The following is a 53,836-nucleotide window of genomic DNA, read 5'->3' on the forward strand; positions in this document are numbered from 1 at the left end:
GTCTTTACGCTGACTCCGGTTATGACCGCATTCGCCGGTTGGATCTTGTTGCGCCAGATCACCACACCAAGGATGGCGCTTGCACTGACCCTTGGGGCAGTCGGGGCGCTGTGGGTGATCTTTCGCGCCGATTGGCAAGCCGTGCGGGCGTTCGATATCGGGCAGGGGGAAATCATCTATTTCTGGGGCTGTGTCGCGCATGCTTTGTATACCCCCCTTGTACGCAAGCTGAACCGTGGAGAGCCTGCAGTGGTGTTTACCTTTGGTACGCTTCTGGCGGGATGCCTAATGCTGACGATCTACGGGTGGTCCGAGATCCGTGCTACCGACTGGGCGAACCTGCCAGCGATAGTCTGGGTGGGTTTGATTTATGTTTCGGTCTTTGCAACCGCGGCCAGTTTCGTGCTGGTTCAGTATTCAACGCTGCGCCTGCCATCGGCAAAGGTGATGGCTTATACTTATCTGGTTCCCAGTTGGGTCATTCTGTGGGAAATCTCTCTGGGGCAGCAGGCGGTTGGCCCTGTCGTCTATTTTGGTGCCGGTCTGACGATCCTGGCCCTGGTTTTGCTGCTGAAATCCGAGGAGGACAAACCCGCGCGTCCTTTGCCGCAAGCCGATTGAACTTGTGAAACGACCAAATTGTGTCAGGCTTGGCCCTAGACCAGAATATTAAACGTCCAAGGGGACGACATGAAACCAGTTCTTTCCATAATGATATTGGTGGTTTGCGGCGCCTGTGCCGGGTCATCTGAAACGGATTTACAAGCCAGTTGCGAGGCGCTGGTCGCAGCCGAAACCGGAACGCGGCCCGGAGATGTTCGGGCATTGTCCACCGATACCGAACCGGGCGGGTCGGTCACGACGGTTTCCGTTACCGGGGCCCAGGCCCCGTGGTTGTGTCGGGCGGACCCTTCGGGGGTCGTGACCGGTGTTGAATACAGTCAGGAAGGCTAGCCCGTTTCAATGTTTGACCAAGCGGGCGAGGGTGTTGAGGCAGATCAAGGCCTGGCACCCTCTGGTTTCTCTATGCTTCAGGCCAAGGAGGAACGTCCCATGTACAGTCATATCATGATCCCGGTTGATCTTCATCTGCCACCCGAGGTGCGCAAGGCCGCCAAAGTTGCAGCAGCTATAGCCGAATGGCAGGGGGCCAAGATTACTTTGGTCAGTGTCACCGGCACCCAACCGGGTGACCCTGTTCAGTCAGATGCTGCGATTGACAAGAACCTACGTGATTTTGCCAAACAGTTGGCTGAAAGCAGCGGGACCGAAGTGGCGTATCGTAATATCCATTCGGTTGATGTCGCTGCCGAAGTTGACGGTGACTTGACACGGACTGCCGAAGAAATCGAAGCTGACCTTATCGTCGTCGGCACCCATGCGCCGCGTATTACCGACTATATATTCTCGAGCCATGCGGGGTATCTGGCGAAACATGCCAGTGTCTCTGTTTTTGTAGTCAGGTAGGCGGATCATTCCTCGGCTGCGGGCAGTTCAACCTCAAGAAATCGTTCGAACGCGTCCAGATTGACCGGCTCGAACTGCCCGAACCCTTGCATCCAGACGGATGCGGATCGCAGCGCGTCAGGCTCCAGCTTGCACCACTTCACCCGTCCACGCTTTTCCTGGCTGATCAAACCGGCTCTGGTCAGGATCACCAGGTGTTTTGAAATCGCGGCAAGCGACATCTCGAACGGTTCGGCGACATCCGTCACCGCCATGTCATCCTCCAGCAGCATCGCAAGGATGGCGCGGCGTGTGGGGTCGGCAAGGGCCGCAAAAACGGTATCGAGATCGTTGGACATACTCCTTTCCTAAAGCGCAAGAACCGGTTTGACAATTTTCGGTATGAGGTCACTGTGCCCCGGCATGTGTATCGGGGGTTGGGATGTCACTAAAATACTGGCTGGTGATTTGTATTCTTGGCATCGGTTGGGGCATGTCCTTCATGTTTAATGCCATTTTGCTGCGGGAACTTGGGCCGCTTTCGGTGTCGATGGGACGGGTTGCATTTGGGGCGCTCGGGTGCTGGGTCTATGTGATCGGGGCGCGATTGCCAGTCAATCTGACACTGGCACGTGCGTTTGGGTTGTTGGGATTTGGTGCGCTCAGCTATGCCGCGCCCTTTGCGTTCTATGCGCTTGGGCAACAGCATATCGCTTCGGGTGTGGCAGGGATTGTCAATGCAACGACACCGGCCTTTGCCGTCATTGTTTCGCATTTCTGGCCCGGAAGTGAACGTGCCACCCTGTTAAAGTCTCTGGGCGTGGTTTGCGGCTTCACCGGTATCGTTGTGCTGTCCCTGCCTGTACTGGGCGGTGGCGCGTCGTCCGAATTTTGGGCGATCCTTCTGACACTTTGCGCACCGATCTGCTATGCGTTCTCAGTCAACATCGCGCGGGCCTTCCGGGATATGCAACCTGTGGTTCTGACCGCCCTTGCATTGACGGGTGCTACGCTGGCCATCACGCCCTTGGCGCTTTGGCAAGAAGGACTACCCCATATAACCCGGGCCGAGACTTGGGCCTCGCTGGCGATGATTGGGTTTGTGCTGACATCCGCCGCCTTTATCGCGTTCTACTGGCTGCTGCCCAAAGTTGGCCCGACCAATATCTCGACAGTGACATTGATTGCGCCTGTTTCAGCGCTGGTGCTTGGAACATGGGTGCTGGGGGAAACCCTGCGGCCCGAGCATCTACTGGGAATGGCAGCGATCTTCGCCGGTCTGCTGCTGATCGACGGGCGCGTGATCAGACGTATCTGGCAGGGGGTGTCGGGCAAAGATCAACCAAAAGGTTGAATATGCGGATTCCGTGCCTTTGTACCCGCTTCCTGTGGTTCGGGCTGATCACGCCTATGGTGACTCAGAAAAATTACCTTTAAAAACAATAGAGTAAAGTGCGGCAATTCGGGCTGCCAACGCCGTTGACTCTGCGCTCTCCGCCCCTTAGCACCGTGCCCAAGACTGTACGAGGGAAACGCCCGTGACTGATGATGACCAAAAGCAGCGTATGGCGCAGCTTGAGGCTAAGATCACGGCGGCGAAAAAGGCCAAGTCAAAGCCTGAGGCCCGTGCGGACGCCGATTATTCGGGAGGCGAGCTTGCCTGGCGGATGGTCATCGAAATGGTATCCGGTCTGGGGATCGGATTTGGCATCGGATACGGGCTGGACAGCCTGTTCGGGACAATCCCGATCTTCCTGGTGCTGTTCACATTGCTGGGTCTGGTCGCCGGGGTAAAGGTTATGCTCCGCAGCGCACAACAGGCGCAAGAGAAACAGATGGCCGACAAGGCCGACGAAGACGAGAGGGACTGAACGTGGCAACCGAGACCACCGCAGCAGAAGGCAGCAGCCTGGTTTTCCATCCGATGGATCAGTTCATCGTCAAACCGCTTTTTGGCGACGGTGCGATTGCTTGGTACACGCCCACTAACGTCACTCTGTGGCTGTTTTTCGCAATTCTCGCCGTGATTGGCCTGCTGGTGCTCAGCACGTCCAAGCGCGCCATTGTCCCGACGCGCATGCAGTCGGTGGCCGAACTGGCCTATGGCTTTATCTACAAGATGCTTGAAGACATCTGCGGCAAGGATGGCGTCAAATACTTCCCTTATGTCATGACCCTGTTCATGTTCATCGTGACCGCGAACTTCCTGGGTCTGATCCCGACCTCGTTCACAACCACATCGCATTTCGCCGTGACCATCCCACTGGCGCTGGCCGTGTTCCTGACTGTGACCATTCTGGGTTTTGTCAAGAACGGCGCCGGGTTCCTGGGCCTGTTCTGGGTCTCCAGCGCGCCGCTGGCGCTGCGCCCGATCCTGGCGATCATCGAGCTGATCTCGTATTTCGTGCGCCCGGTCAGCCACTCTATTCGTCTTGCCGGTAACGTCATGGCAGGCCACGCGGTTATCAAGGTTTTCGCAGGCTTCGCCGCGATTGCCGTGATCTCGCCTGTGTCCGTTCTGGCGATCACCGCAATGTACGGTCTTGAGGTCCTAGTGGCCTTTATCCAGGCCTACGTATTCACCATTCTGACCTGTGTATATCTGAAGGATGCACTGCATCCGTCGCACTAAGGTCCGATACCCAAACATCGAAACTTCCAATTCGTAAGGAGAAACATCATGGAAGGCGATCTCGCACACATCGGCGCAGGCCTGGCAGCAATCGGTTCCGGCGCAGCCGCAATCGGGGTGGGCAACGTAGCAGGCAACTTCCTGGCTGGCGCTCTGCGCAACCCTTCGGCGGCTGCTTCGCAGACCGCAACCCTGTTCATCGGTATCGCATTTGCAGAAGCCCTGGGGATCTTTGCATTCCTAGTTTCGCTGCTGCTGATGTTCGCCGTCTAATCTGCGGAACCTGATCCTTACGCGCAGGTGGGCCCAAGCCATAGCGGCCCGCCTGTTGTAAAGACAACGTTCCGACGGAGGACATCATGGCGACAGAACCCGTATACGAAGAGGTGGCTGGCACCTGCGTTGACTCTCATGGGTCGGCGATTGGTATGCCTCAGCTTTGCTTCGATTGGTTCCCCAACCAGATTTTCTGGCTGGTCATCACGCTGGTCGTCATCTTTCTGGTCCTGTCCCGCGTGGCTCTGCCCCGCATCGCGGCAATCCTGGCGGAACGTCAGGGGACCATTACAAATGACCTGGCTGCGGCCGAAGATCTAAAGGCCAAAGCGGTCGAGGCTGAAGAGGCCTATAACAAGGCGCTGGCCGATGCCCGTTCTGAGGCACAGCGTATCGCTGCCGAAGCACGCGCCGAAATCCAGTCTGGTCTGGATGACGCGATTGCCAAGGCAGATGCTGAAATCGCTGCAAAAGCGGCTGAATCGGAAAAGGCTATTGCCGACATCCGTGCAGGTGCGCTGGAAAGCATTCAAATCGTTGCCAAGGATACGGCAGTAGAACTGGTTACCGCTCTGGGTGGCGAGGCTGATGCCAAAACCATCAACGGTGCGGTTGACGCGCAGACAAAAGGATAAGTGACATGCGGAACACTCTTGCCCTTATCCTGACATTTGTTGCCGCCAGCCCCGCGCTGGCCGCAAGTGGCCCGTTTTTCTCGCTTGGCAACACCGACTTTGTGGTTCTGCTGGGCTTCATCGTTTTCATCGCAGTCCTGTTCTACTTCAAGGTCCCGGGCATGATCGGTGGAGCGCTGGATAAGCGTGCCGAAGGCATCAAGTCCGAACTGGACGAAGCTCGCGCCCTGCATGAAGAAGCGCGCAGCCTGCTTGCCTCGTACGAGCGCAAGCAACGCGAGGTTCAGGGTCAGGCGGATGCCATCGTGGCCGCCGCAAAGGAAGATGCGGTTCTGGCAGCTGAGCAAGCCAAGGTCGATCTGGAGAAATCCATCGCGCGCCGTCTGGCGACCGCGCAGGATCAGATCGCTTCGGCTGAAGCGTCGGCTGTCAAGGAAGTCCGCGATCAGGCCATCACCGTTGCTATTTCTGCAGCCAATGCTGTGCTGGCCAAGCAGATGACCGCCGCGCAGGCCAACAAGCTGATCGACGCATCCATTGTGGATGTGAACGAAAAGCTTCACTAAGACAATTCCGGCCCGGCAGCACATCTGCCGGGTTCGGACATTGGGCTGCGAATATCGCACCCCGCTTCCCGATTTGACCGGGGACCGATTGTCTGCGTTACATATTCGGAAACACTCCAACCAATTTTGCGCCCGTGCGACGGCATTTGCCGAAACCGGACTGGATAAGAGCCCTTTATGACCGAATTGCCGACGATCAGTGTCGTTATTCCCAACCTGAACTGCGTCGATTTCATCGAACGGACAATCCTCTCTGTGCTTGAGCAGGAATATCCCAAGCTGGACCTGATCCTGTCGGACGGCGGTAGCACCGATGGTTCGATGGAGGTGGTCGAAAAGTACCGCGATGCGTTTTCACATATCATCTCGGGCCCGGATACCGGGCAGGCCAACGCTGTAAACAAAGGCTTTGCAGTGGCCACGGGCGACGTAATGGGTTGGATCAATTCGGACGATGTTCTTATTCCCGGCGGCCTTGCCACGGTAGGATCGCTGTTTGCGTTGAACAAAAACATGAATTGGATGACCGGGCGGGTCACGTGCATTGACGAAGAAGACAATGTCCTGACTGTACGGCGCCCAAAGCCCGTTTCACGGGTAAGACTGCTTGCCGGGGACTATCAGTGGGTTCAGCAGGAATCGACCTATTGGCGGCGTGACCTTTGGGATCAGGTCGGGGGCCAACTAAACGAGAACCTCAAGCTTGCCGTCGACGGAGAGCTATGGCTGCGGTTTTCGCGACATACCGATTTGGTGCCCGTGCATGCTCAGGTCGGGGCTTTCCGGTTCCGCAAGGGCCAGCGGTCCGAAGCGGCTGAGGCTTACCATTCGGAAATGCTTCAGGCGATTGAAGTCGAGCGTCAGGCGCAGAGCCGGTCGGATGACCTGATCGGGGCGATATTGGACACGCCGTTGGAATTGCGCTCTCGGACCGAAGCTGAAGGGTTGTTTCCGTCGCTGTACAGTCAGGACCCGAAGGCAATGAAACGGCCAAATTTGTGGGTTCACAGTCTTAAGCGGCGGCTGAACGGAATTTAACCCTCAAGGCCCTGCTGTTTCTTGCGCCTGCTGGTCCACCACACATAGGCCGCCAGGAGAGTGATTGCGATTTCGATCTTGAAGGTCCAATGGCTTAGAAAAGACAAAATCCAATGAGAATGCGTGGCCTGAACAACCACCAGCGGGTGGGTGAATTCGAAAATTGGCCAAGCCCATGCCACTTCGCCAACAATCGAATCCAAGGTCATATGCACCAGACCCCCGGCGCCGAAGGCTGCAGTAATGAGTCCTGCGCGCGGGAATCTTAGCCGCAGCAGCAGGCCGAGCGTCAGGATGCCGAGCCAAAGCAGAGGGCGGTGTGTGAGGTATTCGTGATGGTGGTGGCTGCGATTGTCTACGAAATAGAACCACAGCAAATCGATATCTGGGGCGATGGAACCAATCATCGCAGCGGCAAACGCAGCTTTATCCAATCCGGGCGTCGCAGTGCGAAAGACCAGATACGCACCAGGTAGGTGCCCAATGAACATCAGTGCTGTCCTGTCTCATGGTCCAGGCGCTGCTGCGCAATGGCTTCGTTCCGCAGGGCTTTCTGGTGGTCTTCCATGCAGATACGAACGAAGCCCAGATGCTCCTGGACTGCAACGCGCGCCGCCTCAGGGTCGCGAGCCTGCAGCGCTGAATTGATTTCCCGGTGCTGATCCAGAATGGCGTCTCGCGTCGTACGCTGCCGGAACATCATCTGCCGATTGTAGAAGACACCCTGTCGTAGCAGGTCAAACATCGACCGCATCATATGCAGCATGACCACGTTGTGACTGGCCTCAATGATGGCCATGTGGAACTGCGCATCCAGATGGGCCTCTTCCTCGGCCGCATTGCGGGCATGGGCGGCTTCCATCTTGTCAAAGATCGCCTGTACGACCTTCAGGTCGCTTTCCGACCCCAGTCTTGCCGCGCGTTCTGCTGCAAGCCCTTCCATGTCCCGGCGGAAGGACAGATAGTCGAAAACCGCCTCGTCATGGCTGCTGAACAACCGGATCAGAGCCGGTGAAAAAGCCGAGCCTAAGACTTCGGCAACATAGATTCCTGACCCCGCCTTGGCTGTCAGCAAACCCTGATGCTGAAGATCAGAAATCGCTTCGCGTAGTGAGGGGCGTGAAACGCCCAGACGGTCGGCCAGTTCCCGTTCTGCAGGCAAACGTTCTCCGGGGCGCAGGATCCCGCGCAGAATCAGCAACTCGATTTGTTTGACCACCGCAATGGACAGCTTTTCAGTTTGGATCTTTTGGAAGGGCATGGCGGCGCGTTTTCGAAATTGGTCAATTCATATGACCACATATCCGGGCCTGGTTCAAGCAGGGGGGTGGAGTCGAATTTAGGTCAGCAATATTGACATTATAAAATTTGCACCTAGGGTGGGTCGCAACAGGGCAGGAGGAGGCCAAGGATGACCCAGAATCTGTTTGCAACGCGGGCGTCCCGGATGAAAGCATCGGAAATCCGCGAGTTGTTGAAACTTCTTGATCAGCCGGGAATCATCTCGTTCGCCGGCGGCATCCCAGACCCAAACCTGTTTCCCACCGAGGCTTTTGCCCAAGCTTGTCAGGCCGCTTTGAATGCTGGGCCGCAGGCGCTGCAATATTCAGTCAGCGAGGGCTATGGTCCATTGCGCGAATGGCTTGTGCAGCATATGCGCGAGATCGGTGTCGATTGTAGTGTCGATAACATCCTGATCACCTCGGGATCGCAACAGGCCTTGGATTATCTGGGCAAGCTCTATTTGTCGCCAGGGGATACTGCGTTGATCGGCTGGCCGACCTATCTGGGGGCGATCAACGCCTTTGATGCCTACGAGCCCCGGTTCGACCGTCTTATGCTTAATGGCAATAGAGGTGCCGCCGAATATTCCGAAGCCGCAGGCGAGGGCGCGGTCAAATTCGCTTATCTGTCGCCTGATTTCGCAAATCCAACCGGTGAGACCGTTGACCTACGTGGTCGAGAATACCTGCTGGATCTTGCCGATGATCTGAATATCGCAGTGATTGAGGACGGCGCCTATCAGGCTCTGCGCTATGAAGGAGATGCCATCCCTCCGGTTTTGGCGTTAGAACAGGCGCGAAAAGGGTCGATCGAGGCCTGCCGTACGATCTATTGCGGTAGCTTCTCGAAAACGCTGTCTCCCGGTTTGCGCGTTGGCTGGGTGGTGGCCGCCAAGCCCATTATCTCGCAACTGGTATTGGTCAAGCAGGCGGCGGATTTGCATTCGCCCACGTTGAACCAGATGGCGGTTGAGCAGGTAGCTCACGCGCATTTTGACACGCACATCCCGCTTTTGCGCCAGACCTATGGTGCCAGACGCGATGCTATGCTGGAGGCGCTGCAACAGAACATGCCCGATGGCGTTCAGTGGACGCATCCCCAGGGTGGTATGTTCATCTGGGTGACTCTGCCTACTGGTGTGAACGGGGCAGACCTGCTGGCCCGTGCGCTCTACACAGTGAAACTGGCCTTTGTGCCGGGTCGGGCCTTTTTCGCAGATGGCTCGGGCGCCAATACGATCCGGTTGAGTTTCTCGAACTCGGATGAGGATACGATCCGCGAAGGTATTCGCCGCTTGGGAATAGTACTTAGGGCCTGAGCGAAGGAAAGGTTCTGTTAACCAGTTTTGGCAATGATGCGGATATGATCCGGATTTTGTCTTTTCTGATGCTGGCAGCATGTTCGGCCGGGACCCCTCACTTTCGCCATGTTCAGGCGACGCGTATCGCTGTGAATGGCAGCGTATTTGATGTTCGCGTGCGCGGAGATCTGGCCGAAGCCGTTCGGGTTAATTCGCAATACGCTCCGCGTCTTGGCCCGATCCGCGAACGAGCGGCCATGGCGATGGCTCAGGTCTCGGGATGCCCGATACTGGATGTCCTGGGCGACGCGGCTGTGACCGTTGGCGTTTTGGGTTGTGACCGCGCCATGGGCAAGCGGTTGCTGCTGACGGCGGTTTCAGTCCCGAATTACGAATGCATTGATACCGGGCTGTTTCAAGACCTTGGTGACGGCGACGGCTATCAGGTCTTTGAGTGTGCAGCCTACTGAATCGCGCCTTTTCTTGCGGATTTAGGCAAGATGTTGTGGATAAGTGGGCCATATATCCCATATCCTGCGCGACTCCGTTGACTCACCCCCAATCCGTTGCGCAGACTTCGAAGGTATAGGAATCACGGGACCCATTGCCTTTGCGCTTTAGCAAACTCAAACTCACCGGCTTCAAAAGCTTTGTTGATCCGACCGATCTGATTATCGCGGATGGGTTGACCGGTGTTGTGGGGCCTAATGGTTGTGGCAAATCCAATCTGCTGGAAGCTCTGCGTTGGGTGATGGGGGAAAACCGACCCAAATCCATGCGCGGTGGCGCGATGGAAGATGTGATTTTCGCCGGGGCCGCCACGCGGCCGGCCCGCAATTTTGCCGAAGTTGTGTTGACCATGGACAACTCCGAGCGGCTCGCGCCCTCGGGTTTCAATGACAGCGACCAGCTTGAGATTGTCCGCCGCATCACCCGAGATGTCGGGAGCGCCTATAAGACCAATGGCAAGGATGTGCGGGCGCGTGATGTGCAGATGTTGTTCGCCGACGCGTCAACGGGTGCACATTCTCCGGCGCTGGTCGGACAGAACCGCATTGCCGAACTGATTAACGCCAAACCCCGCTCTCGCCGCCGCATTCTGGAAGAGGCGGCCGGAATTTCGGGCCTCTATCAGCGCCGACACGAGGCCGAGTTGAAGCTGAAGGGTACCGAGGCCAACCTGACCCGTGTGGATGACGTGCTGGAACAACTGGGCGGACAGCTGGCGCAGCTGGCCCGTCAGGCGCGTCAGGCCGCCCGCTATCGCGAAATCGGAGAGCAGCTGCGCCAAGCCGAAGGCATGTTGCTCTATCGTCGCTGGAAAGAGGCCGACATGGCCCGCCAGCAGGCCGAGGAAAAGCTGCGCGAACGCCTGACCGAGGCGTCGCGCGCCGAAGCTGATGCACGCTCTGCCGTAGCAAGCCGGGCGGAAATCGAAGAAACCCTGCCGCCCCTGCGCGAGGAAGAGGCCATTGCCGCCGCCGTCCTGCAGCGCCAACAGGTGCAGCGGGATCAGTTGTCGGATCAGGAAACCCGCGCCCGTCAGACGATTGAGACATTGACCAATCGCATTCAGCAGCTTGGCAACGATATCGAGCGCGAGGCCGGGCTGAACCGCGATGCGGGGCAGATGATCGAACGGCTGGAATGGGAAGCTCGTGAATTGGCCAAAGCTGCCGATGGCCACGACGAAAAAGCCGCCGAGGCCGCCGAGGTCGCGCGCGAAGCGGCCACTGTCCTGCAAGACCGCGAAGACCACTTGTCACAAGAGACTGAGGATATGGCGCGTCTGGTTGCGCGCCACCAGTCCGGCCAGCGATTGGTCGACGACAGCCGCAAAACGCTGGCCAGGTCGGAAGGTGAAGAGGAAAAGGCCCGCGCAGCGGTGGATGAGGCGAAAACAGCCCTGACCCGCGCCGCCGAGGCATTTGAGGCCGCGCAAGAGGGTGAAGAAGAGGCTCGCGAGGCCTCTGAAGCCGCCGAAGAGGCACTGGCCGCCGCTGACGAGTTACGCAATGAAACCCAGGGCCGCGAGGCCGAGGCGCGTGCGAAAAGATCCGAAGCTGAAGGTGAGCTGGGTGCGATCCGCGCCGAGACCACAGCTCTGGCCAAGCTGGTTGAACGGGATACCGCAGAAGGCGGGCAGGTGCTCGACATGCTGCGTGTGGCTCCGGGTTATGAAAAGGCATTGGGCGCTGCGCTTGCGGATGATCTGAGGGCACCCTTGGTCGAGGGCGACGGGCCATCAGGCTGGGTTCCGGTTGCTGGCTATGATGCCGATCAATCGCTGCCCAATGGGGCCGAGCCGCTGGCCTTGCATGTATCCGGACCTGATCGCCTCAGCCGCCGGATCGCGCAGATTGGTTTGGTCGATGCGGATCAGGGCGCGCGGTTGCAGGCATCGTTGAAGCCGGGCCAAAGGTTGGTGTCGCGTTCGGGCGATCTGTGGCGGTGGGACGGATTCCGTGCCTGGGCCGAGGATGCGCCAAGTGCGGCCGCCCTGCGGCTTGAACAGCTCAACAAACTTGAGGCACTGAAACAGGAACTGGCCCGGACTGAGGCGCAAGCCGACGGGGCCCGCGCAGCGCACGAGACGCTGTCGCAACAACTGGCCGACGTGACCGAGGCTGACCGCCGCGCCCGCGAGGCACGCCGCGCCGCCGATCAGCGCATGGCTGAAACCGCGCGTCTGCTCAGCAGGGCCGAGGCCGATCGCAATCTGGCGCAGGGCAGGCTGGAAACGCTGGCGCTTGCCGTTGATCGCCACAAAGAGGATGCGATGTCCGCCCGTGCCCAACTGCGCGAGGCCGAGGGCGCCTTAACCGGTCTGGGCAATCTCGACAATGCCCGCGCGCAGGTCGAAGACATCAAACAGACGGTCGAGGCGGCGCGGATCACGATGCTGACTCACCGCTCGTCCCATGACGAGCTGCGCCGCGAGGGCGAGGCCCGTACCCGCCGTACACAAGAGGTCACCAAGGACCTCAGCGGTTGGCGGCACCGCCTGGACAGCGCCGAAAAGCGGATCTCGGAACTGGCCGAGCGCAAGGAAAGTTCCGAGGAAGAGCTATCCGAAGCGATGGCTGCTCCGGGCGAAATCGCCGAGGCGCGTGAAGAGTTGAACGAATTGATCGAAACTGCCGAAGCCCGCCGGGCCGAAGCCGCCGACAAGCTGGCTGCCGCCGAGTCCCGCCAGCGAGAGATTGTGCTGGCTGAGCGCGAAGCGGAACGTTTGGCTTCGGAAGCGCGCGAAAGCCGCGCCGCTGCTGAGGCGCGCTGTGATGCCGCCAAAGAGGCCGTATCGGCAGCGGCCGAGCGTATCGCTGAGGATCAACAGCTAACCCCGAACCAGTTGCTGAATCAGCTGGATGTGAATCCCGACCAGATGCCGGCTGCCGATGCTCTTGAGGCCGAGGTCAACCGCCACAAACGCCAGCGAGATGCGATGGGCGCGGTAAACCTGCGTGCCGAAGAGGACAGCAAAGAGGTTCAGGAAGAATTCGACACGCTGAACGGCGAAAAGGCCGATCTCGAAGAGGCGATCAAAGCGCTGCGCAGCGGCATCTCCAGCCTCAACCGCGAAGGACGCGAACGGCTACTGACCGCGTTTGAACAGGTGAATTCGAACTTCGCCATGTTGTTCAAGCATCTCTTTGGCGGTGGCGAGGCCAATCTGGTCATGGTCGAAAGCGACGACCCGCTGGATGCCGGCCTTGAAATCATGTGCCAGCCGCCGGGCAAGAAATTGTCGACGCTCAGCCTGCTTTCGGGTGGTGAACAGACCCTGACCGCGACGGCCCTGATCTTTGGCGTCTTTCTGGCGAACCCGGCTCCGATCTGTGTTCTGGACGAGGTCGATGCTCCGCTGGATGATGCCAACGTGACCCGGTTCTGCGACCTTCTGGACGAGATGTGCCGCCAGACCGACACACGGTTCCTGATCATTACCCACCACGCGGTGACCATGGCGCGGATGGATCGTCTGTTCGGCGTCACCATGCAAGAACAGGGTGTCAGCCAGCTGGTCTCGGTTGATCTGAAGAAAGCCGAACAGATGGTCGCCTGACCTCTCACTGCAACGTTATGAGCGGTTTCGTAAGAATTGGGTTAGGCTGCTGCCATGACCCGTTTCCTGATCATCGCCCTACTGACTGCTACCCCTTTAGGGGCCGCGGAATGGACGACCAAGCCCGATGACGTCCCTCTGACCCAACAAGAGTTGACGGCGCTGGCGGGTCGGACGCTGACCTTTTATGATGACGGGCAGTCGCGATACTCGGCTGGCGGGGCCTATTCCTATACCTATGCCAGCGGAGAATCCGCGTTCGGAACCTATTCCATCGCGGAGGATGGCAGTATCTGCGTGCAATACAGAAACGGGTTCGGTCGATGTGATCTTTATGTCCTGAGTGCTGGACGCCTGATCCTGATCACGGAAAAGGGAGAGCGTTTCCCGGTACGGCCCGAGTGACATTCAAGAAACCGGGCAACTGTTGAAATTGATCTGAATATTTGGATTTTTGGTGGTCATTTAATCGTAATATTTCAAAATTAGATGGAGATCAGGGGCGAATTCTCACCCCGCGTTGTTGTAATTTCCCGTATCAACAACGGATCAAAAGAGGCGGGTCGATGTGCAGATTTCTGGCTTGGGCGGGTGCGAAACGGTTTCTGGACGAACTTGTTATGGACCAGGAACAGTCGCTGGTGCATCAAAGCAGAAATGCCCTGATTGGCAAAACGCCGATCAACGCGGATGGTTTTGGGTTGGCCTGGTATTCCGGGCGCGAAACGCCTTGTTTTTACAAAGACACCAACCCGGCTTGGTCGGATGCCAACCTGAAACAGTTGACCCATCACACGAAATCGCACCTGTTCCTGGCGCATGTACGTGCCTCAACAGGGACTGCCACGTCGCGGAACAACTGCCATCCCTTTGGCTGTGGTAAGTGGAGCTTTATGCATAACGGGCAGGCCGGCGGCCATGACCGTATCCGCCAACAGCTTGACGGGATGATACCTAGCCACCTGTACGATCATCGCCTTGGCGCAACTGAAAGCGAGGCGATTTTTCTGATTGCCCATGGCGAAGGGTTGGACGCCGAACCCATCGCCGCGATGGAGCGTGCGGTGCACCGTGTCGAGGTGCTTGCCCGCGCTAAAGGAAGCCTACCCCATATGCGCTTTGCCGCCTGCTGGTCCGATGGAGATCGCCTGTTTGCTGCGCGCTATGCCTCGGACCGTTTCGCACCCAGCCTGCATTACAGGCCCTGCGATGATGGGATCATTATCGCGTCTGAGCCGCTGGATGCGAAGAATGGCGATTGGGCCGAGATCCCGGCAAATACCGCCATCGAAACACGCGGCGATAGGCTGCAGATGCATGTGTTTGAGCCGAACGGGCGATCTTTGGACGCCGAAGTCGCCTAGATCGCCGTATCGAAGAGCGACTAGAGCCGGTTCAACAACTCAGCCGTTGGCCAGGCATCCGCAGGCAGGCCTAGTCGTGCTTGCTCTGACTGGACAGCCGCGCGGGTCCCTGCGCCCAGAATCCCGTCGATCTTGCCCACATTATGGCCGCGCGCCTGCAGCTTGCTTTGCAGCTGCTTCATCTGTGCACCCGATAAGCCTTGGGCCGCGTTGCCCGCGTCATAGACCTGTGCCCCTTCAAGCCGGGTGCCGAAATAGGCTGCGGTCAGCACATAGACAAAGCTCTGGTTCCATTCGAAATACACATCAAAATTTGGATAGGCCAGAAAGGCAGGCCCGTTATGCCCTTGCGGTAGGATCAGCGAGGCGGGCAGGTTGGTGAGGGACCCGTAGCGTGCCTGAACGCCCATCGCCTGCCAGTCAGAAACCGAACGCGGTTTGCCCGGGCCCGATAGCGACCAATCCATCCGTGCGGGTACGGTGACCTCTTGCAGCCAAGGCTGCCCCGGTTGCCAGCCCAGATGCGACAGCATCTTGGCGCCCGACATAAGCGCATCGGGCGCAGAGGTCTTTAGCGAAACCTTGCCGTCACCATCGCCATCGACCCCGTTTTCCAGAATGTCTCGGGGCAGCATCTGCACCATTCCTATCTCGCCAGCCCAAGCACCTGACGTGCGGGCCGGGTCGAAATTTCCCCGGCTGTACAGCTCAATCGCAGCGAACACCTGAGGCCGGAACAATTCTGGACGACGGCAATCATGCGCCAGCGTCACCAGCGCGTTGCGGGTGTTGAAATCCCCCTGAAACGCCCCGTAATCCGTTTCGAACGCCCAAAATGCCAACAGCACCCCGCGCGAGACACCATATTGTTGCTCGATCCGGTCAAACACCGCGTCGTATTTGCGCGACATGGCCTGACCCCGGTCGATCCGGTTTTGTGAAATCAGGTGTCGCGAAAAATCAATGAACGGTTTCTGGAACACGCCCTGTGCCCGGTCGGCTTTCAATACCGCGTTGTCTTGTTGCACACCTTTGAAGAAGGCATTGACGGTGGATTTGTCAAAGCCTTGCTGAACGGCTTCGGCCTTCAACCCCTTCACGAAGGAATTGAAACCCCCGCCACATTGGGCAAGCGCAGGTGAAGCAAACAAGGCGGCGGCAACAAGGCCGGAAAGAAAACGCATGGACAGGTCCGTCAGATTATGAAGCTGACCCCAACCCACACTGACACGAGGCCAAGCGCAAGCCCCCATATCCTCCAAAGCATGTCACATGCGCGGAAAATTTCTGGCGCACCGATTTCGCGCGAGGCTTCGCCGTTGACCCAGGCCAGATCCCTGATCTGCCCGTCATAGCTGCGCGGCCCGGCAAGGGCCACGCTCAGCGCGCGTGCCATTGCCGCCTCGGGCCAGCCAGCGTTGGGAGAGATATGGCGGCGCGCATCGCCGACCATCTCGCCCCATCTGGCCCATTGGTTTGACAAGATGACGATCAACAGAAAGGTCAGTCGCGCGGGGATCAGGTTCAGGACATCGTCCAACCGCGCAGTTGCCCATCCGAAATCACGGTATTTATCCGTGCGATAGCCGACCATGCTGTCGGCAGTATTGATCGCCTTGTAGACCAGAAGCCCTGGCAGGCCACCCACCAGAAACCAGAAGGCCGGCGCGATGACTCCGTCGCTGAGGTTTTCAGCCGCGCTCTCGATCGCGGATCGGGCGACCTGTGCTTCGGTCATGTCCTTGGTGTCGCGTGACACGATCATAGCGACCTTCGCGCGCCCATCGACCAGCGAGGTCTGCAAACCCTCGCCAACAGCGCGGACATGTTCCACCAGCGATTTTTGTGCCAACAGCACAGCGCAGATGATGGTGCCGATGATCGGGCCAAGCAAAGACAGAAGCCCCCCAAGCCCAGCGGCACCTGCGACCAGCATCGCGGCAACAGCTATGCCCTTGAGGCGACGGTACGAGCAATGGTTCAGGCGGTCGTCAAGCCACCCGATGAGTTTACCAATCATAACGGCGGGGTGCCGGACGCGCGACCACAGCCAATCCGGCTCGCCCAGTGCAGCATCCAGACACATGGCGCAGACTAAGATAAAGGCGGTGCTCACAGGGCCGCCTCAAGCCGCGCCCAGCCATCTGCCGGTGGCAGGCCAAGGCGCAGATAGGTTTGCGAATAGGGGAATACACGAGTCCAGATATGTGCGCGGGCCAGCCGGTCTTGCCAGGCGCTGGCGTCGTCGACCTGATAGAGCCGGAACAGGCTGGTGCCGCCGATCAGCTGCGCGCCTTTCTGCGTTACCATCCGATCCATCCGGGCGGCATCGGCCGCCAAAAGCAGGCGGGTCTCGTCAGCCCAGGCCGTGTCGCGCAACGCTTGCTCTCCGATCCGCAAGGCGGGACCTGAGACCGCCCAAGGCCCGGTCAGATCGTTCAAACGTGCGATCAGATCGGGGCGTGCGATGGCAAATCCCAGCCGTACCCCCGCCAGCCCCCAGAACTTGCCAAAGCTTTTTAGCACGATAACACCGGGCCGGTCGGCAAGATGGATCAGCGAGGCATCGGGCGCGACGTCGCAAAAGCTCTCGTCGATAATCGTCAGGGGGGCATCCACATCGCCCACGCTCCAGATGCGCCCATCTGGGTTGTTAGGGTGCACGATCACGCGCGCCTCAACTGGGCCCGAGTTCTGTAGCGTCCAGCCCTGCGCGGCAAAGGCGGCGGCATGTTCGTTATAGGTCGGAGTGGTAATCTGAACCCGGCCGGTTGCAGCCAACGCAGGAATGCGGGCGATCAGAGCAGATGCGCCGGGTGCAGGCAGGATCTCTGCACCCTTGGGAACTGACCAGAAACTGCGGGCCGCATCGGCCAGCCGTTCAAATGCGCCATGGTCGGGCAATTCCATCCAATCCGATGGGGTGAGCCCGGCAACTTCGTATGGAACCGGATTGATTCCGGTGGACAGGTCGATCCAATCGGTTCGCTTACCGCCATAAACTGACATGGCCCCATCCAATCCACCGCCATGGTCCCGAGCGGCCCGCGGATTCAAATCTCTATTTTTGCGCGCCATCGGGCCCCTCGCCGGAATCACCAAATTTTGCCTGTTTCAAGCGGATTTCTGCCAGTTTTACAAGCAAATCCGCGTGATCAGGGGCGTGCTCCGGCTCGGTTAACACTTTGTTAATGAATTGGCGTGAACACAAACCTTAGGGGTCGGCACCACTCACCATAAATGTGCCGAGGTTGTTGAGAATGAATGTATTGATTGTTGAGAGTAACCCCGATTTAGGTCGGGTTTGGAAAAGGCATCTTGAACGCCAGGGTGCCGATGTCACGCTTGTGGCCGGTCAGGAGGATGCAATCCTCGCCCTGTATGGGGCCGAGTTTGAAATCATTGTTCTGGATTTGGTGCTGGAGACCGGCAGCGCTTTGGCCGTGGCAGACTTTGCCAGCTATCGCAGGCCCGAAGCTCGTGTGATTTTCGTGACCAACACCACTTTCTTTTCGGATGGCTCGATCTTTGCCCATAGCCCGAATGCCTGCGCTTATGTGCAAAGCGGCACGCCGCCAGAGGATCTGGCGGCGATGGTTGAGCATTACGCGGCGGGACGCTGATCGCGCCCGTGGGGCTCCAGATAGTTCAGGATCGGGTTCGTCGGGATGATCCGGTGCGGGTTAATGCTCTCATGGCTGTAGTGATAGTGGCGCACGATATGGTTTAAGTTCACGGTCCGCGCAACACCCGGCCACTGGTACAGCTCGAGGGTATAGGCCCACAGGTTGGGATAGTCGATCAGACGCCGCCGGTTGCATTTGAAATGCAGATGGTAGACCGGATCAAACCGGATCAGCGTGGTGAACAACCGCCAGTCGGCCTCGGTGATGCGGTCGCCCATCAGATAGCGGCTGGTGGACAGCCGGTCTTCGAGCCAGTCCAGCGTGTCAAAGAGCGGGCCAACGGCTGCGTCATATGCCGCCTGGCTGGTGGCAAAGCCGGATTTGTAGACCCCGTTATTGATGTCGGAATAGACGCGGGCATTGACCTGTTCGATTTCGTCACGCATCGCCTCGGGCCAGTAATCATCGGTGTTCCCGGTGATCCCGTCAAAGGCCGAGTTGAACATCCGGATGATTTCCGAACTTTCGTTTGAGACGATGGTTTCCTGTTCCTTGTCCCACAGGATCGGAACGGTTACGCGCCCCGAATAGGTCAGGTCAGCCCTGGTATAGATTTGGTGGGCATAGTCCATTCCGTACAGTACGTCGCCCGCCGCCCCGTGTTCGTCGGTTGCAAATGTCCATCCCTTGTTCAGCATGTCTGGGTGTACGACCGAAACCGGGATCAGATCGGACAGCTCTTTCAGTTCGCGGAATATCAGTGTCCTGTGGGCCCAGGGGCAGGCATGGCTGACATAAAGATGGTACCGGTCAGGTTCGGCTTTGAAGCCGCCCGTGCCCGAGGGTCCGGCGCTGCCATCAGCGGTCAACCAGTTGCGAAATTGCGCCGCGCTACGCTTGAAGGCGCCGCCTGTGGATTTGGTATCATACCACGTGTCATGCCATTTGCCGTCGACCAATAGGCCCATGCTTGGATCCTCCGTAATGCGGTTTCCCGGAACATACGCTTTGAAGGGGACCGATCCTATGCGAGCCGCCGCGCATTGTGCCTGCGTTTTCGCACAGGTTGGAATGGGATTTCCGTGCAACAGGTTTGGATTCGACCGCGTTGAGTGATCGGCTTCACTGGATTTTTACAGTCTACGTTCCAAAATAGAGTCCGCTGCGGGGGAGTTTTGATATGAGTACCTATGTTTCCAAAGAAATCAGCGCCGAATTGGATGCTGCGCGAATCGCGAGTCTGAAGAAAACCAGCCGACTTCGTGTCGAATTGGGTGACAATACCTACAAAATTCTCCGATTGTGGAAGGATGGCTTCACCGTAGAGGCTGCAACCACGCCTCGATTGCGCGGATTGGTCGATATCTACGATGGCGCGCGTCACTTATATCAATGCCTGATCATTGCCGATGAATGTGAGGCAGGCGAAATGCGCTATGAATTCAAGCGCAGCACGGCCGCCTCCGACAAGGCCCCATTGGATTTCTATCGATCTCCGGACGCGCCCATCGCGCTGCTTGGAAACAAGGACTAGGCTTTTGCCCATCGGGTCTGCCGATGGGCATCCCGCTATTGCAGATCGGAAAACGCGTGTTTCAGCCGTTTGCTGGCCTCTTCGACACGCCCGCGTTGCGTCGCAAGATTGAACCGCTCGAATGTCTCTCCACCCGCACCAAAGCCGGGGCCGGGCGAGGTGGCGATTTTTGCATCCTCGCGCAGACGTCGGGTAAATTCTGCGTGGTCCATTCCGGTGCCCGAGAAATCAATCCAAGCCAAATAGGTTGCCTGTAGGGGCATTGACCACAGGCCAGGGATTTCTGCGATTGCAGCGTCAAAGATTTTTCGATTGCTATCAAGATGGGCGATCTGTTCATCCACCCAAGCGGCCCCTTCAGTCGAATAGGCAGCGGTGATCATTGCGACTCCCAATGCGCTGGGATCATAATCCAGTGTCTGGATTCGGCGACGCATCGCGGCGCGCAGGTGCGGGTCGGGAATGATCATATTCCCCGTCCGTTGACCGGCGATGTTGAAAGTCTTGGACGCTGCCGTCAGTGTCACGGTCCAGGGCCGCGCATCCGGCGCGGCGACATCCATCGGAACAAAGGTCGTGCCGGGATAGACCAGATCGTGGTGAATCTCGTCCGAAACCAGAATAAGGCTGTTCCGTTCCGCAAATGCCGCGACTGCGCGCAATTCCTCTGGCGTCCAGACCCGGCCCGAGGGGTTCTGAGGCGAGCACCACAAAAGCATCTTCTCGGTTCCGTCCAGCCGCGATTGCGCGTCTTCCAGATCAAGGCCATAGCCGTCGCCGTCGCGCATCAAGGGGCATTCCACCACGCGCCGGCCCGACTTGTTCACCTTATGTGCAAACTCATGGTAGACGGGTGTAAAGATGACCACTCCGTCGCCCGGACTGGTCCAGACATCGAGGCAGAGCGCAATCGCATTTCCCAGACCCTGCGACGTCAGAATCCAATCAGAATCGATCTCCCACCCGTGGCGGTTCTTCATCCACCATTGGACGGAATTCAGGTAGTCCGGGTGCATCCAGGAATATCCGAAAACACCGTGATCCGCCGCGTTACGCACAGCGTCAATCACACAAGGCGCCGTAGAATAGTCGGAATCGGCTGTCCACATTGCCAGACTGTCATCCGGCGAAAGGCCATACAGCTTTTCAAGCTTGTCCCATTTCGAACTGTTAGTGCCGCGGCGGTCGATCAGGTCGTTGAATGTCATATCTGCTCCATCTGTCCGGATGAAAGCTAGCCGCAAATTCGGCAGGTGCAAGGGGGGCGTTGCGGCTTAGGGCGTGATGGCCTAAATCAACCTCATGAAACGCAATATACTGATCCATCCCGACCCCCGCCTGAAAAAGATCTGCTCTCCCGTAGTGGATCTGACGGACGAATTGCGCCAGCTGGCTGATGACATGCTTGAGACGATGTATGATGCGCCTGGTATCGGGCTGGCAGCGCCTCAGATTGGGATGCTGGACCGGCTGATCGTTATGGACTGTGTCAAGGAAGAGGGCGAGGCTCCACGCCCGCTGATTATGTTCAACCCCGAAGTGGTCGCATCGTCGGACGAGACGAATGTCTATGAAGAAGGTTGTCTTTCGATCCCTGAACAATTCGCCGAAGTCACACGCCCAAAGGTCGTGGACGTGGCTTGGATCGATCGTGATGGTAACGCGCAGCGGGAAACATTCGATGGCCTTTGGGCAACCTGTGTCCAGCATGAGATTGACCACCTGAACGGGAAGCTGTTCATCGACTATCTCAAGCCTATGAAACGCCAGATGATCACCCGAAAAATGCAAAAGCTGAAACGCGAGCAGGCGCGCGAATGACTATTCGTACCTGCCTGCCATGGCCTGATAAGCGTCTGCGGACCAAAGCCGAAGATATCACCGAAATTACTGACGAGGTTCGTGCCATCTGGGATGACATGATCGACACGATGGAGGCGATGCCCGGCGTCGGCCTTGCCGCACCGCAGATCGGCGTCATGCTGCGGCTGGCGGTGGTCGATGGCTCGACCGAGCGGGGGCGGGCCGTGCGGCTGGCAAACCCTGAGATCCTGCACAGATCGGTCGAGTTGCGCGAGCATGAAGAAGCCAGCCCAAACTTGCTTGGCGTGTCGGCCAAGGTGAAACGTCCCCGGGCTGTGACGGTAAAGTTTCTCAACGAAAAAGGCATCATCGACCGCCGTGACTTTGTCGGGATCGAAGCCACCAGCGTGCAGCACCAGATCGACCATCTTAACGGGCGGATGTATTTCGACAGGCTCAGCAAGGTCAAACGCGACATTCTGCTGCGCAAAGCTAAAAAGCTGGGGTAGGCATGCGGCTGATCTTTATGGGGACACCCGATTTCTCGGTTCCGGTGCTGGACGCGCTGATTGATGCGGGGCATGAGGTTGCCGCCGTCTACTGCCAGCCTCCGCGCCCAGCGGGCAGAGGCAAAAAGGATCGTCCAACCCCCGTTCATGCTCGGGCCGAGGCATTGGGACTGACCGTTCGGCATCCGGTCTCATTGAAATTGGCGGAAGAACAGGACGCCTTTGCCGCGTTGAATGCGGATGTGGCTGTCGTCGTGGCCTATGGCCTGTTGTTGCCACAACCGATTCTGGATGCGCCATCGCAGGGATGCCTGAATATTCACGCGAGCCTGCTGCCGCGCTGGCGCGGGGCCGCGCCGATCCATCGGGCGATCATGGCGGGTGATGCGCAGACTGGTATTTGCATCATGCAGATGGAGGCTGGCCTGGATACCGGGCCAGTCCTGTTGCGGCGGGCCACCGACATTGGTGCGCAGGAGACCACAGGGCAGTTGCATGACCGGCTGTCTGAAATGGGCGCTTCTCTGATCGTCGAGGCACTGTCCAAACTGCCGAACCTGACGCCCGAGCCTCAACCCGACGACGGCGTGACCTATGCCGCCAAGATCGACAAGGCTGAGGCGCGTGTTGACTGGGCCAGACCCGCGGTCGAAATTGACCGTCAGATCCGTGGCCTGTCCCCTTTTCCCGGCGCCTGGACCGAGATGAATGGGGAGCGGATCAAGCTGCTTGGTTCCAAATTGGCCGAGGGGCAGGGTGTTGCAGGAGAGGTTCTTGACGACCAACTGAAGGTTGCCTGTGACGATGACGCGATTAAGCTGCTGCGCTTGCAACGGGCGGGTAAAGGGGCGCAGGATAGGGAAACTTTTCTGCGGGGGTGGCCGATTGCCGTTGGTACCCGCCTGTCATCGGAGTAGGCCACCATGTTCATGATCCTGATGGGGACTGTCGTTATTGCTGGGATTGTCGGCTATCTGTCCGAGAAATCCGGCTTTACCCATAATGGCATTCTGCAGTCGATCATCATCTGCGTAGGTGGTGCATTCCTGTTCTATTTCGTGCGCATCATGTTTGGGATCAGCTTTGGCCCGCCCGGTCTGGATGCAGTGCTGTCCTCGATCGGGGCGCTGATCATCGTTCCGACCCATTGGAGGAAGTGACATGCCCGTCATCGCCCTGATCGTCATCGGCGCCGCTGCGGGTTTTCTGGCCACCCGCCTGATGCGGATCGAGGCGGATATTCCCACCACCATGCTGATCGGTATCATTGGTGCCTTGGTTGGTGGATTTCTTCTGCGGGCATTGGTCACGATGATGGGCTGGCTGTCCGGGTTCATCGGCGCTGTGCTGGGCGCGCTTCTGGTGATCTGGATCTGGCAGACGTATAAGCGCCGCTAAGCCTTGATCAAGGGCGACTGCGTGGCGGGCGGCTTTTGTAGACGGGCAGTTTCCAGCCGAACAGCAGCGATCCTGCCCGCAATGCCCAGCAGATCAGGGCGCAGGCGGCAAGCACCGTCAGCTCCTCGAACCCCATCCGGTTGGCAATAACGGCCGCTACCGAGCCTGCAAGGGCGCAGGACACATAAAGCTCACCCTGTTTCAGCACCAGCGGAACCTCGTTGCAGACCACGTCCCGCATCAGGCCGCCAAAGCATCCGGTGGTGACACCCATCAACACCACGATCGTGCCGGATTGGTCCAAGGATAATGCGACGCCCGTGCCGGCAGCGACCGCGATGGACAGGGCGAAACTGTCCAACCAAACCAGCCAGTTATATCGGCTTTCGACCAGATGGGCTGTAAAGAACACAAGCACCGCCGCACTGCAGGCCATCAGGACATAGCTGGGCTGGCCAACCCAGAACACCGGATTCCGATCCAACAGCAGGTCACGCACCGTGCCGCCGCCAACGGCGGTCAGGCAGGCGATAAAGGCAAACCCTACAAGATCGAGCTGCGCGCGACTGGCGACCAATGCGCCGGTCAGCGCAAAAACCAGAACCGAGGCATAATCGAGCAGGTCCAAACCGCTCATGTCTGTGCCTTCGTTGGTTTGAACGGGGCCATGCCTGCACGGGCCAGTTCGTCGGCTTTTTCGTTTTCCGGGTGACCCGCGTGGCCCTTGACCCATTCCCAGGTCACATCATGACGCACCTGCGCCTCATCCAGCCGTTGCCACAGGTCGACATTCTTGACCGGTTTTTTGTTCGAGGTTTTCCAGCCGTTCTTTTTCCAACCGAATATCCAGCCGGTGACGCCGTTTTTCACATAGGCGCTGTCAGTGATTACGGTGATTTTAGAGGCACGTTCAAGCGTTTCAAGCGCGCTGATCGCGGCCAGAAGTTCCATTCGGTTGTTGGTGGTTTCAGCTTCGCCGCCGCTCAGTTCACGCTGTTTCAGGACGGTGTCGCCGTCCATTGCACGCAGCAACACACCCCAGCCACCCGGGCCTGGATTACCGGAACAAGCACCGTCAGTATAGGCAAACAGTTCAGGCATGGGCCAGCACCAGAATGAAGCCATCGTAAGAACCCGCCAGACCTTTGCCGATCCCGGTCCTAATCCCGTCGATGGTAAAGCCGGCATCTGCCAGGGCCTCCTCGATCTCGTTCTGCGAGAAGTAGCTATAATAGCGATCCAGATGATCGCGATGTTCGCCCGTGCCCAGTTTGAGGCCCAGGAAAAAAACGCCCTGCGGTTTCAGCGCCCGGTGGATGGCCGCCAAATGGCGTGGGAAATCCTTGCGAGGCGCGTGCAGCAGCGAGAAGCTGGCGTAGATGCCGTCATATGCGGCCACTTCGGTCACGTCGTCGAAAGTACCCAGGTGCGCGTCCACGCCATTGGCGCGCGCATAGTCAACAAAAGCGGGCGTCGCATCCAGCGCATGCACGCTCAGGCCCTGGCGTAGAAAGAACGCGCTGTCTGACCCGGGGCCCGAGCCCAGATCCAACACATGCCCCTTACCGACGGCATCGACAAATTCCTGACGCGATGTCAGCTGCTCCGGTGGTAGAGGAACCTTGAGGTATTCGGCCACGTTGTTGGTATAGGCGTTGATGGTTTTGGGATCGCTCACAGATAGACTCCGACGGTAAGGCAGGCCAATACGACTGCGGTCAGCAAAATGCGCAACCGCATCCACCAGACCGGTGTTAGCCGCCAATACGAAAAGATGGCATCTAACACCAGTAGCCCGCCAAACCCCCACATCAGATTTGTGCCAGTGCTGACAGGCCCGCTGCCGGTTTTCAGAAAGGCCCACAGGGCGGGTAATGTGGACAGCGCATAACAGGTCGCGGCCTTGCTGCCAGAGGTTTTACTGGAAAACCCCCACAGCACGCCGGACATAAAGCTGAGGATGATCGCCCCATAATACAACTGGATATACGGACCGACAAAACGTGCGCCCAGTGCCTGTCGGCCCCAGTCGTTCAGATCGTCGTTCAGATAGGTCAGAGCGCCCCAGATGAAGGGGATCAGCCCGGCCAACCCCAGAAACAGCGGCGCCCTTGGTATGCCGCTCATGCGGGTTGGCGCAGGACGCGCGGGACTTTGAATTCGACATTCTCGGTCGCTGTTTCGACCATCTCGACCGTCACATCATAATGCTGGCGGAACGCATCGATAACTTCGTTGATCAGAACCTCGGGGGCAGAAGCGCCTGCTGTCAGAGCGACCGAAGAGATACCTTCGAGGGCGCGCCAATCGATATCGGTCGCGCGCTGCACCAGTTGGGCATAGCTGCATCCCGCGCGTGCCGCGACCTCGACCAAACGGCGCGAGTTAGATGAATTCGGCGCCCCCACAACCAGCAGGGCATCGGACTTCCGGGCCACAACCTTGACTGCTTCTTGCCGGTTGGTTGTGGCGTAACAGATATCTTCTTTGTGAGGGCCGACGATAGATGGAAACCGGGTCCGAAGCGCTGCAATGATATCCTTTGTATCGTCAACCGACAGGGTCGTCTGAGTGACAAAGGCCAGTTTGTCAGGGTCGCGGACCTGGACGTCTGCAACGTCTGCAACCGTTTCGACCAGCAAAACCTCTCCTTCCGGTAGCTGTCCCATCGTTCCGATAGTTTCGGGATGGCCCTTATGTCCGATCATGATCATCTGCAGCCCGGCTTCGGCGTGGCGCTGTGCTTCGACATGGACTTTGGAGACCAGCGGGCAGGTGGCGTCGACATAGACCATCTGGCGCTGCGCCGCCGTCGCGGGTACCGATTTGGGAACCCCGTGCGCCGAGAATATCACTGGCCGATCGTCGGGGCAGTCTTCCAGTTCATCGACAAAGATCGCACCTTTGGCACGCAGTCCATCGACCACGAATTTGTTATGGACAATCTCGTGCCGAACATAGACCGGGGCACCCCATTTCTGCAGCGCCATCTCGACAATCTTTATGGCCCTGTCGACACCAGCACAGAACCCGCGCGGGGCGGCGAGATAGAGGGTCAGGGGGGGCTTGGTCATGTCGCGTTCTCCTTACCGACACAGGTAAGTCTTTTCACGGCCATGGTCCAGTCAGGACAATGTCATTGATCCGACATGGTTCAATGCTAGCCAATAGGTGTTTTCAGCACCTGATCTTTGTTTAAAAAGCGCGGCCAGGGTTTCCCCTGACCGCGCTAATTTTCAACCGAGTTTGCTTTGGGGCCAGTTACTACCCGCCTGCGGCAACGGTGCGCGGTTCCATCGGCATTTCGCGCGGCGGACGACCGATCACGTCGCGGAGATCTTCCAGCTCGATGAAGTTGTCGGCCTGGCGGCGCAATTCGTCCGAGATCATGGGTGGCTGGCTGCGGATGGTCGACACTACAGAAACGCGTACCCCCTGACGTTGCAGGCTTGCGATCAGCGGGCGGAAATCTCCGTCGCCGGAAAACAGCACGATATGGTCTACACGTGGTGCAAGCTCCATGGCATCGACGGTCAGTTCGATATCCATGTTACCTTTGACTTTCCGACGCCCCATGCTGTCGGTGTATTCTTTTGCCGGTTTCGTAACCATGGTGAAGCCATTGTAATGCAGCCAATCAACCAGTGGACGGATGGGCGAATACTCGTCATTTTCAAGTAGCGCTGTGTAATAGAAAGCTCTGAGCATCTTACCGCGGCGCATGAATTCCTGGCGCAGCAGTTTATAGTCAATGTCAAACCCCAGTGCTTTTGCGGCTGCATAAAGATTCGAGCCGTCGATGAACAGCGCTAGCCGTTCGTCTTTATAAAACATAAATAGGTCCTTCCGGTACAAATCAGCGCGCTGCGTGTTACGTGAGTGAGTCTTGGGAAAATACAGCGCATTGATATCTCCATAATTAGGGGTTTTATGGTGTATCGCAAGTATGCAATTCGCCGAATATAGGGAGTAGGATGCGCAAAACCACCTCAAAAGCAGTGCTTGCCCTCGGTGCAAATCTCAAAGTGAGAGGTTTTGAGCCCCATCTGACGCTACGGCATGCCATTGACGCGATTTTGCGCCAGGGGCTGTTGATTCGGGCAGAAAGCCGCTTTTATGCGACCCCTTGTTTTCCTGCAGGCGCGGGGCCGGACTATGTGAATGCGGCCGTGTTGATCGAGACTGAAAGGTCACCCTTTGAGTTGCTGCAAATATTGCATGGAATTGAACATGATTACGGGCGCGAGAGGATTCAGCGCTGGGGAATGCGGACGTTGGATCTGGACCTGGTCTGTTACGATGATCTGGTTCTGCCCGACCGCGAGGTTTTTCAAAGCTGGTTATCGCTGCCGCCCGAAGATCAGAAACAGCAGGCGCCGGATCAGTTGATCCTGCCGCACCCAAGGGTACAGGATCGTGCGTTTGTGCTTGTTCCCATGGCGGATGTTGCCCCGAACTGGAGGCATCCAATACTGGATCAGACCGTCAGGGAAATGCTTGCGGGGCTTCCTTCAGGCGATATTGCGGCAGTTACCCCGTTATGATTGGTGCATTTGCAGCATTTCCTGCTTGTCAAGGCAGGGATTCGCCCTTAGATAAACCTCTTCCTGACATGGATTCAGTAACGGAGAGCGCCCCATGGCCCGCGTGACGGTTGAAGATTGCGTAGACAAGGTTCCGAACCGGTTTGAACTGGTGATGCTTGCCGCCCATCGTGCGCGCGAGATTTCCGCCGGTGGTCCGATCACCGTTGACCGTGACAACGACAAAAACCCGGTTGTATCTCTGCGTGAGATCGCTGACGAGACCCAGAGCGCTGATGAGCTGCGCGAGCGGCTGATTGAGGCCAACCAGACCCAAATCGAGGTCGACGAGCCCGAAGAAGACCAGATGGCGCTGCTGATGGGTGCGGAAACAGACAAGCCTGCGGATGACGACATGTCCGAAGAAAAGCTGCTGCGCGCTCTGATGGAGGCTCAAGGCCAGGGGTAATCCCCACAAATGAAGGTGCGGACCGGATGATTTCTGCTGAAGACCTGATTGCGCTGGTCCGTAACTACAATCCAAAAACGAATGCAGACCGCATTGCCAAGGCGTATGAGTTCGGCAAGCAGATGCATGATGGGCAATTCCGCCATTCTGGCGAGCCCTATTTCACCCACCCTGTTGCCGTTGCCGCCATCCTGACCGAACAGCGTCTGGATGATGCGACTATTATCACGGCGCTGCTGCACGATACGATCGAAGACACCAAGGCCAATTACGGCAAAGTGTCTGAGCTGTTTGGCGAAGAAGTCGCCAAGCTGGTTGATGGGGTCACCAAACTGACAAACCTTCAGCTGTCCAGCCGCGAAACCAAACAGGCCGAGAACTTCCGCAAGCTGTTCATGGCGATGTCCAAGGATTTGCGGGTCATTCTGGTCAAGCTGGCAGACCGTCTGCACAATATGCGCACAATCAAGGCGATGCGGCCCGAAAAGCAGATCGTCAAAGCGCGCGAGACGATGGATATCTACGCGCCGCTTGCAGGCCGTATGGGTATGCAATGGATGCGGGAAGAGCTGGAAGACCTCGCTTTCCGCGTTCTCAACTCTGAAGGGCGCCAGTCCATCATCCGCCGCTTCATCACGCTGCAGCGCGAAACGGGTGACGTGATCCACCGGATCACCGGCGACATGCGGCACGAACTTGAAAAGGCCGGGATTGAAGCCGAGGTTTTTGGCCGTGCCAAGAAACCCTATTCGATTTGGCGTAAAATGCAGGAAAAGGACCAGGGGTTCTCGCGTCTGTCCGACATCTACGGGTTCCGCATCATTACGCAAAGCGAAGAAGACTGCTATCGAACCCTTGGCGCGATCCACCAGCGTTGGCGCGCCGTGCCGGGGCGGTTCAAGGATTATATCAGTCAGCCGAAATCGAACGGTTATCGGTCGATCCACACCACCGTTTCAGGCCGTGACGGCAAGCGGGTCGAGGTTCAGATCCGCACCCGTCAGATGCATGATGTCGCCGAAACCGGCGTGGCCGCGCACTGGTCCTATCGGGATGGCGTGCGTTCGGAAAACCCCTTTGCCGTCGACCCGGCTAAGTGGATCGCCAACCTGACTGAACAATTCGACAGCGAAGAGGATCACGAGGATTTCCTCGAGGCAGTCAAGCTCGAGATGTATTCGGACCAGGTCTTTTGTTTCACGCCTAAGGGGGACGTGGTGAAACTGCCGCGTGGTGCGACGCCGATTGACTTTGCCTATGCCATCCACACGCGCATCGGGCACGCCTGTGTAGGGGCCAAGGTTGATGGTATTCGCGTGCCACTTTGGACCCGGATCAAAAACGGTCAGTCGGTGGATATCATAACAGCTGACGGTCAGACTCCCCAAGTCACGTGGTTGGAAATTGCCGTCACCGGCAAAGCCCGTACAGCCATTCGTCGCGCCCTGCGCGAGGTTGACCGAGAGCGGTTCATCAAGCTGGGCAAAGAACTCGCGCGATCGGGATTTGAACATGTCGGGCGCAAAGCGACCGACAAGGCGCTGGACACTGCTGCCAAGCATCTGCGCCTGAAAGACCGGCATGAGCTGCTGGCGCGCCTGGGCAGTGCAGAACTAACTGCCCATGATGTGGTCAGCGCCGTCTACCCGGAACTGACGCAGGATGATGGTGATGCCATTCCGATGCGCCGGGCCGTGATCGGTCTTGAGCCGGGGCAGAAGTTTGACCGCGCCCCTTGCTGCCAGCCATTGCCGGGTGAACGGATCGTCGGGATCACTTATCGCGGCAAAGGTGTTGTCGTGCATGCAATCGACTGCGATCGCCTGAGCGAATACGAGAGTGAGCCCAAACGCTGGGTCGATCTGCACTGGCACTCGGGAACTCACCCGGCTGTTTACGGGGCAACGATTGATGTTACGATTGGCAATGACGCAGGTGTGCTGGGTCGCATTTGTACATTGATCGGCGAGAAAAAGGCCAATATCTCGAACCTAGAATTTGTGGATCGCAAACCGGATTTTTACCGCCTGCTGGTCAACGTAGAACTGCGCGACCTTGAGCAGTTGCATTCGTTGATGTTGATGCTTGAGGCCGAAAGCGATGTCGCAGCGGTTGAACGTTTCAGAGACAGAGCTAAATCCGCAGTTGCGGCTGGCTGAGAAGGGGTGATCAGGAGTGGTATTCAAGCGCCGAGATCGACGCTCGCCTGTCCAGATCGCATCGGAATTCGTCTATCCTCGTGGTGGCTGGACCCGGGCCTTTCACTATGTGAAACACCGCGTCCGGCGATTGCCGGATTCACCTGAACGCATCGCCCGCGGGGTAGGGTTTGGAGTGTTTGCGGCCTTTACACCTTTTTACGGGCTGCATTTTGGCATTGCCGCCCTGGCTGCGCGATTGTTCAACGGCAATATGCTGGCTGCACTCAGCGGTACGTTTTTCGGAAACCCATTGACCTATGTGCCCATCGGGGTGGTTTGCCTTCAGACCGGGCATTTCCTGTTGGGCACCGAGTTTGAAGAGGGCGACACCCATGGGCTTATGGGGAAGTTCGCCAATGCTATCGGTGATCTCAAAGACAACCTGATTGCAGTATTCACCGACCGGGTGGCTGACTGGCACGGGCTGGGAATTTTCTACGACGAGGTTTTCTTTCCGTACCTGATTGGCGGCATTCTTCCCGGATTGCTGGCTGGGGTGGTTTGCTACTATCTCAGCCTGCCGCTGGTCCACACCTATCAGCAACGGCGTCGCGACAGGATCAAAAAGAAGTTTGAAGAAATCAAACGTCTGGCTGAATCCGAGGCTGCCGTTCCAGAGTCAAACCAACTAGGCTCGAGCCAGGATTTGGGAAAGGAATCAAAGGATGTCTGAGAACCGTTTGCGTCTCGGTGTGAATATCGACCATGTGGCCACAGTGCGGAATGCACGTGGTGGGGTCTATCCCGACCCTTTGCGCGCGGCCACGCTGGCCGAGCAGGCCGGTGCAGATGGCATTACTGCCCATCTGCGCGAAGACCGCAGGCATATTTCGGACGCAGATATTGACGGGTTGATGGAGGTTCTTTCGGTGCCTCTGAATTTTGAAATGGCAGCCACGCCCGAGATGCAACAAATCGCTTTGCGCCATAAGCCGCACGCGGTCTGCATCGTCCCCGAAAAGCGCGAGGAACGGACTACCGAAGGCGGGCTGGAAGTCGCGCGCGAGGAAAACAAACTGGCCCATTTCATTGCACCTTTGCGTGATGCGGGCTGTCGCGTGTCGATCTTTATCGCCGCCGACCGTCGCCAGATCGAGGCCGCGCATCGCATCGGCGCCGAAGTGATCGAACTGCACACAGGCGCCTATTGTGACGCCCATGCCGAAGGCAAACTGGATGAGGCAGCGCAAGAGCTGGAAGGCCTGCGCGACATGTCCGCCTTTGCCCATTCGCTTGGCCTCGAAGTGCATGCCGGACATGGTCTGACATACGAAACGGTCAAACCTGTCGCCGCTTTCCCCGAGGTGCGCGAGTTGAACATTGGTCACTTTCTGATTGGCGAATCGATCTTTTTGGGCATGACCCCCGCCATTCAGGAAATGCGCCGCCTGATGGATGAGGCGCGGGGATGATAACCTCGGGTTTCATAGCAATCTGGATCGCCTGGTTGATGGCCGGAGGCTCACCCGGTCCGGCAACCATGGGCATCGCCGGAACTGCAATGAACGAAGGCCGCCGCGCCGGTCTGGTCTTTGCACTGGGTATCTGTGCGGGGTCCGCTGCCTGGGGCATCGCCGCCGCGCTGGGCCTGTCGGCGATCATGCTAGCCAATGTCTGGGTGTTCGAAGTAATCCGCTATGTCGGTGTAGCCTATCTGGGCTGGCTAGCGCTCAAGGCCCTGAAACGGGCGCTGTCGTCGGATGAGATGGCGTTGGGCAACCCGGTCACCGGCTCGCTACGCACCATCTTTGCCAAAGGCGCGGCGATCCACCTGACCAACCCCAAGGCGATCCTCAGCTGGGGCTCGATTTACGCTATCGTTGCCCCGAATGACGCCAGCTTGTCGATGCTGCTTGGCTATTTCGGCCTACTTTACGCGGGCTCGCTGCTCATTTTCATCAGCTATGCATTCCTGTTCTCGTCTGAGCGCACAGTCCGCGCCTACCGCCGCGCCCGCCGCTGGTTCGATTTTGCCTTTGCCGGGTTCTTTGGGGTGGCAAGTTACAAGATTTTGACGGTTCGGTTGTCATGATCCTAGGCATCGGCACAGACCTCGCAAACATAGACCGCATTCAGGGCACGCTCGACAGGTTTGGTGACCGGTTCCGTAACCGCGTTTTTACCGACACTGAACAACGCAAGGCCGAACGCCGCGCCGACACAGCAGGCACATACGCCAAGCGCTGGGCCGCGAAAGAGGCGTGCTCCAAGGCGCTGGGCACCGGGCTTCGTATGGGGATTTCCTGGAAGGACATGGCTGTAACCAACCTTAAAACCGGCCAACCAGTGATGCATGTGACCGGTTGGGCGGCGGAACGGCTCAACGATATGACCCCCGAGGGTCATGCGGCGATCATCCACGTCACCCTAACCGATGACCACCCCTGGGCGCAGGCCTTCGTGGTGATCGAGGCGCGCCCAATTCGCGAACGCAGCGCTCTGTCTTGACTAACCCCGCCGCGCCGCGCATGTAGCACCCCAACAAACCAAGGACCGGAGAGCAGTATGGCCGAGGACGTCAAAACCGGAAATCCCGTGTGGGAGACGATCAAAACCATCGTCTATGCGCTGTTGATCGCGGGCGTTTTCCGTACCCTGTTCTTTCAGCCGTTCTGGATTCCGTCAGGGTCGATGAAACAGACCTTGTTGATCGGGGATTTCCTGTTCGTCAACAAAATGGCCTATGGATATTCCTATGCCTCTTGCCCCAGTCTGATTATTCCTAGCGTCGGCCTCAATATCGACGCCGAGGATGTTTGTGGCTGGATGCAAAGTGATGACAACACCCGTATTTGGGCCGGCGATCCCGAGCGCGGGGATGTGATCGTATTCCGTCATCCGGTAACGGGCCGCGATTATATCAAACGCCTGATTGGCCTGCCCGGCGATCGTATCCAGATCATCGAGGGCCAGATCATCCTGAACGGTACTCCGGTTCCGCAGCAACCCGATGGCGTCTTCACCGAGGTCGCGGCGCCGCAAGGTCCGCAAGGGTTGCGCCCGCGCTGTGAAAACGGCCCGGTTGGCCGTGGTGGCGTGTGTGAGAAATCCCGCATGATCGAAACCCTGCCCAACGGGGTGTCCTATGATGTGCTCAATATCGGTAATCAGGGGTCGGACAATACCGGCGTCTATACAGTGCCCGAAGGCGAATACTTCTTTATGGGCGATAACCGCGACAATTCCAGCGACAGCCGCCTGCCGCAATCGGCCGGGGGTGTCGGATATGTACCCTATGAAAACTTGATTGGTCGTGCAGATCGTATCATGTTCTCATCCGCTGGCCGGTCGATGCTGTTCTTCTGGACCTGGCGCGGAGACCGCTTCTTTAAGGCTGTGAATTGAAGCTTTCCGCCGAAATAAAGGCGTTTCAAAAACGTCTGGGGCATGAATTTGCCAACCCCGAGCTGCTGGTGCGTTCGCTGACCCATGGATCGGTTTCGTCCGCCACACGCCCGGACAACCAGCGGCTCGAATTTCTGGGTGATCGGGTGCTGGGTCTGGTGATGGCGACGGCCTTGCTGGAGGCGGACAAAAAAGCGAGCGAAGGTCAGCTTGCACCCCGGTTCAATGCGCTTGTGCGCAAAGAGGCCTGTGCAGATGTGGCGCTGCAGATTGATTTGGGTGCTGTACTGAAACTGGGCCGATCTGAAATGCTGTCCGGAGGGCGGCGCAAACAAGCTTTGCTTGGCGACGCGATGGAGGCAGTCATTGCTGCGGTTTATCGCGACGCCGGGTTCGAGGTCGCCAGCGCCGTTATCCTAAAGCTCTGGGGTGATCGCATCCACGATGTCGAGGCCGACGCCCGTGACGCCAAAACGGCGCTTCAGGAATGGGCGCAGGCACGGGGCCAGAAACCGCCCAGCTATGTCGAAGTCAGACGCTCTGGCCCGGACCATGCGCCGGTCTTCACCATCGCTGCGCGTCTTCAGGACGGGGCGGAAGAGCAGGCAACAGCAGGGTCAAAGCGTCAGGCCGAACAGGCGGCCGCCAAGTCGTTGCTGGACCGTTTGCAGAATTAGTCTACCGGGTAAAAACAGTCTCCTGAGGGCTGGCCGGAAATGCCTATCGGTCGAACACGGATCCTATCCGGTGATGGGTCGCCCACCATACCCCACCCAATGCCATCCTGAACGCATGTGCCAAAGCTGCAAATCGCTCTGGTCCGCTGCCTCTTTCTGCGATAGGGAGGCCCATCTGCAAACAGGATCAAACCCCAGATGACGACACGCGCCGGATTTATCGCACTGATCGGAGAGCCCAACGCAGGCAAATCCACCCTTCTGAATCGCATGGTCGGGGCCAAGGTCTCGATCGTGACACATAAGGTTCAGACGACCCGCGCCCGCATCCGGGGCGTGGCGATGGAAGGTGATGCACAGCTGGTCTTTGTGGACACGCCGGGCCTTTTCAAACCGCGTCGCCGTCTGGATCGGGCAATGGTGGCCGCCGCATGGGGCGGGGCCGCGGATGCAGATGTGGTTGTCCTGATGGTCGAAGCGCATCGTGGCATCACCGAGGGCGTAGAGCGCATCCTTGAAGGTCTGAACGAGATCGGGCAGGGCCGCACCGTCGCGCTGGCCATCAACAAGATCGACAGGGTGCAGTCAGAAAAGCTGCTGGCCCTGACCAGCGATCTCAACTCCCGCTATTCTTTCGCCGAGACCTTCATGATCTCGGCCGAGAAGGGCCATGGCGTTGACGATCTGCGAAAATGGTTGGCGGGCGAATTGCCCGAAAGCCCGTGGCTGTATCCCGAAGACCAGATCGCTGATCTGCCGTTGCGTATGATCGCGGCTGAAATGACACGCGAAAAGCTGACCCTGCGGCTGCATCAGGAACTGCCCTATCAGCTGACCGTCGAGACCGAGAATTGGGAAGAGCGCAAGGACGGGTCGGCAAAGATCGACCAGATAATCTATGTCATGCGCGACGGACATAAAGGTATCGTTCTGGGCAAAAAGGGCGAGACCATCAAGGCCGTCAGCCAAGCGGCCCGGGCCGAGCTGGAAGAATTCCTTGATCGCAAGATCCACCTGTTCCTGCAGGTCAAAGTCCGGCCAAACTGGCTGGAGGAATCCGAGCGCTATTCGGAAATGGGTCTGGAATTCAAAGACGGAAACGCATGACGCGACTGACGGCAGACTTCTGGGTTCACGCCTATCTGGCACGGTTACGATTTCAGGAAATACCGGCCTTTGTTGTGGCCCATGGTGACGACACAGCCGGCGCGGTTTTGATCAAGCTCAACACGTTGGACGGTCAGGCCACAGCCTTCCAGCGCAGCTTTGATCTGATGAGCGGTGAGCGCAAGTGGGTTGAACTCTCCTCTGGTCCCGAGGCCGATGTGGACGAGGCTATCCAACGCCAGCGCAGCTTTGACCCTGACCTCTGGGTGATTGAGGTCGAAGACCGGCAGGGGCGCCATTTGCTGGGTGAGGACGGTCTGGATTAGCGGTAGTAGCACAGACGCGGTGCAGGCCTCTGCCAAAGTTATGTCATAGGTCTTGGTAAGACGGTCCATTTTCGCTATTTGTATGCGTATTTAACGGATGGTGCTGAAACGGGTTGTTGCGGCATATGACGAGGATAGAGGTCTTACGTTGGCTGAAACATTTAGTCAGAAGTTCATAAAGTCAAACCTTGGTCTCGTGATGAAGCACTTCGAGGGCTTCATGGTATTTGTCGGCATTTTAGGCCCATTTGCCACGCTTCCACAGCTTGTGAAGCTCTTCTTTACCCACTCTCAACATGCGTCGGGCCAATCGCTGTTAACATGGTCGCTCTATGCGGCGTTGTCTTTGCTTTGGTTCATCTACGGTCTGATCGTCAAGAAGTTGCCCATCTATATTGGCAACGGCATTTCTATGGTGCTGAACCTTCTTATGGTCCTGGGTATCCTGATCCACGCGGGGGTCACGTTCTGACAATAGGTCGACGATTTCCCGGTCTCTCTTGCAGTGGTCCCGGCTTTGCGTTCTTTTGCTCGGGCAGGACTGACCCACAAGATTGGACACGCTTTGGACTGGCGCGACCACGGCATACTTCTGACCTCACGCCGCCATGGCGAAACGGCGGCGATTATCGAAGTCTTTACCGAAGGCCACGGTCGTCATGCCGGCGTCGTACGTGGTGGAACCAGCCGCAAGATTGCGCCGATCCTGCAGCCCGGGGCGCAATTAGATGTGCTTTGGCGCGCACGGCTCGAGGAGCATATCGGCACTTTTCAGGTCGAGCCCCTGCGGTCGCGGGCGGCGGCGGCGTTTTCGGGTAGGCTTGCGCTGGCTGGATTGAATACGGTGGTGGCCCTGCTCTCGTTCTGTTTGCCTGAGCGCGAAGCGCATCCGCGCATCTATAAACAAACCGAACAGTTGATGGACCTGCTGGGTCAGGACGAAATTTGGGTGCTTGCCTATCTGCGGTGGGAATTGTCGCTGCTGGAAGAGCTGGGGTTTGGCCTTGACCTGACACGCTGTGCCGTGACGGGGGTAACAGAAGGTTTGGATTATGTTTCTCCGAAAACAGGTCGTGCGGTCAGCGCTGATGGGGCAGGGGACTGGGTGGATAGGTTGCTTCCCTTGCCACCTTGCCTGCGTGGCGTGGGCGACGCGCCGGATACCGAATTGGTGCAAGGATTGATGACCACCGGACATTTTCTAGAGAACCATGTTGCTCCGTCGTTGGGGAACAACCCTCTGCCCGGCGCACGGGCGCGGTTTATTGATCAGATCAATCGGCAGCTTTGAACACCATTTCCTGCCCGTCCTCATTGCGCAATATCAGCAGGTTCCCTGATACTTCGGATTGGGTCATGGCAAGCAGGGCGGCGAAATAGATCCCTTCTGCCTCAAGCCCGGCACAGGCGGCACGGGTTGCTGTCAGGCCGGTCAGCTCAAACCATGGATAGGGCGCGTTAAGCCTGCCCGTGTAGCTGTTGCAGGGGGCGTTGCCCGCTACTTTGCCTTCTTCCAGAAATCGCAATAAGGCACTGGCATTGTAGGGCTGACCGTTGATCTCTTGCAGGGCCCATTCCCGTTCGGCAGCACCATAGGCCGCAACGGTTTCATCCTTCTGACATTGGAGTAATCCGGAAAGGGAAAGCAGCATTATGTAACGCAACATGGCAGAATTCCTGAATTCAGCGAAGAACAGTTTCCTGGGCTTGGACGCATTGTTTTGAACCGACTAGGTAAAGAATCGGATACAATGCTGACCGTTGACTTGCAAAACATCTTGGACATATTGAAAGCGAATAACGGGCCTTTCCTAAGATTTGGGCAGTTAGGTGGAATTTTTACACCGGTATCTACGCCAGGTTTATTTGATTTTGACCTGATAGAATTGGAGCTTCGTAGTGAGCGGAAATGATGATGTTGGCATGGGGCGGATGCGACCTGTAACCAAGTTTTTTATGATTTTGATCTATGCCCTCTTTCTCTTCCTGCTGGTTGAACTGCTTTCGTATTTCACCGTGGTTTATGTGTATGACAACACGCTGGGCAATACGGCAGAGCGACATCTATACTCTTCGATCCGTGGTCACAAACTGAACCCAGACTATCAGCGAGGATTTGATACTGGCGGGCAGCGTATCCATTCCGATCAAGGGTTCCGCCACGATACGCTGATTGAACAGCCAAAACCCGACGACACGTTCCGCATTTTTCTGATGGGTGGCTCAACTGCTTATGCCATCGGATCGCAGGGCAGTATTTATCCTGACCACCCAACGCTCACCAATCAGGAAACGGTTGCGTATTTCCTGCAGCAGGACCTGCGCGAGCGGTTGGGCGATCAGATGCCCGGTGTGACGATTGAGGTGATCAACGCCGGAGTTGTTGCGTATCACAGTTTTCAACATGTGTTGTACCTGTACGAGACGCTATATGAGTACAGCCCGGACATGATTGTGTTTCTGGATGGCCACAATGATTTTTACAATGTTGGGGTCGATAATCCGGTCCAAAGTTATGCTTACTCGTCCGCACGCATGATTGACGCCTTGAATGATCGCAAACCCTTCTTTTCAGCCTATGCGTTCCTGCGGTACCCGGCGCAGTATTCCTATACCTTCAAACTGGCTTCGAAATTTACGCAAGGCTTGTTCGACCGCTATGAAATCCCCAAAAATATCACGTATGGGGATGTTACCGCCTTGCAAAGAGACTTTTCAGCAGAGCTTGCGCAGACTGCAAAGGTCGGATTTTTGCGCAATTACAAGCTGATCGAAACATTCGGCGACTACCACGGGTTTTGCTATCACGTCTTTTTGCAGCCTGAGGTCGTCTATGAGGACACCAATGTCCTAAGCGAGACCGACCGCGAAATCGCCCAGCTCACGCGGGATTGGTACAAGCCGGGACGCGAAGATTTGATGCATCGCGCGCGGGTCGATTTCCCTGCTTTGTTTGAAGAGGCCAATGTGCCTTTCACCGATATTGCCGAGATCGGCGGTCCCCTCCACAAAGACAAGGTGCTGTATGTCGATTACACGCATCTGACGCCCGAAGGGTCAAAGCTGGTGGCTGCGCGGATGCTGCCCGTGGTGGCGGAACGGATCAGCCAGTGTAAGACCCCGTCCTGACCTCAGTAGGGTTGCTCTCCGTTTAGCAAAGCGGTGCGCACCTCCATGCGGGTACGCCAGTTGTATCGCGTATCTTCGCGCGTTGGCGCCCATGTCAGCGCGCCACTGTTGCGCCATGGGTCAAGGATGATGCCTTCGAACATCGTGTCGCCCTTTGCGCTGATCACTGCGGAATGGTGGATGATCCTCAGCGGCGTTGGCGGTGATGTAGCCCAGTGCATTTCCAGGGTGCGGAAGTTTTCTGCCCTTAAACGGCTGGTCATCGCTTCGGCCCAGTCGTTGCACAGGCCGCGCTCACGAAATCCGTTGATGACCTTGGCGTTGTGGATGATGGCCGGGTCGGTGACCTGCCATTCTCGGGCCAGACGCTGCGAATAGGTATAGGCAATGGTGGCCGCCTTCTGTGCCTCGGCTGGATCAACCTCAGGGCCCAAAGAACGGATGGCGAGCGCCAGCTCGTCTATGTCGTTCTGCGTTGCGGTCGGTTGAGGGGTGGCACAGCCGCCAAGGGCCAGTGCCGCAAGCGTGGCCAGAAGGACAAGAATGGATCGGGTCATGTGTTCGCCGCTGGTTCGTGATCAATCGCTGATCTACCGGGATAATCGACGCAGTGATAGGGGGAAGTTTGTGCTGCGGCTGGTCATGGTCGAGCGTGGACATGAGGGCAGGTAACAATAATAATACTGGGAACAGAAGATTGTAGTATTGCGGGCAAAAAAAACCCGGCGCGTGCGCCGGGTCGAGTTGGGGAAACAGGATTGCCGTAACAGGTCAGCCCAGCAGACGCCGCGCGATCACCTGTGCCTGAATTTCGGCAGCCCCTTCAAAAATATTGAGAATACGTGCGTCACACAGCACGCGACTGATCTTGTATTCCAGTGCAAAGCCGTTGCCGCCGTGGATCTGCAGGCCGTTATCGGCAGCAGCCCAGGCCACGCGGGCGCCCAGCAGCTTGGCCATCCCGGCCTCAAGATCGCAGCGATGACCGTTGTCTTTTTCCCAAGCCGAGAAATAGGTCAGCTGTCGTGCGATCATGATCTCGACGGCCATCATCGCCAGCTTGCCGGACACGCGGGGGAAGTTGATCAGCGACTTGCCGAACTGTTTGCGGTCCTGCGCATATTGCATGGCGATGTCCAGCGCGCTTTGGGCCACACCGATGGCGCGGGCTGCGGTCTGGATGCGGGCGGATTCGAAGGTTTCCATGAGCTGTTTAAATCCCTTGCCTTCTTCGCCACCCAAAAGGTTCTCACCCTTGACCTTGAAGCCATCAAAGCCCAGCTCGTATTCCTTCATGCCGCGGTAACCCAGCACTTCAATCTCACCGCCAGTCATGCCGGGGGTGGGGAAGGGGTTGTCGTCCGTGCCGGGCGTCTTTTCCGCCAGGAACATCGACAGGCCGCGATGATCGGAGGTGTCAGAGTTGGTGCGTGCCAGCAAAGTCATCACATGGGTTCGCGCCGCATGGGTGATCCAGGTCTTGTTGCCGGTGATCTCGTAATCACCATCCGCATTCTTGACCGCACGGGTGCGCAGGCTGCCCAGGTCCGAGCCCGTGTTGGGTTCGGTGAAAACAGCCGTCGGCAGAATCTCGGCGCTGGCGATCTTGGGCAACCACTGGGCTTTCTGCTCATCCGTTCCGCCGGCGATGATCAACTCGGCCGCAATCTCGGACCGGGTGCCCAGCGAACCGACGCCGATATAGCCGCGCGACAATTCTTCGGACACCACGCACATCGAGGCTTTGGACAGGCCAAACCCGCCGAATTCCTCGGGGATGGTCAGGCCAAAGACACCCATCTCGGCAAGTTCCTCGATGATCTCCATCGGGATCAGCTCATCCTTGAGGTGCCAATCATGGGCGTTTGGTTCGACTTTTTCCTGGGCATAGCGGCGGAACTGGTCGCGGATCATTTCCAGTTCTTCGTCCAAGCCCGACGTTCCGAACATCGTGGCACCGGCCTGTTCTTCCATCAGTTCAACCAAGCGACCGCGTGCGGCCTGTGAATTGGCCTGTGCCATCAGTGTCTGAACTTCGGCGCATTGGAAACCGGACAGCGCGTCCCAGCCCAGACCCATGTCCTGAAGACGCAAAATCTCACCCTGGTTCATTGGGATGCCGCCCGCGACCTGATGCAAGTATTCACCAAAGGCGATTTGGTGCAGCAGCTGTTCGATCTCGCCGAATTTGCCTTCTGCCTCCAAAGCATCGGCCCAGCGTTGCATTTGCTGCAGCGACTGGTTGTATGTCGCCAGCCATGCCAACCCATGAGCGGCGGTCTGATTGGCCTCGATCAGAGCGCCGGACACGCGACCATCTTCTGTCACCATCGCGCGAACCGACTCGCGGGCGCGTTCGAATACGGTCTCCACGGCGGGCAGAGCCGCACGTGTCAGCGTTAGAAGCTCGGGCAAAATCGCGGATGTAATCATCTGGGTCATATCCTGTCCGTCATGGGCCATGAATCAGCTTTCTCCTAAAGTCGTCTGGTCATATCATGCTGCACATGCAGCGCAACAAAAATACGAATTATGCGACTAAAAAGTTCTAAAGTTGCTTGATCATTTTTGCAGTGCAGCACCCGTCAGGAGTGATATCAGGGGGACATGACGTTGTTTTCTATGCTCTCTGCCCAAGAACTGCTGCTGGCCTGTGGGGTTGCCTTCATTGCCGGTTGGGTCAAAGGCATGGTCGGGTTTGCCATGCCAATGGTTCTGATCTCGGGGCTGAGCATGTTCCTTTCGCCGGATATGGCGATCGCGGGGCTTATTCTGCCAACCCTGGTGACAAATGGGGTGCAGGCATTGCGCGGGGGTGTTCCGGCCGCCGTGTCCTCGATCCGTCAGTTCCGTGTATTTCTGGTTGTCGGGTTGGTGTTTCTGCTGATTGGTGCTCAGTTGGTCAGCGCAGTGCCAGCATCAACTTTTTTGTTGATGATTGGCATCCCGGTTACAGTCTTTGCATTGATCCAAGTATTGGGGCTGCGTCTGAAATTGGCCAGCCCATCTGCCCGAATAGAGGCCATGATCGCCGCGGTTGCAGGCTTTGTCGGGGGGATGTCTGGAATTTGGGGACCACCAACCGTTGCCTATCTGACCGCCTTAAACACCCCGAAAGCGGTGCAGATGCGTGTGCAGGGGGTCATCTATGGTTTGGGGGCGTTGGCGTTGCTGTTCGCGCATATGGGCTCCGGGATTTTCCGCGCCGAAACCGCTCCGTTCTCGGCTGCTCTGGTGCTGCCGGGGCTGGCGGGCATGTGGGTGGGGTTGCAACTGCAGTCGCGCATAGATCAGGCGCTGTTTCGCAAGATCACCCTGTTCGTGCTGCTTATCGCAGGGCTGAACCTGTTGCGACGCGGGCTGATGGGCTAGGCACGCCGATCTATCGTGCGCAGCGTGAAATAAAGCCCCAGCATCAGAAAGAACAGGCCCGAGATATCGCCGATCAGGAAGGCGATATATTCCAGCCCACCGCTGCCAAAAGCCAGATTGGTCAGTACGGACACCAATATTGACGTGACGATCCCGACCCCCATGACGCAGGACCAGCATGGTTTGCGGTCCGGGTGGGGAAACAGATCGAAGCCGACCCATTTGCATAGGTAAAATACAGCAGGAACGGTTGTGACGGCGATTGCTATGGCGGCCAGACGGTTGGGCAGGAAGACGTCGCTTCCGCCGAGAAAGGCAAAGACAAGAAAGACACCGGGCAAGAGCGCAAAAATCGCCCGCCACCCCAACAACCAAGCAGAGAGCACACGCACACCATGCGGGAGAAACAGCAAGCTGGCCTTGCTGGGATATTCGGGGAAGAATACGTTCTGCAGTGGCATCAGAACCTCGAACGTAAGGAACGAGGCAATCACGTAGGTCAGTGAGGCAAAGAACGTTTCAGAGGCCCATCTGCGCACGGCGGTCAGCCAGCAATGCGCAGATCAAACGCTTTATTACTTAGGCGCATGCACAACATACCGTCCACGGTTCGCGCTACCGCTTTGTGACAAATACCCCTTCTGCACCAGCGACTTCAGCGCACGAAAAAAGGTCGGGCGCGAGACGCTTTGCACAAGCGTGTGTTCAATCAACCCAAATGTCCGAACTTCCTGATCAGCTTTGGACAGTTCTTCGGCGGCGTAATAGATATCGCGCTCTACCGGTGAGAGTTGTTCCAGCCCCAGCGTGCGCTCCATGCTTTGCATCAGTTTGCGCAGTTCGGTCAGTTTCAAGATTTCAGTCATTTCGTTACCTGTCGTTTCCCATGTCACGCGCTGCGACAAAGCAGCGGTATGAGACGAACTGAAATCTGAATGTTCAGAAAGTCTCATATTGACACTCATCCCCATTGGCATACACTTGCTATCTGATTAGGTTTCTCAATTCGCGAATGTGAGTGCGCGGCTGAGTTACCCAAGGTATTTTTAAACAACGCCCGGCGCGATTGCGTCGGGCGAATTTATCTTAATGACATCATTGGATAGCTTAAACCGGCAAATCGGGCAACGAATTTGTAAGGACACCTTACGTTAGACGTATAAGGACGATTGCCAACAGATGTGCTGTCCGAAAAAAAGGGGAGAGGTTGGCCCCCTTTTGCAACATTAACCGATTGCTACGGCTTTGATGTCTTCGTCGATGAAAGGCAGATACTGCTCAAAGTTTTCAGCAAACATCTGAACCAGCTTCTCAGCCTGTTTATCGAAAGCGGCCTGGTCGTCCCAGGTGCGACGCGGATCCAGCAGAACTTCGGCGACACCGGGGACGGAAACCGGCACGTCAAAGCCAAAATTCGCATCCTTGCGGAATTCCGCATCCCGAAGCGATCCATCCAGAGCGGCAGTCAGCAAACCGCGGGTCGCACGGATCGGCATCCGGCTGCCAACGCCATAGGCGCCGCCAGTCCAGCCGGTATTCACCAGCCAGCAGGTCGCGCCGTGCTGGGCGATCTTGTCGCGCAGCAGGTTGCCATAGACTTCTGGGCGACGCGGCATGAACGGCGCGCCAAAGCATGTCGAGAATGTGGGTTGGGGCTCGGTCACGCCGCGCTCTGTGCCAGCAACCTTCGAGGTGAAGCCCGACAGGAAGTGGTACATCGCCTGAGCCGGGGTCAGCCGCGCAATCGGGGGCAGAACACCAAACGCGTCACAAGTCAGCATGATGATGTTCTTCGGATGCCCGCCCAACGCGCTTTTCGAGGCATTGGAGATATACTCGAGCGGATAGGCGCAACGCATGTTTGCGGTCAGCGAGTCATCTTCGAAATCCAGCTCCTTGGTCTCGGGATCGAAAACCATATTCTCGATCACGGTGCCGAATTTGCTGGTGGTTGCATAGATCTCGGGTTCGGCCTCGGCGTTCAGGTTGATCGTCTTGGCATAGCACCCGCCCTCGAAGTTGAAAGTGCCACGGTCTGACCATCCATGTTCGTCATCGCCAATCAAGGTGCGGGCCGGATCAGCGGACAGGGTGGTCTTGCCAGTTCCCGAGAGGCCAAAGAAGACTGCGGTATCAACGGGATTGCCGACCGCGTGGTTCGCCGAGCAATGCATCGGCATCACGCCTTTTTCGGGCAGCATGTAATTCAGCAGGGTGAAGACGGACTTCTTGTTTTCACCGGCATATTCTGTGCCGCCGATCAGAATCAATTTGCGGTCGAAGTTCAGTGCGATCACTGTCTCGCTACGGCAGTTGTGCTTGGCCGGATCAGCCTGGAAGCTGGGACAGTTGATGATTGTGAAATTCGCGATGAACTCATCCAGGTCTTCACGATCCGGGCGGCGCAGCAAGTGACGGATGAACAGATTATGCCATGCCAGTTCGGTGACCATGCGCACGTTGATCGAATAAGCGGGGTCGGCGCCACCGACCAGATCCTGCACGAAATAGTCACGACCCTTCATGTGCTCGATCATATCGGCATAAAGCGTTTCGAAACCCTCGGGACTCATCTCGGCGTTGTTTTCCCACCAGATCGAATCGGCGACACTGTCGGTGCGGACAACATGCTTGTCCTTGGGAGAACGGCCAGTGAACTTGCCGGTACTGACAAGAAAAGCTCCGCCATTGCCAAGTGTACCTTCACCCCGCTTGAGGGCTTCTTCAATCAGTGCCGGTTCCATGAAGTTGTAATAGACATTGCCCAGACCCTCGATGCCCTGATCTTCGAGGCGGAATTGCGGGTTCACCCGTCCAGATGTCATGTGTGTCTTCTCCTGTGGCGGCGCGGCGGCAGATTGGCCAAGGTGCGCTCTTGGGGCAGTGTACCGGGGAAACCGGCGATTGGGCGGGTCTTATCATGGTCGTTTAGGGCGTGAACAGGACGGTTTGGCGCAGTTAGCGCAACCAAGTTCAGGTTTAGCGCCACCATGTTTTTTCTGCCGGAAATACAGACACTTTTCGAAGACCATTAACGGCTTTTTTGCCGCATGTGTGTGACAACAATCGCACGATTCGTAGATGGCGATTGATTCGCGGCCATAAAAACGACAAAAATGCCCTACAAATAAGCGAATTGTTTCGTATGAGAGCAGGAATAGGGGTTAACCCGATGTCAAAGATTGCACTGGTGGATGACGACAGGAACATTCTGACGTCCGTATCCATGACGCTCGAAGCCGAGGGTTTCGAGGTAGAAACGTATAACGACGGGCAGGCTGCTCTGGATGCGTTTAACAAGAAGCTGCCCGATATGGCAGTGCTGGATATCAAGATGCCGCGTATGGATGGCATGGATTTGTTGCAGCGACTGCGGCAGAAGACTCAGATGCCGGTGATCTTTCTTACTTCGAAAGATGACGAGATCGACGAAGTTCTGGGTTTGCGTATGGGTGCTGATGATTATGTCAAAAAGCCCTTTTCGCAACGGTTGCTGGTAGAACGGATACGGGCCTTGCTGCGCCGTCAGGAAGCGACCTCGGGTGATCCCGTGGCTGCCAACACAGGCGACGCCAAGGTGATGGAACGGGGCGAATTGCGGATGGACCCCTTGCGCCACGCGGTGAGCTGGAAGGGATCGGATGTCTCTTTGACAGTGACCGAGTTCTTGTTGCTGCAGGCCTTGGCGCAGCGTCCGGGATTTGTCAAAAGCCGCGATCAGCTGATGGATGTTGCCTATGACGATCAGGTCTATGTAGATGACCGCACGATCGACAGCCACATCAAGCGTCTGCGCAAAAAGATGCGCGCTGCTGATCCGGAGTTTTCGGCCATCGAAACGTTGTATGGTATTGGGTATCGGTACAACGAAGAATAAGCGTGGCCTAAGTTAAGGGGTTACTGGGTCTCGTGCGCGATACTGAGCAAGAAAACGAGTTACGCGACGGTGACGTCGTTCTGGGGGATGACTGGGTCATCCCCCAGAGCGACGATTCCGCCGAACTCAGGGCCACACGCGGCCGCCGCAATCTGTTTTCCCTGCGGGGCTCGCCTCTGGCGCGCAAGATCATCACATTCAACATGATTGCATTGGTGATTCTGGTCACCGGATTGCTATATCTGGATAATTCGCGAGAAGAACAGGTGCAGCAGACCGCCCGGAACTTGGTTGGTGATGCGCAGTTGGTCAGCAACGTATTTGAAACCCAGCTGCGACAGAATGTGACTGGCATTACCCGCGACGCGGCCATCCTGGATGTCAAAGATACGTTGGCTGGTCTCAGCTTGCCGGTCGGCGGTGAAGTCTTTGTTTACGATGCCCGAGGGACGCTGATTGGTTGGACGCGCGGCGCGCCTGCGGTCTCAGAGATGCCGGTCATGCTGCGCTCAGAAGCTGATGCGCAGACTGGAAGCACACTGATCAGTGATGCCTTGAACGCGGTCTGGACCGGGCTGTCCAAAGTGTTCAAACAAGATGAAACCAGCGAAGCGCCAACCTTGGCCCAACGCGTTCAGGCCATCATTCCACAGGCGCTGACCGGACATATTCAGGTTCAGGCGGTTCAGGATGACGCAGGCGAAACGGTTATCGTTGCTGCGGCCCCGATCCAACTGGATGGAAAGCCCGTTGGCGCGGTTGCCATGGCCGGTCCCGCCGGAGAAATCGACGCATTGGCCCGCCGTGATCAAGAGCGGATCCTGCGCATGTTCGTCGTGGCGCTTTTGGTGTCAGTCGGATTGAGCCTTGTCCTAGCATCGACCATCGCCAACCCATTGGCCGACCTGGCATCCGCCGCCGAGATGGGCAAAGACCGCGGTGCGGGGGTCAACCCGGGCCGCATCCGCATCCCCGATCTGAGCGCGCGACCGGACGAAATTGGACGACTCAGCCGAGCTTTGCGCGGCATGGTTACAGCGCTGTATAACCGGATTGATGCAAACGAACAATTCGCGGCAGATGTTGCGCATGAGATCAAAAACCCCCTAGCCAGCCTTCAATCCGCTGTGGGCACGTTGCGCATGGTTAAAAGAGACGACCAGCGCGACAAGCTGATGGGGGTGATCGAACATGATGTCCGTCGGCTGGATCGTCTGGTCAGCGACATTTCGAACGCCTCGCGCCTGGATGCCGAACTGGTCAAGGAGGAAGAGCAGCCATTTGATTTGTTGAACCTGATCGGAAACCTCGGTCAGTATCTGGGCGAGGATGCGCGCGCCAAGGGAATCGATTACATCACTGATCTGCCGCCCGAACCAATCACCGTGACCGGGCTTGAGGCGCGATTGGCGCAGGTGTTCGTAAACCTGATCACCAATGCGATTTCCTTCTGCGAAGAAAGCGATGCCATACGTGTGTGGGTACGCCGGCGCGAGGATCGGGTTCTGGTTGTTGTTGAAGACACCGGCCCAGGCATCCCCGAGCAAGCCCTGACCAAAGTGTTCAAAAGGTTCTATTCCCAGCGACCAGCCGAGCATTTCGGCAATAATTCGGGGTTGGGTCTGGCAATTTCCAAGCAGATCGTCGAGGCGCATGGCGGGGTGATTTGGGCCGAAAATATCCGCCCGACCGAAGCGGACATAACATCAGACCCTCAAGGCGCGCGATTTGTCGTGGGCCTGCCGGTTTGACGCGGTGAGCACGTCCGCACTCTCCTCTGTTGAACACAAAGATACTGCCATCGTTCACGCCTCTTGCGTCGCGGTAGCAGACCGTGCTGTTTTGATCGTGGGACCTTCGGGCACCGGGAAGTCAGCGCTGTCTTTGCAGATGATGGCGTTGGGGGCCGATCTGGTCGCGGACGATCGGGTTCGGTTGTATATGGATGGCAATCTCGCCCTGGCAGAGGCGGCTCCAAATATCGGTGGACTGATCGAGGCAAGAGGTCTTGGCCTGTTACGGGCAGTCTCGGTTGGGCCGGTGCCGGTTGGCTTTGTGGTGGACATGGCGCAAGAAGAACCCGAGCGCCTGCCAGAACCCCGTTCAATTCTTATCTTGAGGCAAACTGTTCCCTTGCTTCGGGGCGCTGGCGTCTCCAATTTACCAGCAGCGCTCTTGCTACTGATGAAAAACGGGTGCGCAGACCCGGAATGGCCCAATCAATGACGACCCAAAGACGCATCGTACTTGTCACCGGCCCATCCGGCGCAGGCCGGTCCACCGCAATCCGTGTGTTAGAGGATCTGGGGTTCGAGGCCATCGACAACCTTCCCATGGGTCTTTTGCTGCGTCTATTAGACGGGCCAAGAACCGACCGTCCCATGGCGCTGGGTATTGATGCACGCAACCGCGATTTTTCCACGATTGGCGTCATCGAATTGCTGGCCAAGCTTCGGTGGATGGAACAGGTTGACCTGACCACGCTTTATCTCGATTGCAGCGATGAAATCCTGCTGCGCCGGTATTCGGAAACCCGCAGACGTCACCCGGTGTCTGCGGATGCCAGCCCTGAAACCGGAGTGCGCCAGGAAAAAGAGTCGCTGGCCCCAATTCGTGAACTCGCAGATACGTTGATCGACACCACGCCACTGAATGTTCACCAACTGCGCGAAGAGGTAGAGCGTTGGTTTGCACCTCAGGGTGGGCGGCATCTGGCGGTAACCATCGAATCATTTTCCTATAAGCGTGGTTTGCCTCGCGGATTGGATATGGTCTTTGACTGCCGTTTTCTCACCAACCCGTACTGGCGTCCCGAGCTTCGGGCCGAAGATGGTCGCAATTCGGATGTGGCGAGCTATATTCAAACCGACGCGAACTATGCGCCTTTCTTCGAAAGGGTGGTTGACCTGCTGACTTTGTTGTTGCCCGCCTACCGGGCCGAGGGCAAAGCCTACCTGTCCGTGGCCTTTGGCTGTACCGGAGGGCAACACAGATCGGTTGCAATGGCCGAAGCGGTTGCAAAGGCCCTTGCAGAGGGGGGGCAGCAAGTGGCAATTAGGCATCGCGAAATGGAAAGACGATCGTTGAATGTGAGGCCGGATTGATCGGGATCGTACTCGTAGCACATGGTGGGCTGGCCAAAGAATATTTGGCCGCGATGCAGCATGTGGTCGGCAATCAGCCCGGCCTGGCCGCGATCTCGATCGAGGCCGATCATGATCGCGAAGCGAAGCAATCGGAAATCTGTGCGGCCGCCGACAGTGTTGATGTTGGTGACGGTGTTGTCGTCGTGACCGATCTGTTTGGCGGAAGCCCGTCGAATCTCAGCCTGCGTGCCTGCGCGCCGCAGGATCGCCGTATCCTTTACGGCGCAAATCTTCCCATGTTGATAAAACTGGCCAAATCCCGCCACCTGCCGATTGGCGAAGCCGTGCGGCAGGCAATGGAAGCTGGACGTAAGTATATCAATGCGCAAAATGTGACGTTTGACGAGAACCGGACAGATAAAGAATGACCACCCGAAGCTTGAAAATTATCAATGAAAAGGGCCTGCATGCCCGCGCCTCGGCCAAGCTGGTCGAGTTGGTAGAAGGGTTCGACGCTCAGGCCGAGGTGTCGAAAGACGGGCTTTCCGCATCCGGCGACAGCATTATGGGTCTTTTGATGTTGGCAGCGTCTCGCGGAACGACTATTGACGTCGAGACGTCCGGACCGGATGCTGAGGCGTTGGCTGATGCGTTGGAGACTCTGGTGAACGACAAGTTCGGAGAAGGTTTCTGACCGCACCCGCCGTGATACGAAGAACGGGATAACCAGGAATTGGCGGAAACAACGCACGAGACCAAGACAGGCCCGGTGGTGGATGGGACCAAGGACCAGGGCGAGATCTATGATCGTAAGACCCTGACCTACGCAAACTCGTTCGACGACCCTTGGACTGCAACAGCGATCCGCACCATTGAATGGTGTACGGGTAAGTTGACCATTTTGGGTATGGTTAACAAGTTCGAGAAGCAGAATGAACAATTCCGCGGCCAACGGTTCTGGGCAGGTGCGCTTAATATAATGGGCATCGACCTGACCACGCCAGAGGAACAGATCGCGCGTATTCCGAAAACGGGGCCCGTGGTCGTCGTAGCCAACCATCCCCATGGCATGGTCGACGGCATGATTTTGGCAGAGCTGATCGGCAGGGTCCGCAGCGACTATCGGATCTTGACCCGTTCGGTTCTGACAGGTTTGGACGAGGCGGCGACGTCGTTCATGATTCCGGTGCCCTTCCCGCACGATCCCGAGGCACAGGCCAAGATGCTTGAGATGCGCGGCAATGCGATGGAGCATCTGAAAAACGGGGGCGTTGTGGCCTTGTTCCCTTCGGGCGTCGTGATGTCTTCGGATGACTGGTTCGGGCCGGTGATCGAGCGTGAGTGGAACGTGTTCACGGCCAAAATGATCCGTCGATCCGGCGCGCAGGTCCTGCCGATCTTTTTCCCTGGCAGGAATTCGCGTGCCTACCAGATCGCCAACAAGCTTTCTGCGATTCTGCGCCAGGGTTTGTTGCTGCACGAGATCGTTCGATCCTGCAACAAACCGCAATCCCCGGTGATCGGAGAACCGATCTCGGATGAGGATATGCAGCTGCTGGAACGAGATCCGCGCGGCTTTATGGCTTGGCTCAGAAAGCACACGCTGGGTCTGGGGCAGGCAACCAAGCTCTGACCTGCAATTTCACCTGATCAGGACAATCTCGGTGGCTGCGCCCGGATGAATTCCGGGCGGTGGCCTTTACCGGGTCGGCACTGGGGCCTCGCCCCGATAGTCATAAAAACCACGCTGCGTTTTACGTCCCAGCCAGCCCGCTTCGACATATTTCGTCAACAGCGGACAAGGGCGATATTTGGTATCGGCCAATCCATCATGCAGCACGTTCATAATGGCCAAACAGGTGTCCAGGCCGATAAAGTCAGCCAGTTCTAGTGGTCCCATCGGGTGGTTTGCGCCCAATTTCATCGATTGGTCAATCGACTGAACATTCCCCACGCCTTCATACAGGGTGTATACGGCCTCGTTGATCATCGGCATCAGGATGCGGTTGACAATGAAAGCCGGGAAATCTTCGGCGCTGGCGGCGGTTTTGCCCAGGCGGTCTACAACGGCCTTACAGGCAGCAAATGTTGGTTGATCCGTAGCAATGCCCCGGATCAGTTCAACCAGTTGCATCACCGGAACTGGGTTCATGAAGTGAAAACCCATAAAGCGTTCGGGCCGGTCTGTTCGGCTCGCCAAACGTGTGATCGAAATAGATGACGTATTTGACGTCAGGATTGTATGCGGTTGCAGATGTGGCAGCAAACTTTCGAAAATGGCTTGTTTGACGGTCTCACGCTCGGTTGCGGCCTCGATCACCAGGTCAGTCTGGCCCAGCTGTGGCAGCTCCATTGTGGTCGTGATGCGTTTCAGCGCGGATTGCATCTCCTCATCCGAAATTTTTCCGCGCGATGCCTGGCGCGCCATATTTCCTTCAATCGTCGCCATGGCGCTGTTCAGCGCGTCCTGGCTAACGTCGTTCAGCAGAACGTCATATTCCGCCAAAGCCAGTACGTGGGCGATACCATTGCCCATTTGGCCTGCGCCAATCACTCCGACTGATTTTACATCCATTTTTTGATGCCTCTGTGCCACGGGGTAGGATGACACTATCGGCAGATCGGGGCGGGCGGCAAGGGGATCAGACCGTTCGACTTTGCTTCAAATGCGCACATTAGGAGATTCTCAAGACTTGCGGCTGCAAGATGGCATCCGGGTGAAAATTGGGTGAGTGATATGAGCTATCATCAAGCTGGCTCGGGGCGACTCGAGCATGACGTGTGCCAATACGGTGACTCACGATTGTGGTTTCGTGGGCCAATGCGTTCGCTGGAGACGTCATTTGTGGCCTGCGCAGGTGGGACCGAAACATTCGGGCGATTCGTCGAGCAGCCATTCGCGGCAGTTCTCGAAGAGAGGTTGGACAGGCGATGCCTGAATTTCGGAAGTCTTTTTTGCGGCGTAGATGCGCTGTGCGATGACACGGAGTTGAAGGGTTTACTGAACCAAGCAGAGCTCTGCGTGGTGCAGCTTAGCGACATATTGGGGCAGTCCAATCGATTCTACCGGGTTCATCCCCGACGCAACGACCGTTTTCTGGCTCCAACAGAGGATCTGAAATCTCTCTATCCCGAGATCGACTTTGCTGATGTCCATTTCGTACATCACCTGATGATTTTGTTGCAGGGCCGCAATGATGCGCGGTTCGAGGTAATCGCAGAAGAGCTGCGACGGAATTGGATCGACCGCATTGGGGGGCTTGTTGAGGCGCTTGAGGCGCCTGTTGTCTTGTTGAATTTGCAGGTCCTGCGTGAGGCAGAAAGTGATCAGCCCAAGCACGGTGCTGATATTCGGATCACGCCACAGATGATCGAGGCCCTGCGCCCTCTCAGCGCCGAGATCGTTGAGGTGACGGTCAGCGTGTCGGGGCAGTCCGATGAGCTTGAAGATATGCTGTTTGGAACACTGCAACAGCCCATGGCGGAATATATGATAGGTCCTGCGGCACACAGGTCGATTGCTGACGCCTTGGTCGGTCCGATCAGAAACCTGCAATGAAAAGGGCCCGCCGATGGCGGGCCCAATGCAAGATTCTTCGTGGAAAAGTCTAGCCCGTTGATCAGCCGAGTTTCTCGGTCAGTTCCGGAACGGCCTGGAACAGGTCGGCGACCAGACCGTAATCGGCAACCTGGAAGATCGGCGCTTCTTCGTCTTTGTTGATCGCCACGATGATTTTCGAGTCTTTCATACCTGCCAGATGCTGAATCGCACCCGAGATGCCGACAGCGACATACAGATCCGGGGCAACAACCTTGCCGGTCTGACCCACCTGCCAATCGTTCGGAGCATAGCCCGAGTCGACTGCGGCGCGCGATGCGCCTACTGCGGCCCCCAGCTTGTCAGCGAGACCTTCGATCAGCTTGAAGTCCTCTTCAGAACCGACACCACGGCCACCCGACACAACAACGCCAGCCGAAGTCAGCTCGGGGCGGTCGCTTGTGGCTACCTTGTCTTCGACCCAGGACGATAGACCGGGGTTCTCGCCGACCGAGATGGTTTCAACGGCTGCCGAGCCATCTTCGCCCGCAGCATCAAAACTTGCGGTTCGGAAAGTGACGACTTTTTTGGCGTCCACAGATTTGACGGTCTGGATCGCGTTGCCCGCATAGATTGGGCGTTCGAAGGTCGAGCCGTCGACGACACCGGACGCGTCCGAGATGACCATGACGTCCAGCAGCGCGGCAAC

General features: G+C 57.4%; 67 protein-coding genes (2 of these 67 cut by a window edge). 45 read left to right on the plus strand and 22 right to left on the minus strand.

Annotated features, from left to right (window positions below; genetic code table 11):
• From AC2FH6_RS16685 to AC2FH6_RS16695, 3 genes are all read left to right on the plus strand, one after another.
• On the plus strand, positions 1–621 hold the 3' portion of the coding sequence (locus AC2FH6_RS16685; protein ID WP_496702937.1) for a DMT family transporter. The gene continues 294 nt to the left of window position 1, outside the view; 621 of the gene's 915 nt are visible here — the last part of the coding sequence; the start codon falls outside the window, past its left edge; the stop codon is at positions 619–621.
• Positions 622–690: 69 nt separating this feature from the next.
• Positions 691–954 (plus strand): hypothetical protein, encoded by a 264-nt coding sequence (locus tag AC2FH6_RS16690; protein WP_496702939.1) that lies wholly within the window; start codon positions 691–693, stop codon positions 952–954.
• A gap of 9 nt (positions 955–963) precedes the next feature.
• A complete protein-coding gene (locus AC2FH6_RS16695; RefSeq protein WP_496702941.1) occupies positions 964–1,467 on the plus strand; it encodes a universal stress protein in 504 nt (167 codons plus the stop codon).
• 5 nt (positions 1,468–1,472) lie between these two features.
• Here AC2FH6_RS16695 and AC2FH6_RS16700 read toward each other — a convergent pair whose 3' ends face one another.
• Positions 1,473–1,805 (minus strand): ArsR/SmtB family transcription factor, encoded by a 333-nt coding sequence (locus AC2FH6_RS16700; RefSeq protein ID WP_142639170.1) that lies wholly within the window; start codon positions 1,803–1,805, stop codon positions 1,473–1,475.
• Between the two features lie 83 nt (positions 1,806–1,888).
• Between AC2FH6_RS16700 and AC2FH6_RS16705 the strand changes: the two genes are divergently transcribed.
• The 7 genes from AC2FH6_RS16705 to AC2FH6_RS16735 all read left to right on the plus strand — a co-directional run bounded on the left by AC2FH6_RS16705 (position 1,889) and on the right by AC2FH6_RS16735 (position 6,593).
• Positions 1,889–2,800, plus strand: a complete 912-nt coding sequence (locus AC2FH6_RS16705) for a DMT family transporter (protein ID WP_496692180.1) — start codon at positions 1,889–1,891, stop codon at positions 2,798–2,800.
• A gap of 184 nt (positions 2,801–2,984) precedes the next feature.
• Entirely contained in the window at positions 2,985–3,317 is a 333-nt protein-coding gene (locus tag AC2FH6_RS16710; RefSeq protein WP_142639174.1) for an AtpZ/AtpI family protein, read from the plus strand.
• A gap of 2 nt (positions 3,318–3,319) precedes the next feature.
• Positions 3,320–4,078 (plus strand): F0F1 ATP synthase subunit A, encoded by a 759-nt coding sequence (locus AC2FH6_RS16715; protein ID WP_142639176.1) that lies wholly within the window; start codon positions 3,320–3,322, stop codon positions 4,076–4,078.
• Positions 4,079–4,126: 48 nt separating this feature from the next.
• Positions 4,127–4,351 carry a F0F1 ATP synthase subunit C gene (locus AC2FH6_RS16720; protein WP_005981269.1) on the plus strand — a complete coding sequence of 75 codons (225 nt, stop codon included), beginning with the start codon at positions 4,127–4,129 and terminating at the stop codon, positions 4,349–4,351.
• Between the two features lie 86 nt (positions 4,352–4,437).
• Entirely contained in the window at positions 4,438–4,989 is a 552-nt protein-coding gene (locus AC2FH6_RS16725; protein ID WP_271951428.1) for a F0F1 ATP synthase subunit B', read from the plus strand.
• A gap of 5 nt (positions 4,990–4,994) precedes the next feature.
• Positions 4,995–5,555: a F0F1 ATP synthase subunit B gene (locus tag AC2FH6_RS16730; protein ID WP_496690334.1), complete on the plus strand. Its 561-nt coding sequence runs from the start codon at positions 4,995–4,997 to the stop codon at positions 5,553–5,555.
• Between the two features lie 177 nt (positions 5,556–5,732).
• Positions 5,733–6,593, plus strand: a complete 861-nt coding sequence (locus AC2FH6_RS16735) for a glycosyltransferase family 2 protein (RefSeq protein ID WP_496692181.1) — start codon at positions 5,733–5,735, stop codon at positions 6,591–6,593.
• Here the strand turns inward: AC2FH6_RS16735 and AC2FH6_RS16740 are convergent.
• Both AC2FH6_RS16740 and AC2FH6_RS16745 read right to left on the minus strand, forming a co-directional pair.
• The gene (locus tag AC2FH6_RS16740) at positions 6,590–7,084 is read right to left on the minus strand and encodes a metal-dependent hydrolase (protein ID WP_496698464.1); all 495 of its coding nucleotides are present in this window, start codon (positions 7,082–7,084) and stop codon (positions 6,590–6,592) included. The genes AC2FH6_RS16735 and AC2FH6_RS16740 overlap by 4 nt on opposite strands.
• Complete coding sequence (locus AC2FH6_RS16745) at positions 7,084–7,854, minus strand: FCD domain-containing protein (protein WP_142639185.1); 771 nt, start codon at positions 7,852–7,854, stop codon at positions 7,084–7,086. The genes AC2FH6_RS16740 and AC2FH6_RS16745 overlap by 1 nt, the downstream gene beginning before the upstream one ends.
• 150 nt (positions 7,855–8,004) lie before the next feature.
• Here AC2FH6_RS16745 and AC2FH6_RS16750 point away from each other — a divergent pair, with 150 nt between their 5' ends.
• The 5 genes from AC2FH6_RS16750 to AC2FH6_RS16770 all read left to right on the plus strand — a co-directional run bounded on the left by AC2FH6_RS16750 (position 8,005) and on the right by AC2FH6_RS16770 (position 14,607).
• Complete coding sequence (locus AC2FH6_RS16750; RefSeq protein ID WP_496703711.1) at positions 8,005–9,195, plus strand: aminotransferase-like domain-containing protein; 1,191 nt, start codon at positions 8,005–8,007, stop codon at positions 9,193–9,195.
• A gap of 44 nt (positions 9,196–9,239) precedes the next feature.
• A complete protein-coding gene (locus AC2FH6_RS16755; RefSeq protein ID WP_496703712.1) occupies positions 9,240–9,647 on the plus strand; it encodes a hypothetical protein in 408 nt (135 codons plus the stop codon).
• Positions 9,648–9,787: 140 nt separating this feature from the next.
• Positions 9,788–13,243: a chromosome segregation SMC family protein gene (locus tag AC2FH6_RS16760; protein ID WP_496703713.1), complete on the plus strand. Its 3,456-nt coding sequence runs from the start codon at positions 9,788–9,790 to the stop codon at positions 13,241–13,243.
• A 54-nt stretch (positions 13,244–13,297) separates the two neighbouring features.
• The gene (locus AC2FH6_RS16765) at positions 13,298–13,648 is read left to right on the plus strand and encodes a hypothetical protein (protein WP_281973514.1); all 351 of its coding nucleotides are present in this window, start codon (positions 13,298–13,300) and stop codon (positions 13,646–13,648) included.
• Positions 13,649–13,809: 161 nt separating this feature from the next.
• Positions 13,810–14,607 carry a class II glutamine amidotransferase gene (locus tag AC2FH6_RS16770; protein ID WP_271951405.1) on the plus strand — a complete coding sequence of 266 codons (798 nt, stop codon included), beginning with the start codon at positions 13,810–13,812 and terminating at the stop codon, positions 14,605–14,607.
• A 20-nt stretch (positions 14,608–14,627) separates the two neighbouring features.
• On the opposite strand, the gene AC2FH6_RS16775 is transcribed toward AC2FH6_RS16770, so the two are convergent.
• Genes AC2FH6_RS16775 through AC2FH6_RS16785 form a run of 3 tightly spaced genes read right to left on the minus strand, consistent with a single transcriptional unit; the run spans position 14,628 to position 17,685 of the window.
• Positions 14,628–15,791: a lytic murein transglycosylase gene (locus AC2FH6_RS16775; protein ID WP_496703714.1), complete on the minus strand. Its 1,164-nt coding sequence runs from the start codon at positions 15,789–15,791 to the stop codon at positions 14,628–14,630.
• 11 nt (positions 15,792–15,802) lie between these two features.
• Positions 15,803–16,723, minus strand: coding sequence for an adenosylcobinamide-phosphate synthase CbiB (gene cbiB, locus AC2FH6_RS16780; RefSeq protein ID WP_496703715.1), 921 nt, complete (start codon positions 16,721–16,723; stop codon positions 15,803–15,805).
• Complete coding sequence (locus AC2FH6_RS16785; RefSeq protein ID WP_496703716.1) at positions 16,720–17,685, minus strand: threonine-phosphate decarboxylase; 966 nt, start codon at positions 17,683–17,685, stop codon at positions 16,720–16,722. Before AC2FH6_RS16785 ends, cbiB begins: the two co-directional genes overlap by 4 nt.
• 182 nt (positions 17,686–17,867) lie before the next feature.
• Here AC2FH6_RS16785 and AC2FH6_RS16790 point away from each other — a divergent pair, with 182 nt between their 5' ends.
• On the plus strand, positions 17,868–18,230 hold the full coding sequence (locus AC2FH6_RS16790) for a response regulator transcription factor (protein ID WP_271951393.1): 363 nt from the start codon (positions 17,868–17,870) through the stop codon (positions 18,228–18,230).
• Here the strand turns inward: AC2FH6_RS16790 and AC2FH6_RS16795 are convergent.
• Entirely contained in the window at positions 18,212–19,201 is a 990-nt protein-coding gene (locus tag AC2FH6_RS16795) for a glutathione S-transferase family protein (protein WP_496703717.1), read from the minus strand. The genes AC2FH6_RS16790 and AC2FH6_RS16795 overlap by 19 nt on opposite strands.
• 212 nt (positions 19,202–19,413) lie before the next feature.
• On the opposite strand from AC2FH6_RS16795, the gene AC2FH6_RS16800 reads away from it, so the two are divergent.
• Entirely contained in the window at positions 19,414–19,767 is a 354-nt protein-coding gene (locus tag AC2FH6_RS16800) for a hypothetical protein (protein WP_142639206.1), read from the plus strand.
• 35 nt (positions 19,768–19,802) lie between these two features.
• Here AC2FH6_RS16800 and AC2FH6_RS16805 read toward each other — a convergent pair whose 3' ends face one another.
• Positions 19,803–20,975, minus strand: coding sequence for a MalY/PatB family protein (locus tag AC2FH6_RS16805; RefSeq protein WP_496703718.1), 1,173 nt, complete (start codon positions 20,973–20,975; stop codon positions 19,803–19,805).
• 94 nt (positions 20,976–21,069) lie between these two features.
• Between AC2FH6_RS16805 and def (AC2FH6_RS16810) the strand changes: the two genes are divergently transcribed.
• From def (AC2FH6_RS16810) to AC2FH6_RS16830, 5 genes are read left to right on the plus strand one after another with little or no spacing between them, the layout of a single operon-like run.
• Positions 21,070–21,588 carry a peptide deformylase gene (gene def, locus AC2FH6_RS16810; protein WP_271951383.1) on the plus strand — a complete coding sequence of 173 codons (519 nt, stop codon included), beginning with the start codon at positions 21,070–21,072 and terminating at the stop codon, positions 21,586–21,588.
• Positions 21,585–22,079 carry a peptide deformylase gene (def, locus tag AC2FH6_RS16815; RefSeq protein WP_496703719.1) on the plus strand — a complete coding sequence of 165 codons (495 nt, stop codon included), beginning with the start codon at positions 21,585–21,587 and terminating at the stop codon, positions 22,077–22,079. Before def (AC2FH6_RS16810) ends, def (AC2FH6_RS16815) begins: the two co-directional genes overlap by 4 nt.
• A gap of 2 nt (positions 22,080–22,081) precedes the next feature.
• Entirely contained in the window at positions 22,082–22,996 is a 915-nt protein-coding gene (gene fmt, locus AC2FH6_RS16820; RefSeq protein ID WP_496703720.1) for a methionyl-tRNA formyltransferase, read from the plus strand.
• A gap of 6 nt (positions 22,997–23,002) precedes the next feature.
• Positions 23,003–23,239: a hypothetical protein gene (locus tag AC2FH6_RS16825; RefSeq protein WP_282022238.1), complete on the plus strand. Its 237-nt coding sequence runs from the start codon at positions 23,003–23,005 to the stop codon at positions 23,237–23,239.
• 1 nt (position 23,240) lies between these two features.
• Positions 23,241–23,477: a GlsB/YeaQ/YmgE family stress response membrane protein gene (locus AC2FH6_RS16830; RefSeq protein ID WP_496703721.1), complete on the plus strand. Its 237-nt coding sequence runs from the start codon at positions 23,241–23,243 to the stop codon at positions 23,475–23,477.
• A 7-nt stretch (positions 23,478–23,484) separates the two neighbouring features.
• Here the strand turns inward: AC2FH6_RS16830 and AC2FH6_RS16835 are convergent, their stop codons facing one another.
• The 6 genes from AC2FH6_RS16835 to AC2FH6_RS16860 form a co-directional block, all read right to left on the minus strand.
• A complete protein-coding gene (locus AC2FH6_RS16835; RefSeq protein ID WP_281973506.1) occupies positions 23,485–24,114 on the minus strand; it encodes a trimeric intracellular cation channel family protein in 630 nt (209 codons plus the stop codon).
• Entirely contained in the window at positions 24,111–24,578 is a 468-nt protein-coding gene (gene rnhA / locus AC2FH6_RS16840) for a ribonuclease HI (protein ID WP_281973505.1), read from the minus strand. Before rnhA ends, AC2FH6_RS16835 begins: the two co-directional genes overlap by 4 nt.
• Complete coding sequence (locus tag AC2FH6_RS16845) at positions 24,571–25,155, minus strand: class I SAM-dependent DNA methyltransferase (RefSeq protein WP_281973504.1); 585 nt, start codon at positions 25,153–25,155, stop codon at positions 24,571–24,573. Before AC2FH6_RS16845 ends, rnhA begins: the two co-directional genes overlap by 8 nt.
• Positions 25,152–25,604 carry a DUF3429 domain-containing protein gene (locus AC2FH6_RS16850; RefSeq protein ID WP_281973503.1) on the minus strand — a complete coding sequence of 151 codons (453 nt, stop codon included), beginning with the start codon at positions 25,602–25,604 and terminating at the stop codon, positions 25,152–25,154. Before AC2FH6_RS16850 ends, AC2FH6_RS16845 begins: the two co-directional genes overlap by 4 nt.
• Positions 25,601–26,551 (minus strand): 4-hydroxy-3-methylbut-2-enyl diphosphate reductase, encoded by a 951-nt coding sequence (ispH, locus tag AC2FH6_RS16855; protein WP_496698438.1) that lies wholly within the window; start codon positions 26,549–26,551, stop codon positions 25,601–25,603. The genes AC2FH6_RS16850 and ispH overlap by 4 nt, the downstream gene beginning before the upstream one ends.
• Before the next feature lie 190 nt (positions 26,552–26,741).
• On the minus strand, positions 26,742–27,311 hold the full coding sequence (locus AC2FH6_RS16860) for a LabA-like NYN domain-containing protein (protein ID WP_142639223.1): 570 nt from the start codon (positions 27,309–27,311) through the stop codon (positions 26,742–26,744).
• Positions 27,312–27,451: 140 nt separating this feature from the next.
• Between AC2FH6_RS16860 and folK the strand changes: the two genes are divergently transcribed.
• The 13 genes from folK to recO all read left to right on the plus strand — a co-directional run bounded on the left by folK (position 27,452) and on the right by recO (position 37,416).
• A complete protein-coding gene (gene folK, locus AC2FH6_RS16865; protein WP_496702970.1) occupies positions 27,452–28,021 on the plus strand; it encodes a 2-amino-4-hydroxy-6-hydroxymethyldihydropteridine diphosphokinase in 570 nt (189 codons plus the stop codon).
• A 94-nt stretch (positions 28,022–28,115) separates the two neighbouring features.
• Positions 28,116–28,469, plus strand: a complete 354-nt coding sequence (gene rpoZ / locus AC2FH6_RS16870; protein WP_142639234.1) for a DNA-directed RNA polymerase subunit omega — start codon at positions 28,116–28,118, stop codon at positions 28,467–28,469.
• Positions 28,470–28,495: 26 nt separating this feature from the next.
• Positions 28,496–30,628 (plus strand): RelA/SpoT family protein, encoded by a 2,133-nt coding sequence (locus AC2FH6_RS16875; protein ID WP_142639236.1) that lies wholly within the window; start codon positions 28,496–28,498, stop codon positions 30,626–30,628.
• A gap of 16 nt (positions 30,629–30,644) precedes the next feature.
• Positions 30,645–31,343, plus strand: coding sequence for a DUF2062 domain-containing protein (locus tag AC2FH6_RS16880; protein ID WP_142639238.1), 699 nt, complete (start codon positions 30,645–30,647; stop codon positions 31,341–31,343).
• Entirely contained in the window at positions 31,336–32,082 is a 747-nt protein-coding gene (locus AC2FH6_RS16885; RefSeq protein WP_496703722.1) for a pyridoxine 5'-phosphate synthase, read from the plus strand. Before AC2FH6_RS16880 ends, AC2FH6_RS16885 begins: the two co-directional genes overlap by 8 nt.
• Entirely contained in the window at positions 32,079–32,702 is a 624-nt protein-coding gene (locus AC2FH6_RS16890; RefSeq protein ID WP_271951355.1) for a LysE family translocator, read from the plus strand. Before AC2FH6_RS16885 ends, AC2FH6_RS16890 begins: the two co-directional genes overlap by 4 nt.
• A complete protein-coding gene (gene acpS / locus AC2FH6_RS16895) occupies positions 32,699–33,118 on the plus strand; it encodes a holo-ACP synthase (protein ID WP_142639245.1) in 420 nt (139 codons plus the stop codon). The genes AC2FH6_RS16890 and acpS overlap by 4 nt, the downstream gene beginning before the upstream one ends.
• 57 nt (positions 33,119–33,175) lie before the next feature.
• Positions 33,176–34,015, plus strand: a complete 840-nt coding sequence (gene lepB / locus AC2FH6_RS16900; RefSeq protein ID WP_271951346.1) for a signal peptidase I — start codon at positions 33,176–33,178, stop codon at positions 34,013–34,015.
• A complete protein-coding gene (gene rnc / locus AC2FH6_RS16905; protein WP_271951343.1) occupies positions 34,012–34,692 on the plus strand; it encodes a ribonuclease III in 681 nt (226 codons plus the stop codon). The genes lepB and rnc overlap by 4 nt, the downstream gene beginning before the upstream one ends.
• A 198-nt stretch (positions 34,693–34,890) precedes the next feature.
• Positions 34,891–35,799: a GTPase Era gene (era, locus tag AC2FH6_RS16910; RefSeq protein ID WP_496703723.1), complete on the plus strand. Its 909-nt coding sequence runs from the start codon at positions 34,891–34,893 to the stop codon at positions 35,797–35,799.
• Complete coding sequence (locus AC2FH6_RS16915; protein WP_496690317.1) at positions 35,796–36,125, plus strand: DUF1491 family protein; 330 nt, start codon at positions 35,796–35,798, stop codon at positions 36,123–36,125. Before era ends, AC2FH6_RS16915 begins: the two co-directional genes overlap by 4 nt.
• A gap of 148 nt (positions 36,126–36,273) precedes the next feature.
• The gene (locus AC2FH6_RS16920) at positions 36,274–36,597 is read left to right on the plus strand and encodes a SemiSWEET transporter (protein ID WP_496703724.1); all 324 of its coding nucleotides are present in this window, start codon (positions 36,274–36,276) and stop codon (positions 36,595–36,597) included.
• 93 nt (positions 36,598–36,690) lie between these two features.
• Positions 36,691–37,416 carry a DNA repair protein RecO gene (gene recO / locus AC2FH6_RS16925; protein ID WP_496703725.1) on the plus strand — a complete coding sequence of 242 codons (726 nt, stop codon included), beginning with the start codon at positions 36,691–36,693 and terminating at the stop codon, positions 37,414–37,416.
• On the opposite strand, the gene AC2FH6_RS16930 is transcribed toward recO, so the two are convergent.
• Positions 37,400–37,792 (minus strand): META domain-containing protein, encoded by a 393-nt coding sequence (locus AC2FH6_RS16930; RefSeq protein WP_142639257.1) that lies wholly within the window; start codon positions 37,790–37,792, stop codon positions 37,400–37,402. The two genes, recO and AC2FH6_RS16930, sit on opposite strands and share 17 nt — an antisense overlap.
• A 232-nt stretch (positions 37,793–38,024) precedes the next feature.
• On the opposite strand from AC2FH6_RS16930, the gene AC2FH6_RS16935 reads away from it, so the two are divergent.
• Positions 38,025–39,254: an SGNH/GDSL hydrolase family protein gene (locus tag AC2FH6_RS16935; protein ID WP_142639259.1), complete on the plus strand. Its 1,230-nt coding sequence runs from the start codon at positions 38,025–38,027 to the stop codon at positions 39,252–39,254.
• Between the two features lie 2 nt (positions 39,255–39,256).
• On the opposite strand, the gene AC2FH6_RS16940 is transcribed toward AC2FH6_RS16935, so the two are convergent.
• The gene (locus tag AC2FH6_RS16940) at positions 39,257–39,811 is read right to left on the minus strand and encodes a hypothetical protein (RefSeq protein ID WP_496703726.1); all 555 of its coding nucleotides are present in this window, start codon (positions 39,809–39,811) and stop codon (positions 39,257–39,259) included.
• Positions 39,812–40,025: 214 nt separating this feature from the next.
• Positions 40,026–41,717, minus strand: coding sequence for an acyl-CoA dehydrogenase family protein (locus AC2FH6_RS16945; RefSeq protein WP_496692202.1), 1,692 nt, complete (start codon positions 41,715–41,717; stop codon positions 40,026–40,028).
• A 144-nt stretch (positions 41,718–41,861) separates the two neighbouring features.
• Between AC2FH6_RS16945 and AC2FH6_RS16950 the strand changes: the two genes are divergently transcribed.
• Positions 41,862–42,626 (plus strand): sulfite exporter TauE/SafE family protein, encoded by a 765-nt coding sequence (locus AC2FH6_RS16950; RefSeq protein WP_496692203.1) that lies wholly within the window; start codon positions 41,862–41,864, stop codon positions 42,624–42,626.
• On the opposite strand, the gene AC2FH6_RS16955 is transcribed toward AC2FH6_RS16950, so the two are convergent.
• The 3 genes from AC2FH6_RS16955 to AC2FH6_RS16965 all read right to left on the minus strand — a co-directional run bounded on the left by AC2FH6_RS16955 (position 42,623) and on the right by AC2FH6_RS16965 (position 45,451).
• Positions 42,623–43,165: a hypothetical protein gene (locus AC2FH6_RS16955; protein ID WP_496703727.1), complete on the minus strand. Its 543-nt coding sequence runs from the start codon at positions 43,163–43,165 to the stop codon at positions 42,623–42,625. The genes AC2FH6_RS16950 and AC2FH6_RS16955 overlap by 4 nt on opposite strands.
• Positions 43,166–43,201: 36 nt before the next feature.
• Positions 43,202–43,492 carry a hypothetical protein gene (locus AC2FH6_RS16960; protein WP_142639308.1) on the minus strand — a complete coding sequence of 97 codons (291 nt, stop codon included), beginning with the start codon at positions 43,490–43,492 and terminating at the stop codon, positions 43,202–43,204.
• A 360-nt stretch (positions 43,493–43,852) separates the two neighbouring features.
• Positions 43,853–45,451 (minus strand): phosphoenolpyruvate carboxykinase, encoded by a 1,599-nt coding sequence (locus AC2FH6_RS16965; protein WP_496703728.1) that lies wholly within the window; start codon positions 45,449–45,451, stop codon positions 43,853–43,855.
• A 347-nt stretch (positions 45,452–45,798) separates the two neighbouring features.
• Here AC2FH6_RS16965 and AC2FH6_RS16970 point away from each other — a divergent pair, with 347 nt between their 5' ends.
• From AC2FH6_RS16970 to AC2FH6_RS17000, 7 genes are read left to right on the plus strand one after another with little or no spacing between them, the layout of a single operon-like run.
• Complete coding sequence (locus AC2FH6_RS16970) at positions 45,799–46,503, plus strand: response regulator transcription factor (RefSeq protein WP_142639269.1); 705 nt, start codon at positions 45,799–45,801, stop codon at positions 46,501–46,503.
• 32 nt (positions 46,504–46,535) lie between these two features.
• On the plus strand, positions 46,536–48,254 hold the full coding sequence (locus AC2FH6_RS16975; protein WP_496698416.1) for a sensor histidine kinase: 1,719 nt from the start codon (positions 46,536–46,538) through the stop codon (positions 48,252–48,254).
• Between the two features lie 4 nt (positions 48,255–48,258).
• Entirely contained in the window at positions 48,259–48,729 is a 471-nt protein-coding gene (locus AC2FH6_RS16980; protein ID WP_496690309.1) for an HPr kinase/phosphorylase, read from the plus strand.
• Positions 48,726–49,607, plus strand: a complete 882-nt coding sequence (rapZ, locus tag AC2FH6_RS16985) for an RNase adapter RapZ (RefSeq protein ID WP_496702983.1) — start codon at positions 48,726–48,728, stop codon at positions 49,605–49,607. Before AC2FH6_RS16980 ends, rapZ begins: the two co-directional genes overlap by 4 nt.
• Positions 49,604–50,017, plus strand: a complete 414-nt coding sequence (locus AC2FH6_RS16990; RefSeq protein ID WP_142639275.1) for a PTS sugar transporter subunit IIA — start codon at positions 49,604–49,606, stop codon at positions 50,015–50,017. Before rapZ ends, AC2FH6_RS16990 begins: the two co-directional genes overlap by 4 nt.
• Positions 50,014–50,283, plus strand: coding sequence for an HPr family phosphocarrier protein (locus AC2FH6_RS16995; protein WP_142639277.1), 270 nt, complete (start codon positions 50,014–50,016; stop codon positions 50,281–50,283). The genes AC2FH6_RS16990 and AC2FH6_RS16995 overlap by 4 nt, the downstream gene beginning before the upstream one ends.
• A 39-nt stretch (positions 50,284–50,322) precedes the next feature.
• A complete protein-coding gene (locus AC2FH6_RS17000) occupies positions 50,323–51,222 on the plus strand; it encodes a lysophospholipid acyltransferase family protein (protein WP_271951305.1) in 900 nt (299 codons plus the stop codon).
• Positions 51,223–51,288: 66 nt separating this feature from the next.
• Here AC2FH6_RS17000 and AC2FH6_RS17005 read toward each other — a convergent pair whose 3' ends face one another.
• Positions 51,289–52,164, minus strand: coding sequence for a 3-hydroxybutyryl-CoA dehydrogenase (locus tag AC2FH6_RS17005; RefSeq protein ID WP_142639281.1), 876 nt, complete (start codon positions 52,162–52,164; stop codon positions 51,289–51,291).
• Positions 52,165–52,326: 162 nt separating this feature from the next.
• Between AC2FH6_RS17005 and AC2FH6_RS17010 the strand changes: the two genes are divergently transcribed.
• On the plus strand, positions 52,327–53,148 hold the full coding sequence (locus AC2FH6_RS17010; RefSeq protein WP_496703729.1) for a DUF6473 family protein: 822 nt from the start codon (positions 52,327–52,329) through the stop codon (positions 53,146–53,148).
• A 61-nt stretch (positions 53,149–53,209) separates the two neighbouring features.
• Here the strand turns inward: AC2FH6_RS17010 and AC2FH6_RS17015 are convergent, their stop codons facing one another.
• On the minus strand, positions 53,210–53,836 hold the 3' portion of the coding sequence (locus AC2FH6_RS17015) for an electron transfer flavoprotein subunit alpha/FixB family protein (RefSeq protein WP_142639283.1). Its footprint extends 303 nt past the window's final position; only the last 627 of its 930 coding nucleotides appear in the window; its start codon lies off the right edge, out of view; the stop codon is at positions 53,210–53,212.

This window comes from Ruegeria sp. CDSC045 (assembly GCF_059610725.1).

Excerpts from the sequence above, each read along its gene's own strand:
- AC2FH6_RS16690 (WP_496702939.1), top strand. The coding sequence starts at position 691 with ATGAAACCAGTTCTTTCCATAATGATATTGGTGGTTTGCGGCGCCTGT.
- AC2FH6_RS16695 (WP_496702941.1), top strand. The coding sequence starts at position 964 with ATGTTTGACCAAGCGGGCGAGGGTGTTGAGGCAGATCAAGGCCTGGCA.
- AC2FH6_RS16700 (WP_142639170.1), bottom strand. The coding sequence starts at position 1,805 with ATGTCCAACGATCTCGATACCGTTTTTGCGGCCCTTGCCGACCCCACA.
- AC2FH6_RS16705 (WP_496692180.1), top strand. The coding sequence starts at position 1,889 with ATGTCACTAAAATACTGGCTGGTGATTTGTATTCTTGGCATCGGTTGG.
- AC2FH6_RS16720 (WP_005981269.1), top strand. The coding sequence starts at position 4,127 with ATGGAAGGCGATCTCGCACACATCGGCGCAGGCCTGGCAGCAATCGGT.
- AC2FH6_RS16725 (WP_271951428.1), top strand. The coding sequence starts at position 4,438 with ATGGCGACAGAACCCGTATACGAAGAGGTGGCTGGCACCTGCGTTGAC.
- AC2FH6_RS16730 (WP_496690334.1), top strand. The coding sequence starts at position 4,995 with ATGCGGAACACTCTTGCCCTTATCCTGACATTTGTTGCCGCCAGCCCC.
- AC2FH6_RS16735 (WP_496692181.1), top strand. The coding sequence starts at position 5,733 with ATGACCGAATTGCCGACGATCAGTGTCGTTATTCCCAACCTGAACTGC.
- AC2FH6_RS16740 (WP_496698464.1), bottom strand. The coding sequence starts at position 7,084 with ATGTTCATTGGGCACCTACCTGGTGCGTATCTGGTCTTTCGCACTGCG.
- AC2FH6_RS16745 (WP_142639185.1), bottom strand. The coding sequence starts at position 7,854 with ATGCCCTTCCAAAAGATCCAAACTGAAAAGCTGTCCATTGCGGTGGTC.
- AC2FH6_RS16750 (WP_496703711.1), top strand. The coding sequence starts at position 8,005 with ATGACCCAGAATCTGTTTGCAACGCGGGCGTCCCGGATGAAAGCATCG.
- AC2FH6_RS16755 (WP_496703712.1), top strand. The coding sequence starts at position 9,240 with ATGATCCGGATTTTGTCTTTTCTGATGCTGGCAGCATGTTCGGCCGGG.
- AC2FH6_RS16765 (WP_281973514.1), top strand. The coding sequence starts at position 13,298 with ATGACCCGTTTCCTGATCATCGCCCTACTGACTGCTACCCCTTTAGGG.
- AC2FH6_RS16770 (WP_271951405.1), top strand. The coding sequence starts at position 13,810 with ATGTGCAGATTTCTGGCTTGGGCGGGTGCGAAACGGTTTCTGGACGAA.
- AC2FH6_RS16775 (WP_496703714.1), bottom strand. The coding sequence starts at position 15,791 with ATGCGTTTTCTTTCCGGCCTTGTTGCCGCCGCCTTGTTTGCTTCACCT.
- AC2FH6_RS16785 (WP_496703716.1), bottom strand. The coding sequence starts at position 17,685 with ATGGCGCGCAAAAATAGAGATTTGAATCCGCGGGCCGCTCGGGACCAT.
- AC2FH6_RS16790 (WP_271951393.1), top strand. The coding sequence starts at position 17,868 with ATGAATGTATTGATTGTTGAGAGTAACCCCGATTTAGGTCGGGTTTGG.
- AC2FH6_RS16795 (WP_496703717.1), bottom strand. The coding sequence starts at position 19,201 with ATGGGCCTATTGGTCGACGGCAAATGGCATGACACGTGGTATGATACC.
- AC2FH6_RS16800 (WP_142639206.1), top strand. The coding sequence starts at position 19,414 with ATGAGTACCTATGTTTCCAAAGAAATCAGCGCCGAATTGGATGCTGCG.
- AC2FH6_RS16805 (WP_496703718.1), bottom strand. The coding sequence starts at position 20,975 with ATGACATTCAACGACCTGATCGACCGCCGCGGCACTAACAGTTCGAAA.
- def (WP_271951383.1), top strand. The coding sequence starts at position 21,070 with ATGAAACGCAATATACTGATCCATCCCGACCCCCGCCTGAAAAAGATC.
- def (WP_496703719.1), top strand. The coding sequence starts at position 21,585 with ATGACTATTCGTACCTGCCTGCCATGGCCTGATAAGCGTCTGCGGACC.
- fmt (WP_496703720.1), top strand. The coding sequence starts at position 22,082 with ATGCGGCTGATCTTTATGGGGACACCCGATTTCTCGGTTCCGGTGCTG.
- AC2FH6_RS16825 (WP_282022238.1), top strand. The coding sequence starts at position 23,003 with ATGTTCATGATCCTGATGGGGACTGTCGTTATTGCTGGGATTGTCGGC.
- AC2FH6_RS16830 (WP_496703721.1), top strand. The coding sequence starts at position 23,241 with ATGCCCGTCATCGCCCTGATCGTCATCGGCGCCGCTGCGGGTTTTCTG.
- AC2FH6_RS16835 (WP_281973506.1), bottom strand. The coding sequence starts at position 24,114 with ATGAGCGGTTTGGACCTGCTCGATTATGCCTCGGTTCTGGTTTTTGCG.
- rnhA (WP_281973505.1), bottom strand. The coding sequence starts at position 24,578 with ATGCCTGAACTGTTTGCCTATACTGACGGTGCTTGTTCCGGTAATCCA.
- AC2FH6_RS16850 (WP_281973503.1), bottom strand. The coding sequence starts at position 25,604 with ATGAGCGGCATACCAAGGGCGCCGCTGTTTCTGGGGTTGGCCGGGCTG.
- ispH (WP_496698438.1), bottom strand. The coding sequence starts at position 26,551 with ATGACCAAGCCCCCCCTGACCCTCTATCTCGCCGCCCCGCGCGGGTTC.
- AC2FH6_RS16860 (WP_142639223.1), bottom strand. The coding sequence starts at position 27,311 with ATGTTTTATAAAGACGAACGGCTAGCGCTGTTCATCGACGGCTCGAAT.
- folK (WP_496702970.1), top strand. The coding sequence starts at position 27,452 with ATGCGCAAAACCACCTCAAAAGCAGTGCTTGCCCTCGGTGCAAATCTC.
- rpoZ (WP_142639234.1), top strand. The coding sequence starts at position 28,116 with ATGGCCCGCGTGACGGTTGAAGATTGCGTAGACAAGGTTCCGAACCGG.
- AC2FH6_RS16875 (WP_142639236.1), top strand. The coding sequence starts at position 28,496 with ATGATTTCTGCTGAAGACCTGATTGCGCTGGTCCGTAACTACAATCCA.
- AC2FH6_RS16885 (WP_496703722.1), top strand. The coding sequence starts at position 31,336 with ATGTCTGAGAACCGTTTGCGTCTCGGTGTGAATATCGACCATGTGGCC.
- AC2FH6_RS16890 (WP_271951355.1), top strand. The coding sequence starts at position 32,079 with ATGATAACCTCGGGTTTCATAGCAATCTGGATCGCCTGGTTGATGGCC.
- acpS (WP_142639245.1), top strand. The coding sequence starts at position 32,699 with ATGATCCTAGGCATCGGCACAGACCTCGCAAACATAGACCGCATTCAG.
- lepB (WP_271951346.1), top strand. The coding sequence starts at position 33,176 with ATGGCCGAGGACGTCAAAACCGGAAATCCCGTGTGGGAGACGATCAAA.
- era (WP_496703723.1), top strand. The coding sequence starts at position 34,891 with ATGACGACACGCGCCGGATTTATCGCACTGATCGGAGAGCCCAACGCA.
- AC2FH6_RS16915 (WP_496690317.1), top strand. The coding sequence starts at position 35,796 with ATGACGCGACTGACGGCAGACTTCTGGGTTCACGCCTATCTGGCACGG.
- AC2FH6_RS16930 (WP_142639257.1), bottom strand. The coding sequence starts at position 37,792 with ATGTTGCGTTACATAATGCTGCTTTCCCTTTCCGGATTACTCCAATGT.
- AC2FH6_RS16940 (WP_496703726.1), bottom strand. The coding sequence starts at position 39,811 with ATGACCCGATCCATTCTTGTCCTTCTGGCCACGCTTGCGGCACTGGCC.
- AC2FH6_RS16945 (WP_496692202.1), bottom strand. The coding sequence starts at position 41,717 with ATGGCCCATGACGGACAGGATATGACCCAGATGATTACATCCGCGATT.
- AC2FH6_RS16950 (WP_496692203.1), top strand. The coding sequence starts at position 41,862 with ATGACGTTGTTTTCTATGCTCTCTGCCCAAGAACTGCTGCTGGCCTGT.
- AC2FH6_RS16960 (WP_142639308.1), bottom strand. The coding sequence starts at position 43,492 with ATGACTGAAATCTTGAAACTGACCGAACTGCGCAAACTGATGCAAAGC.
- AC2FH6_RS16965 (WP_496703728.1), bottom strand. The coding sequence starts at position 45,451 with ATGACATCTGGACGGGTGAACCCGCAATTCCGCCTCGAAGATCAGGGC.
- AC2FH6_RS16970 (WP_142639269.1), top strand. The coding sequence starts at position 45,799 with ATGTCAAAGATTGCACTGGTGGATGACGACAGGAACATTCTGACGTCC.
- rapZ (WP_496702983.1), top strand. The coding sequence starts at position 48,726 with ATGACGACCCAAAGACGCATCGTACTTGTCACCGGCCCATCCGGCGCA.
- AC2FH6_RS16995 (WP_142639277.1), top strand. The coding sequence starts at position 50,014 with ATGACCACCCGAAGCTTGAAAATTATCAATGAAAAGGGCCTGCATGCC.
- AC2FH6_RS17005 (WP_142639281.1), bottom strand. The coding sequence starts at position 52,164 with ATGGATGTAAAATCAGTCGGAGTGATTGGCGCAGGCCAAATGGGCAAT.
- AC2FH6_RS17010 (WP_496703729.1), top strand. The coding sequence starts at position 52,327 with ATGAGCTATCATCAAGCTGGCTCGGGGCGACTCGAGCATGACGTGTGC.